Consider the following 54,723-nt stretch of genomic DNA (forward strand, 5'->3'; position numbering starts at 1 on the left):
CCGCCTCGTCAACAAAGACGGCGGCTGGACCACCACCATCAACGACCAGGGCGACGCCGAATGGCACCCACCACCCGACCTGGATACCGGCCAAACCCGCACCAACTACCACCACCGCCCCGAACTACTCCTGCGCCCACCAGACCAGGACGACGGCAACACCGAACGCGGACCCTAGGCCGGCGTCCGAGATCTACTTCGCGTCGAGGAGCGCCTGCTTGGCCGCGTTGTAACCGGGCACGAAAGTGATGCCGGGGCCACCGTGGCATCCCGCACTGGCCAGGTAAAGGCCGTCGATCGGAATAGGTTGATCGACATAGCCTTTCGGGCCTGGCCGGTTGGGCCCGATCTGGTCGGGGTGGATCAGTCCGTGGCAGTAGTCGCCGCCCGGCGCCCCGAACATCGTGCCCATGTGCTTGGGAGTGAAGGTGGTGTGTTTGAGAATCAGGCTCTCGAAATTGGGCGCCAACCTGGTGATCTTGTCGATCACCCGCTGCCCCATCTCGGCCTTCATCTCCCCATAGCTCGAATCCGACTCCTCGATGGGGAACCACAACGAGAACGCCGATGCCGCGTGCTTGCCTTCCGGCGCCAGGCCCGGGTCGTTCACCGACGGTATCTGCAGTGCGATGGACGGGTCGGCGGGCACGATGCCGTGCCTGCACTCCTCCCACTGCCGCTGCAGTTCCTCGGGGGTGGAGAAGATTCCGATATTCGACTGCATCGCCGGATCGTTGAGCAGTTCGTAGGGCGCCGCGAAGTCCGGTATGCCGTCGAGCGCGAAGTGCATTTGCAGATAGCTGCCGCGGTGGTCCTGACCGGAGAAGCGTTCCCGAACATCGGCGGGCAGCGCGGCGGGATCGATCATGCCGTTGATGGTGAGATCCGGTGCGACACCTGAGATCACGATGGGCGCGGTGATGACCGTCCCGTCCTCCAGGCGCACACCGCTCACCCGGCTGTCGGCGACCTGGATCTCTTCGACCTTGCTGCGCAACCGCAATTCGCCGCCGGCCGAGGTGAACACGTCACACAGGTGCGACGTCAACGCGCCGATGCCACCCTGGAGTTTCTTCACCAGCAGGGCGTTCTCATCCGGAACGGCGAAACCGTAGGCCAGCGCCGCCGCGGTACCCGGCGTCGCGGGGCCGCGATAGGTGGTGTTGCATGCGAGCAACGAGAGCATGCCGCGCAGCGCTCCGTGCTTCTCCCTGTCGGGCAGGTAGCGGTCGATCACATCAGTGACCGAGCCGAAGAGCAGATCGGTGATGGTCTGCCGCTCGAATTCGTTTGTCGCGCAGGCATACATCTCGTCGAGTGTCTTGGGCGGCTGGCCGGCTTCGAACCGGCCGAGCGCGCGCGTCGGCGCCTGACACCACGCCATCAGACCGGCCATCCCGTTCACGGCCTCCGCGCCGTGTACCTCGTTGATGTGCGTCATCAGCTTCATCGGGTCGGTGTAGTAAACGAGCGGTTCGTCGCCGACGCCGCGCAGTGACACCGACATCACGTCCAGGTCGACGGTCGGCAACTCGTCGAGTCCGAGTTCGCGGCTGACCACGGCCGAGGTCGGAATCTGCACCGACCCTGCGATCTCGAATCGGTAGCCGTCGAACAGCTCGACGGTGGAGGCCATTCCGCCGGCATACAGCTTGAAGTCGAGGCAGAGCGTCCGCAGCCCCGCCTTCTGGAGAAGTGCGGCAGCGGTCAACCCGTTGTGGCCCGCGCCGACGACGATCGCATCAAAGTCAGCCATGCGCTGAGGCTGACACGCGCTATAGGTTTTGTCAATATTGACAAAACTTTCAGCTGATCCCCTTGGCGAGTGTGTCCAGCGCCTCCCGGGTCAACCGCGACAACTCGGGCAGTGAGCGCTCTTGGCCGAGCATCCACACCTCCATCGCACCGAAGACCGCCGCCGCGATGCACCGCGCGGTGATCGCCACGCGCATTGCCTCGTCGGTACCCGGTGCGGGTGGGTTCTCCTCGGAAAGGCGATGCACGATCGCCTCGGCGAAATCAGCCTCGACCTGCCGGATATGCCGCACGATCCGGTCGGGTTCGATCTCCTGTGCGCGCAGTGCGGCGGTCTGCGCGACAGCCCAGTCGTCGTACGGGCGCGCCATCATCGCGGCGTGCACCGAATCCATGATCGACTCGTCGGGATCGCGCTGCGCCAGCGCCGTCCTGAACCACTGCAGGCCGGCGTAGTCGGCGAACAGTAGATCGTGTTTGGACGCGAAATGCCGATAGAACGTCCGCAGCGAAACGCCGGCATCGGCCGCGATCTGCTCGGCCGAGGTGTCTTCGACCCCCTGGGCGAGAAACCGCACCACCGCGGCCTGCCGCAACGCCTCGCGCGTGCGCTCACTTCGTGCCGTCTGGGCGGGTCGGACCATGTGGAGAAACTACCGCACCAAGTTCTGTCACTATTGACAAAACTTCAGACCCTGGTGAGACTCCGCCTTTATGGTTTCCCTGATCGTCCACCTCGTCCTCGGGTTCGCGACGATGGCTTTCATCGTCAAGACGAACCCGGCGATCTTCGCGCGCTATTCGTCCGGCCCTCAGGTCACCGGGCTCGAGCTCTTCTACTATGTCGCCGGTATCGCGTCGGTCGTGCTCGGCTACTACTTCAACAACCAGTACGTCGCGGAGTACGCGCCGCCGGGCGGTGTGCACAACTTCATCTGGGGACCCGGCAGTTGGTCGGAGTTCATCACGCTGGGGTACGCCAACCCGGCTGCGAGCTCGGCGAGCCAGGACTACACAATTATGAGCCTGCTGCTGTTTCCGCTGTGGTCCATCGTCGACGGCCGTAGGCGAGGCATCAAACACGCGTGGCTCTTCTGTGGATTCATCCTGTTCGCCAGCTCGGCATTCGCGTGGGCGGCCTACCTCGCCGTCGTCGAACGCCAGCACCGGCACCAGCAGCTCGGAGCGCAGCTGCAATCCGCGGTCTGACACCCGGGAGGCGGCCTACAGTCAAGGCATGATCACAGACGATCTGCGCGAGCGCCGCCTCGAGGTGATCCGGGAGCACATGGACACCGAGGTGACCAAGGAGTTCGACCGCACCCTGGCCACCTTTAACGGCCGCCCGCACTACGAGATCATGGCCACCGGACAGGTCTTCGACGGCGACGACGAAGTCATGGGCTACTACCGGACCACCAGGACCGCGTTCCCGGACCAGCGGCACGACAACGTCGTATGCCACGTCGCCGATGATGCCGTCATCGTCGAATTCGACCTACTGGGAACCAATCTCGGCGAGTTCTACGGCCTGCCGCCGACCGGCAAGGCGTTCCGGGTGCCGATCATCGCGGTGTTCTACTTCGACGGCGACCGCGTCGTCAACGAACGCATCTACTTCGACTCGGCCAGCCTCGTCACGCAGATCGGGCGGGGCGAACTGCTCGCTATGGCGGGAGAGCTGTGAAGGTCCACCATCTCAACTGCGGGACGATGAACCCGTACATCGCGCCGCGGATCGTCTGCCACGTCCTGCTCGTCGAGACCGACAACGGCCTGGTGCTCGTCGACACCGGATACGGGACGCGCGACTGCGACGACCACGCCCGGGTCGGGCCCACCCGCTACCTGTTCAAGCCGGTGTTCGACCACGGCGAGACGGCACTGCGCCAGGTGGAGCGGCTCGGGTTCACCCGCTCCGACGTCCGCCACATCGTCGTCACGCATTTCGACATGGACCACATCGGCGGCATCTCCGACTTCCCCGATGCCCAAGTCCACGCCACCAGCGCCGAAATCAAAGGAGCGGTAAGGGAACCGACGTTTCAGGAGAAGATGCGCTTTCGCGCCGTCCAATGGGCGCATGGCCCCAAGATCGTGGAGCACGAGCCGGCAGGCGAGAAGTGGCGAGGATTCGCCGCCGCCAAAGAGCTCGACGACATCGCACCGGGAATCGTCCTGGTGTCGCTGCCCGGCCACACCCGGGGACACGCATGTATCGCCGTCGACGCCGGGAACCGCTGGGTGCTGCACTGCGGTGACGCGTTCTACCAGCAGGGCACCCTGGACGGCATCTCTGAGGTCCCCCGGCCGATCAGGATCATCGAGCCTCTTCTCGCATTCGACCGAAAGAAGGTGCTGGACAACCATGCTCGCCTCACCGAGCTCTACCAGCGTCAGGAGCCCGACCTGTTAATGGTCTGCGCCCACGACGCCGATCTGTACGAACACGCGAAAGCGACTGCGTAACCGTGCGCGCCGTCGTCATCACCAAGCACGGTGATCCCTCGGTGCTCAAGGTCGAACAACGACCGGAACCGCCGCCCCCCGGGCCGGGCCAGGTCCGCATCGCGGTGCACGCCGCCGGAGTCAACTTCGCCGACCATCTCGCGCGCGTGGGCCTCTACCCCGAAGCACCCAAACCGCCATCCGTGGTCGGCTACGAAGTCTCGGGGACGATCGACGCGGTCGGTGCGGGCGTCGACGAAGCACGTGTGGGCCAAAGAGTCTTGGCTGGAACGCGTTTCGGTGGATACGCCGAAATCGTGAACGTCAAGGCTGCCGATACGGTTCCGCTTCCGGACCGCCTGACCTTCGAGCAGGGCGCCGCCGTTCCGGTCAACTACGCGACCGCATGGGCCGCGCTACACGGATACGGCTCGCCGAAGGCCGGTGAACGCATCCTCATCCATGCGGCGGCCGGCGGTGTCGGTACCGCGGCCATCCAGCTCGCCAAACCCACGGGCGTCGAAATCCATGGCACCGCCTCACCGGGGAAGCATCAGGTGCTCAAGGACATGGGCGTGGACCGCACCATCGACTACCGCCGTGACGGGTGGTGGAAGGATCTGCCGCCCTACGACATGGTGCTCGACGCGATAGGCGGTGCATCGCTGCGCCGCTCCTACAACCTGCTCCGGCCCGGTGGCAAATTGATCGCGTACGGCATCTCGGCGTTGCAGCAGGGCGAGAAGCGTTCTCTACGTACCGTTTTGCCTCAGCTGCTACCGATGCTGCGCGGGTTCAACCTGACCAAACAGCTTTCGGACTCCAAGGCAGTCATCGGCCTCAACATGCTGGCGCTCTGGGATGACCGCGGCACACTCGAACCGTGGATCGGGCCCCTGGCAAAGGCATTGGCCGACGGCGTCGTCACGCCGATCGTGCACGCCGCCGTGCCGTTCGACAACGCGCGCGAGGCGCACCGCATCCTCGCCGCGCGTGAGAACATCGGCAAGGTCGTGCTGGTCCCCTAGCTCGAGGCGCGCCTTCGCAGGACGCTCTGCAGCCGGCCGAGCACGTCGTAATAGTGCGTCGGCGCCATTCGCGCCAAAGCGTCGAACATGTAGGCGTCGGGTCCGACGAGTATCCGCGCCTTGCCGGACTCCACACCGCGATGGATGATCTCGGCGGCCTTGTCGGGCTGCGTCATGGTGATGTTCGCGAACTCCTTGGCCATCTGCTCCTGGGTGCGGCCTCGGCCCTCGGGATCTGTGCGCATCCGACCGTTGCGCACGATGTTGGTGTTTATCCCGCCCGGGTGCACGTTGATGGCAGTGACGCCGGTGCCGCGCAGCTCTTGACGAAGGGCGTCGGTGAAGCCGCGGACGGCGAACTTGGCTGCGCAGTAAGCACTCTGGGTCGGCATGCCGACCAGACCGAAGACGCTCGACGTGTTGACGATCACGCCCTCATCCTGTTCGACGAGGATGGGCAGAAACGCCCTCGTGCCGTTGACGACGCCTCCGAAGTTGATGCTCCACAGCCATTCGTCGTCCTCGGGGACTGCGTCGAGCACGCTCGATCCGACGGCAACGCCGGCGTTGTTGAACACCGCGCCGAGTGGCTGGGGTGCCCAGTCACGTACCTCTGCGGCGAAGTCGCGCTGCGCCTGCGCATCGCTGACGTCGAGAACCCGCAGCAGGGCTGGGCCAGGCAACGACGCCTCGGTTTCCTTCAGTCCGGCCTCGTCGACGTCGGCGATGGCGACCGGGCAGCTGTGCGCCGACAACCGTTGCGCCAGAGCGCGACCGATACCCGATGCCGCGCCGGTGATGACCGCGGTGCGGCCACTTATCGTCCTATGCTTCTTGCTCATGCGTTCTCCTCGCGGTCGGTGTGGGTCAGAGCTGCGCCGCGGCGCGCGGCAAATTCTGCGCCAGTGAAGTGGTCGGTGATCAGGTCGACGATTTGGCCCCATGCCCCGACGGGCAGGTCGTGCCCGAGGCCGACGATCGTCTCGAGGCGTGCGCCCGGTATCGCTCGGGCGGTCGCAGCTCCGCCGGTCGGATGAACCATCCGGTCTCGGTCGTTATGGATGACCAGGGTCGGTACGTCGATGTGGGCGAGCTCGGCGGTGCGGTCGCCAGACGCGAAGATGCCCGCCAGCTGCCGTGCGATTCCCGCCGGGCTGGGGTCGCGGTCGAAGGCGATGCCGGCATAGGTGCGCACCGCCTCCTCGTCGAAGGGAAATCCGTGGGATCCGATGTGGGCGAAGATGTTCGCGGCGCGATCCATTTCGTCTTCCCTCGTCCGCGGTGGCTTCGACGTCAGCATCCGTCGCCACGTGGACAGCGCGGGCCGTCCCAGCCGACGCGCCCCCGTCGTCGACATGATCGAGGTGAGTGTGCGCACCCGGCCCGGATGATGCGCGGCGACGGTCTGCGCGATCATGCCGCCCATCGACACGCCCACCAGGTGCGCGTCTCGGTATCCGAGCGCATCCATCAGGCCGACGGTGTCGCGCGCCATATCACCCAGGTGGTACTGATGCCGGGCATCGCCGCCGCGCAACATGGCCACCGGATTGGGCGGACGATAGGACATGTGGGTGGAACGGCCGGCGTCGCGGTTGTCGAACCGGATCACGTGATAGCCGAGTCCCACAAGTCTTGCGGCGAATTCGTCGGGCCAGGAATGTAATTGCTGCCCCAGGCCGGCGATCAGCATGACGGGTGGATCGGCTGGGTCGCCGGTGTGGTGGTAGCAGAGTTCGATGCCCCGGCCGACGTCGACGACGGTCTCGTTCGCCGTCACGCCGATATCCTCGCCGCGCCGGAAGAACTGGTCTGCGGAGCTGCGGCACGACGGCGATATACGACCGCCCGGCCACCGCGACCGGGCGCGGTGGCGACGCCGCGGGAATGCCTGCGCTCACCCGCGGTGTAGGTGCTGCCGAACTCGAACTCGCGCATCAGCGTTCGCAGCGTCACGACCATCTCCATGTTGGCGAACGCGGCCCCGATGCAGCGGCGAACGCCGCCGCCGTAGGGAATCCACGCGTAGTTATCCGGTGGATTGCCGACAAACCGGTCAGGATCGAATACCTCCGCGTTGGGGAAACTGCTCGCAGCAACGTGCGCCAGGGTGATGCTGGCCATCACGACGTGACGCTCGGGAATGACCCAATCGCCCAGCCGGATCCGCGTTTTCGTGATTCGCGCCGTGCCGTTGATGACGGGCCGGGTCCGCTGGACCTCCCAGATGGTGGCCTGGACGAGTTCAGACCCGCCCGCGTCGACCTCAGCGGCCAGGCGCGACAGGAGCCGCGGGTGCCTGCGCAGCCGCTCGACCGTCCACGCCAGGGTGGTGGCGGTGGTCTCGTGTCCGGCGGCCAGCAGCGTGAGCAGTTCGTCGGCCACGTGGTCGTCGGCTATGGGTAACCCGTCGTCGTACCGCGCCTGCAGCAAGAGGGACAGGACGTCGGTGCGCTGCTCAAACTCCGGGTCGTTGCGGATATCGGCGATGAGGCGGGCGATGATCTCGTCGTAGCGCCTGCGGTTCTCGGCGAGTTTCCGCCCGGGGCTGCGCGGTCCGAAATCCCTGCGTACCACCGGCGGCATGACGGCCAACCGAGAGGCGTACAACACCATCTGCGGCAGACAATCGCGCAGTTCGTCCAGGGCCGTCCCCTCTGCGCCGAACACCGTGCGCAGAATGGCGTTCAGGGTGATGCGCATCATCGAGGGCATGGTCTCGAATTCCTGACCTTCGGGCCAGGACGCCACCTCACGCATGACCTCCTCTTCGACGATCGCCTCGTAGCCGGCCATCCGCTTGCCGTGGAACGGCGGAACCAGAAGCTTGCGACGTTCACGGTGCTCGGCGCCCGCGAGACTGAACGTCGAGCCCGGGCCGAACATCTCGCCGAGTACCCCGGCTCGTGCGATCAGGTCGGGTTTGGCCGTGAACAACTCCTTGATCAGGACCGGATCGCCGACAACAACGGTCGGGCCGAAAATCGGCAGGTTGAGCGTGAATGTGGGGCCGTATCGCCTGGACACGGCGGCGACCGCCTTATCCCGGGCAGCGAGGAATCCCACGCCCTGCAGCAACTTGGGTATGCGCGGCGCCGGTGGCAAGCGCACCGGGTCCGTGGTCGGCTCGGCCATATGATCCCTCCGTGGTACACCATCGTACCAACGGAAGATATGCGCTCCGCCAGAAAGACGCAACTAATCCCGGCGGGTCGTGACGGAGTACTCCACGGATTGGCCGTCGACCGTCGTTACTCGAACGAAGTCAACGACGGGGCCATCGAGGCAGAACGCCTCTGGAGTGGCCAGGGCCGGGATCGAACCGGCGACCTTCCGCTTTTCAGGCGGACGCTCGTACCAACTGAGCTACCTGGCCGGAAGGCACCGGCCGTATCGATAACCGAAGTGCCTCGCCAATAGTGGCGACCCTGACGGGACTCGAACCCGCGACCTCCGCCGTGACAGGGCGGCGCGCTAACCAACTGCGCCACAGGGCCTTGCTTTTCTACGCTTGCGGCTTCCAATCGTACGGTGCCGCGCGTACCCCCTACGGGATTCGAACCCGCGCTACCGCCTTGAAAGGGCGGCGTCCTAGGCCGCTAGACGAAGGGGGCCAGCCGAATCTCTCCGGGGTACTCACAACGCTGTGACGCTGGGAGCCTCGCTAGCTTAGGGTACGGACACCCCAATCCTCAAACGCGGTGCCCGACGGCACCCAGTATCCTGATGCCTCGCGCCCCTATAGCTCAGTTGGTAGAGCTACGGACTTTTAATCCGCAGGTCCCAGGTTCGAGCCCTGGTGGGGGCACCAGAAGTACGAGTTCGCAAGCCGCACCGACTGGCGCGGTGCAGCGCACCCTATCTACGACGGCACGCGGCGTTCAGAAATGCGTGCCTGGAGAATCACCCGCTCGAGCGCTTGAATGTCGGATTCGATCATGCGCGACAGCCAGTACGCGAATATGAATGCGGCAATTCCCCCGATACACACCACCCTGATCGGCACGATGATTTCGGCGATCTCGGACGCGGTCAGGAAGCTGACGGCCATGATGCTAAGCAACGGCACCGAGGCCGCGATCGCGAGATAGCGCGACAGTCGACGGCTGAGTGCTCGTAGCTGTTCGGCATCCCGCTGATCCGTCTGTCCGTGTGCCACCAATTCCGGGTAGACGCTGCGCACGATGAAAAAGGTCAAGAGAAAGAACGGATACGCGATCGCGATCGCGCCGCCCACCGCGTGGGACCCCACGAAGTGGATCGCGGATCTACCGGGCATTCCACCCGCAACGGACTGCAGGATGAGCGCAAACGTCAGCCCAGACATCACCCACGAGCCAATGACGATGAACACCACCCGTTCGCTTGCGACGAGGCAATCGTGGCGCGCTCGGGCCAATGCTTCTGCAGGCGGTGCCGGCCCACGCCGCAGGCGCCGCGGGACGAAGATCACGTAACGGTTCGAATAGACCGCCAACACAATGCCGAGCGGCCAGACGAGTAGGTTGAGCAGCGTCGTGAGCTGCATGAACCGGTCTTGGCCGTGCTCGGAAAGCTTGCTGACGATGAGCAGCTGATTGTGGTAGATGGTGTAGGCGGCGGCCAACGCATTGGGAATCACGACGGCCGGCACGGCAATCGGCAGAAAGTACGGCCGCAGACGCAGCCGCCAGCTTCGTTCAGGTGGATCCACCAGGTCACGCGCTTGCGGATCAAGGCACAACTGCAGTTGCTCGGCGAGTTCAGCCCCCGAGGCCCAGCGTTGATCACGGTCTGCGCTCAGTGCCTTCAGCAGAACTCGACGCAGCGCGGTAGGACAGTCACTCGGTAGCGCCGCGAGTGCTTCCGACGTAATCCCTCCTGCACGGGTGGACAGCATCAGATCGAGCGCGGTGGTATCGCCGACCAATTCGGCCGAGGCCGCGCGAGCAGCCTGCGCCGCGGAATCATCGAACGGTTTCATGCCCGTCAGCAGTTCCCACAGCATGACCGCGAGTGAGTAGATGTCACTGCGGGTGTCGAGGTTTGCCGCGTCATGGACGTGCCCGGGCCGGGTGGCCATGAGCTGCTCGGGAGACATATAGGACAGTGAGCCGCCGAAGTAGGTGAACGGGCTTGCGCCGGATAGGTTTCGGGCGAAGCTGATGTTGAAGTCCGCGAGTTTGGGGGTGCCATCGGGCGCAAGCAATACGTTGGCGGGCTTGATGTCGCGGTGCAGGACGCCCCGCGAATTCGCATAGTGCAATGCTTCAGCCAGTCGTTTCCCCAGCCATGCGACCGTCTCGGGCCAGGAAAGGGTCGCGAGCTCAGCGCGACCGGTTGATTCGGTCGGCCGGCTCTCCCCGCGTGACTCCAGCGCGACGTCTACCGCGTCGAGCAGCGCCTGACCGGATTCGGGTCGCCGCTCGTCACCGAAAATCAGTCGACCGAGGTCGAGCAGCGTCCCGCCGGGCACATATTGCATGTAAAGCAGCCGCCAGTCCCGGTCTCGGAGTATCCGCTGGTCGAAGACCCGGACGATGTAATCGTGATCAAGCTGGGCGAGGGTCTGCCCTTCCTCGCCGCGGTTCGCGGAGATCTTCACCGCCACCAGGCGTTGCATAGACCGTTGACGAGCTAAAAAGACTCGCGCGAATGCGCCGCTGCCGAGTTCGACGAGCAGGTCGAAGTCATCGAGCCGCTGGCCGACCTCGATCCGCGCGATCTGGGATGGCCCGGAAAGGTCAAACGACGAGCCGAGTGTTCGGGTGCCGCTTCGTGTTTGGTCCACCGTGTCGGCCGACACTTGAGTTGGAGCGAACTCGGCTTGCCGGCGGGCACTCGGATCGGTCATTGACACCCTCGTTCCAGGTCATCTGCATCTTAACGCTGCAGCACCGGTGGCCTTGGAATTCCTGGTTCAGGTGCCCGCGCCGACTACGAACACCGGTTGAGCCTGCGCAGGGGGCTGGTTCCGGATTCGCAAAACCGATGCCGGATCAGGTGTTTCGATAGTGTGGCATGGACGGATCACACCGTCTGACGTCAGGTCTCAGACCTTAGGTGAGTAGTAATGCGGGTTATCGCGGTACTCCACCGGCGGAAGATTGCGCGCCGGCGTCTCGACCAACGGTGAGTCCGCGGGCAGCCGGCCGCTGGCACGATCCCACGCAGATCGCTTGCGCGGGTGCATCATCACGCGTTTGGGCAGCACCTTGACGGCGTGATACACCACCTTGCCGAACAGTTTGTGCAGCCGCTCCTGGCGGGGCGTCCAGGTGTAGCCCATCAGGTCACGCACCGCCGGATCGAACAGGCCGACGGTCGTGAAATTGAAAAACCGCTGCATCCCCAGGATGTTCAGCTTCCACATCCAATCGGGCATCCAGTTCAGCGAGGGGTGCTTCGGCATCGATGACAGATCGAGCACCTCGCGTGCGGCCCAGTTGTTCTCCAACACGTTGTGGCACATGTGATCCCAGTACTCCTGGAATTCCTTCCACGACTTCGGCACCGGCCGCATGCTCATGCCGTACATGCGGTACCACACGATGTGCTCGTCGAACAGCTGCCGCTTCTGCGCCTCCGTGAGCCCGCCGCCGAGCCATTCCGCCGCCAGCAGCGTCGACTTGAAGAACGTCGCGTGTGCCCAATAGAAAACGTCGGGGTTCAGGGCGCTGTAGCGACGACCCTGATCGTCGACGCCCTTGATCCCGATGTGATAGTCGCGGACCTGTACCCCGGTCTGGGGCGCGCGGTCACCGTCGAACACCACGCCCCCGATCGGATACACCGACCGGAACAGCCGCGGCATCCTTTCCATGAAGAAGATCGAGTGCTCCTGGACTGCGGCACCCAGCTGTGGATGCATGTTCTGCATCGAGCCGGCCCAGGGCCCCTGCAGCATTCCGGTCCACCGACCGAAGTACTTCCACGTCAGCGAGTCGGGCCCCAGCGACTGCGGCGGAGCGTCGTATCCCCCTGACGACACAGGGCACCCGGCTGCCACAGGAGACTCGTCTCTGTGCACGGGGCATGTCGCGGACGTATCTTGAGTCACTGGGTTAGCTTCCCATCCAGTCAGAACGACCTATTCTGACTACACGCGTTGTCAGAATGAAGTCTAGGAGGGATGTGGCGTCGGGTCAACGACGGGGCCGATGGTCCGGTGTGCCCCTGGAGGACCGGCAGGCATTGCGCCGCGACGAGCTGATCGCCGCAGGCGTCGCCCGTCTCGGTGGCGCGCAGGGGCCGGCCCTGACCGTGCGCGGGGTGTGTCAGTCGGCCGGGCTGACCGAACGCTACTTCTACGAGAGCTTCACCGACCGGGATGAGTTCGTCCGCGCGGTCTACGACGACGTCTGCGCGCGGGCCATGTCCGCGCTGACCACGGCGAAAACCCCGCGCGACGCGGTCGAGCAGTTCGTCGCGCTCATGGTCGACGATCCAGCGCGCGGCCGGGTTCTGCTGCTGGCGCCCGAAAAGGAACCGGTACTGACCCGCTCGGGCGCCGAATGGATGCCGAGCTTCATCGAACTCGTGCAGCGCAAGCTGACGCGCATCGGGGACCCCGTCCAGGCAGCCATGGTCGCCACTGGCCTGATCGGCGCTTTGACGGCGTTGTTCACCGCCTACTTGAACGGCAGACTCACAGCCTCACGCGAGCAGTTCATCGACTACTGCGTGGAGATGCTGGTCAGCCGCGTATCCAGCTACTGATCCCTAATTGTCGGGGATCTCAGGTCCTGCCAGCTCCTGCTCTTCCTGCTCGGCGGCTTCTTTCTCGGCCTCCGACTTGGCCTCGCGGCCGAGCGGATGCTGGACAGAAGTGCCGGGGTTGGTCGCAGAGGCGTAGGCGCCGCTGCAGTTCAGCGCGACATTGACCTGAGATTCGTCTGACGAATCGATGCGCAGGAACGATGCGTCCCATGCGTTCGTGACGATGCAATCGCCCTCGTCGAGCTTGTCGCCGAACCGCGACGCGACGACGGCGGAACCGCCGCCCTCCTCGATCGCCTCTAGAGCATCCGAGTACGTGTCACCCACGACATCAGGGGCGGCTGATGCGATGCCCGCCCCGAACAACAAAGACGTGGCTGCCGCGACGGCAAACGCCGAGCCGGCCCCTAGAACGATGAGCTTCTTCACGTGCACCCGACCTCCACAGTCAATGACCTCAAACCTGGTGATGACCGTAGCTTATGGCCTTCCGGTCGGGGCCGCTACCGGGGGAGGCTAGCCACTGGAGGCAGCCGCTTGGGCCTGCCTCTGCTGCGCTGCCCGCTTCGCGGCTTCCTGCTCGGCCTTCAGCTTTGCCTCGCGACCGACCGGGCTCGCCAAGGAGTTGCCCGACGAGCCCGGGCCCGCCAGAACGCCGTTGCAGTTGAGGGCGAGCAGCACCTCGTTGTTAGCCCGCATACCGCCGCGGACAATGCGCTGATAACCCGCGTCCCAGGCGTTCATCACAAGGCATTTTCCATCTTCCAGACCCGCACCTGTCCGCGTCGCGATGACAGCGGTGCCGCCCGCCTGCTGGATGATCCGCTTGGCGTCGTTATAGGTGCGATCGACAACCTCCGGGGCGGCGTTCGCCGTGCCCGGCCCCAGACACATACCGGTACCGGCAACCACCACCGCGGCCATCCCACGGGCAACGATTTTGAGCATGTTCACCTGAGCCCGTCCTCCTAGTCGTCTGCGCCTGGCGAATGGGCTTGCAATTGTTTGCCCGGCGAAATGGTAGCCAGCACACGTGAGTCCCGTGTGGCTTATGTGACACGATGCGTGGTGACTTGAATGTCACCGCGGGGCACAGATATATTGAGTGCAACCAACAGGTACAGATAACTTGGGAGGGGCCATGTCGAAAGACCTGACCGACATACAGCTGCTCACCGAACTCGAGCCAGTGGTCGAGAAGAACGTCAACCGGCACCTGACCATGCGCAAGGACTGGAATCCGCACGACTACATCCCGTGGTCGGACGGCAAGAACTATTACGCCCTCGGCGGCAAGGACTGGGACCCCGAAGAGTCGAAGCTGTCCGAGGTCGCCCAGGTCGCGATGCTGACCAACCTGTTGACCGAGGACAACCTGCCGTCCTATCACCGCGAGATCGCGATGAACTTCAGCATGGACGGGCCGTGGGGCTTCTGGGTGAACCGCTGGACCGCCGAGGAGAACCGGCACGGCATCGCGCTGCGCGACTATCTCGTCGTCACCCGCGCGATCGACCCCGTCGAGCTCGAGCAGCTACGCATGGAACAGGTCACCCGCGGCTTCTCACCCGGCCAGAACCAGCAGCTGGAGGGTGACGCCAACCTGTTCGCCGAATCCTTGTTCGACTCCGTCATCTATGTGACATTCCAGGAGCTGGCCACCCGCGTGTCACACCGCAACACCGGCAAGGCCTGCAACGAGACCGTCGCCGACCAACTGCTGCAACGGGTTTCGGCGGACGAGAACCTGCACATGATCTTCTACCGTGACGTCTCGGCTGCTGGATTCGATATCGCCCCCAACCAGGCGATGCATTCGCTGCACAAGGTGCTGACCAACTTCAAGATGCCCGGATACACGATCCCGGACTTCCGGCGTAAGGCTGTCACCATCGCCTCAGGCGGTGTCTACGACCCGCGCATCCACCTCGATGATGTCGTGATGCCGGTGCTCAAGAAGTGGCGCATCTTCGAACGCGACGACTTCACCGGTGAGGCCGCCCGGCTGCGTGACGAGCTGGCCGTCCACGTCGAAGAGCTCGAAGACACCTGCGTGAAGTTCGAAATCGCCAAGCAGCGCAGGCTCGAACGCATCGCCAAGGTGGCCGAGAAGAAGGCCGCCAAGAACCTCCTGGTGGCCTCATCGGCGTCCTGACCGACGCCCGCCCAGCGCTGCAGATCGGTTCCATCGCGCTGCGCAGCCCCGTCGTGCTGGCACCGATGGCGGGCGTCACCAACGTCGCCTTCCGCACGCTGTGCCGCGAACTGGAAATGGCCAGGGCCGGCACCGTCAGCGGGCTCTACGTATGCGAGATGGTGACGGCCCGGGCACTCGTCGAGCGCCACCCCTCGACCATGCACATGGTCACCTTCGCCGACGACGAAACCCCGCGATCGCTTCAGCTGTACTCCGTTGATCCGCACAACACCTATCTGGCCGCGAAGATGATCGTCGACGAGGGCCTGGCCGATCACATCGACATGAACTTCGGCTGCCCGGTTCCCAAGGTCACCCGACGCGGTGGCGGGGCGGCGCTGCCGTACAAGCGCAGGCTGTTCGGGCAGATCGTGGCCGCGGCGGTGCGCGCCACCGAGGGCACTGACATCCCGGTGACGGTGAAATTCCGGATCGGAATCGATGACTCTCATCACACCCACCTCGACGCCGGCCGGATCGCCGCCGAGGAGGGCGCCGCCGCCGTCGCGCTTCATGCGCGCACTGCTGCACAGCGATACTCCGGCGAGGCGGACTGGGAACAGATCGCCGCGCTGAAACAGCACGTCACGACGGTTCCTGTGCTCGGCAACGGCGACATTTTCGAAGCCGCCGATGCGCTGGCGATGATGGATGTGACCGGTTGCGACGGCATTGTGATCGGTCGGGGGTGCCTAGGTCGCCCCTGGCTGTTCGCCGAATTGTCGGCCGCATTCACCGGCACACCCGCCGCCGCCCCGCCGACACTGGGCCAGGTCGCGTCGATAATCCTGCGCCACGGCGAACTGCTCGCCGCGCATTTCGGCGAGGACAAGGGTATGCGCGACATCCGCAAGCACGTCGCCTGGTATCTCCACGGCTTCCCCGCCGGTGCGGACCTGCGGCGCGCGTTGGCGCTGGTCAAGTCGCTGGAAGAACTGCGGAGCCTGCTGCAGAACCTCGACCAGAACATCGATTTTCCCGCCGCGGCAATGGGGCCGCGGGGCCGGCAGGGCTCACCCGCCGCGGTGTCACTACCCGAGGGCTGGCTAACAGACCCCGACGACTGCACCGTCCCGGTGGGCGCCGAGGTCATGCATTCAGGAGGTTAGGTCGTCTCACAGTCGTCTCCCACCTGAGACGACTCTGACATCACATCTCTCAGGATGTCTCAGTACGATATGAGTCTCGTTCGTAGTCGGCTCCAACGTCGGGGCCACTGGAGTGTTGCTGGGTGCTGTGACCTGTAGGGAAGCACCGGGTACATCGGAGCCCAACGTCGCGCGCGGCGGTTGATGAGTCGGAGGCCGGTAGAAGGATGAGTGACGGCGACAACGCCACTCCTGGCCGTCATGGCCGGGGTGCCTCGTCGTCGCCTGACGACCGGTCCGAGACCTATCAATGGCATACCCGAAGATCTCAGCCGTCGCCAGGCGCCGCGCCGTGGGAGCGCGCACACGTGTCCGACGATGACGATGCGCCAACCGAGGAGCCATCGGCGTCCCCCGCCGGTAACCACACCGACGGAGTGACAGTCGCCGACCTCATCGCCAAGCTCAACGGCGACGAGGCCGTCCCAGCGGAGCTGAAACGACACCGGCCCGACCACAGCACGCCGCCGCCTGCCGATCCGCCGCCGTCTCCGCCGACCGAGGTCATCGATGCCGTGCCGGCGTACGGCCGGCACGAGCGGCCCCTCGGACCCGACATCGACCCTCACGAAGCCGCTGCCGAAGTCCCTGAGGCCGAGGACTACTACGACACCGAGGTCATCCCGGCCGTCGCGATGGACCTGCCGGACCTGACATCCACCCATCGGCACGGCCGCGTTCCGCCGTCTCATGTCGGTGCCGGCCGTCGCCGAACCGATGAGCATCATCCGTCCCGGGGCCGGCACAGGTCGATGGTCGTCGGGCGCGTGGTCACCGCCCTGATCGCCGTGCTCGCTCTTGCCCTCACCGGTGGGGCGTGGCAGTGGCAGTCGGCGAAGAACAACATGCTCAACCGGATCTCCGCGCTCGATCCCGATTCCCGCGACATCCTCGATCCGAACGCACAGTTCGGTGACGAGAACTTCTTGATCGTCGGCGTGGACAGCCGCATGGGCGAGAACGTCGACATGGGTGCGGGCACGACCGACGAGGCCGCGGGCGCGAGGTCGGACACGGTGATGCTGGTGAACATCCCCGCAAACCGTGAACGTGTTGTGGCGGTGTCGTTTCCGCGAGACCTCGCCATCGAGCCCATGCAGTGCGAGCCGTGGGACCCCAAAACCGGGGAATACGGCCCGATCACCGACCCCGAGTCGCCCATGTACGGGGCTGACAGGGTCTACACCGAGTACAAGCTGAACTCCGCGTACGCCGTCGGTGGACCGAAGTGCCTGGTGAAGGTCATTCAGAAGTTGTCGGGCCTATACGTAAACCGTTTCATGGCAGTGGATTTCGCGGGCTTCTCGAAGATGGTCGACGCACTCGGCGGTGTCGAGGTGTGCAGCACCACCCCGCTCGAGGACTACGAGCTGGGCACCGTGCTGGCCAATGCCGGCCGCCAAACGGTGGACGGCCACACCGCACTTCAATACGTGCGGGCACGCCAGATCACGACGGAAACCAACGGCGACTACGGTCGCATCAAGCGTCAGCAGCTTTTCCTGTCCTCGCTGCTGCGCTCGATGATCTCCAAGGAAGTGTTCTTTTCACTCAACAAGCTCAACAACGTCGTCAACATGTTCATCAACGACAGCTATGTCGACAACATGGACACCAAAGACCTGGTCACACTGGGCCAGTCGGTTCAGGGCATCGCCGCGGGCCGGATCACGTTCCTGACCGTGCCGACGACGGGGTACATGGACGAGTACGGCAACGAGCACCTTCGTGAAGAAGACAACCGGGCCATCTTCGACGCGATCATCAACGACGATCCGCTGCCCGAGGAGAAGAACGCCGACAACACCCCGGTGCCCGGCACTCCCGAAAGCCAGACCGAAGCACCCAGTCAGGACGCCGCGGCACCGACCGAGCTCGTCGACACGATCACGACCGACCCGAACGACATCACCGTGCAGGTGTCGAATTCGACGGGCGAAGACGGGCTGGGTGCGACCGCGGCCGGCGAACTCCAGACGCATGGCTTCAACGTCATCACGCCCGACGATTACCCCGGTCCGCTGGACACCACAACGGTGTTCTTCTCCCCGGGCAACGAGCAGGCGGCGGCAACCGTTGCCGCGTCGTTCCCCAACTCGACCATCGAACGCGCGACCAACCTCGGCGACGTCGTTCAGGTGGTACTCGGCAACGACTTCTACTCGGTGACTTCGCCGCCATCGAGCGGATCTCCGGTGCAGGTCCAGGTCGTGCGCGGCACCGGCAGCACAGCGACCGACCTGCCCGAGGATCTGACCGTCACCAACGCCGCCGACACGACCTGCGAATAGCCCTGTCCGCGTAGCATCGTCGGCCTTTCGGCATGCGCCATTCACCTGGCGTTCACCCTGCACGTCGTGACGTTCCGACTGCTCAGACCGTAGGGTGGATACATGCGAACCGCGTACCACGACCAGTTGGATCAGCTATCTGGACAGCTCGGCGACATGTGCGGGCTGGCCGGCGCGGCGATGGAGCGTGCAACCCAAGCCCTATTGCAGGCCGATCTCGTTCTGGCAGAGCAGGTGATCGGCGACCATGAGCAAATCATCGCGATGAGCGCGCGCGCCGAGGAGGCCGCGTTCGTGCTGCTGGCGCTGCAGGCGCCGGTGGCAGGTGATCTGCGCTCGATTGTCACGGCGATCCAGATCGTCGCCGACGTCGATCGGATGGGTGCCCTGGCGCTGCACGTCGCCAAGATCGCCCGCCGTCGCCATCCCCAGCATGCGCTGCCCGAAGAGGTCAACGGCTACTTCGCCGAAATGGGCCGGGTGGCAGTCGAATTGGGTAACAGCGCCCAGGAGGTGCTCGTTACGCGCGATCCGGAGAAGGCGGCACGGATCAGCGAGGAAGACGATGCGATGGACGATCTGCATCGCCACCTCTTCACCGTGCTGATGGACCGCGAGTGGAAATACGGCGTCACCGCCGCGGTCGATGTGACGCTGCTGTCCCGGTTCTACGAGCGCTTCGCCGATCACGCGGTCGAGATCGCCCGGCGGGTCATCTTCCAGGCCACCGGCAACCTCCCAGAGGAAGACCAGCTGACGTCACGCTGAGTCCGACTCACCCCCAAAAGCCGAGAGCCCCCGAGTGATCGGGGGCTCTTGGCTTTTGCGAACTCAGCGCTTAACCGAAGCGGCCGGAGATGTAGTCCTCGGTCGCCTTCTGTGTGGGATTGGAGAAGATCTTCTCGGTCACGTCGATCTCGACGAGCCGACCCGGCTTACCGGTGGCCTCCAGATTGAAGAAAGCCGTCTGGTCACTGACCCGAGCCGCCTGTTGCATGTTGTGGGTCACGATGACGATTGTGTAGTCCTGCTTGAGCTCTGAGATCAGATCCTCGATCGCCAACGTCGAAATCGGATCCAGCGCTGAGCATGGCTCGTCCATCAGCAGCACGTCCGGTTGCACCGCGATCGCGCGCGCGATGCACAGTCGCTGCTGCTGCCCACCGGACAGGCCGCCGCCGGGCTTGTCCAGCCGGTCCTTGACCTCGTTCCAGAGGTTGGCGCCCTTGAGCGAGCGCTCGGCGACCTCGTCGAGCGTCTTCTTGTTGCGTGCGCCTTGCAGCTTCAGGCCCGCCACCACATTGTCGCGAATCGACATGGTGGGGAACGGGTTCGGCCGCTGGAACACCATGCCGATGGTCTTGCGGACGCTCACCGGGTCGATGCCCGAAGCGTAGATGTCCTCGCCGTCCAGCAGCACCGAGCCTTCCACCCGGGCACCGGGCAGGACTTCGTGCATGCGGTTGAGAGTGCGCAGCACCGTCGATTTTCCGCAGCCCGAGGGGCCGATGAAGGCTGTGACGCTTCGCGGCGTGACAGACAGGCCCACGTCGGCGACGGCGTGGAACGAACCGTAGTAGATGTTGAGATCTTTGAGATCCAGCCGCTTGGCCATGAGGCTCCTAAACTCTGTTCCGCGTCAGGTATCGGTTGATGAATGCAGCGCCGAGGTACAGCACCGCGATGATCAAGATGAGGGTCAGCGCGGCACCCCAGACTCGCAGCGCGCCTGCCGCTTCCGGATTGACCAGCTCGGTGTAGATCAGCAGTGGCAGCGACGCCATGTTGCCCTCGAAAGCGTCCATGTTGATCGACCGGCTGTAGCCGACGAGCACCAGCACCGGAGCCGTCTCCCCCATCACCCTGGCAAGGGCCAACAGGATGCCGCTGATCATGCCCGGCAACGCGGTGGGCACGACGACGCGCGCGATGGTCTTCCATTTCGGAATGCCCAACGCGTACGACGCTTCGCGTAGCTCGTCAGGTACGAGTTTCAGCATCTCCTCGGTGTTGCGCACGACGACGGGAAGCATCAGCAAGACCAATGCCAGCGACACCGCAAAGGCGCTCTGCTCGAATCCCAGGGTCGCGATCCACAGCGCGAAGATGAAGAGCGCAGCCACGATCGACGGCACGCCGGCGAGAATGTCGACCATGAACGTGGTTACCTTGGCGAACCGGCCCCGGCCGTATTCGACCAGATACACCGCGGCCATGACACCCAGCGGCACCGACAGCACCGCGGCGATCGCGGCCTGGATCAGGGTGCCGTAGATCGCGTGATAGACACCGCCGGCCATCTCCTCGGGAAGCACGCCGGCCAGCGAATTGGTCCACCACGTCGAGGACGTGATCGCAGTGATGCCCTTGGCCAGCACGGTGTAGATGAGCCAGACCAACGGGACCATCGCGACCACGAACGACGCGGTGAAAAGTGTTGTCGCGAGGCCGTTCTTGAGCTTGCGACTAGTGCTGACCGGGTGGAAGGTGGGGGCCTTCACCGGCTGGTCCAGTGTTGCCGTCATCCTCCGCTAACCCTTCCGCCGGCCGCTGCCCGGGCCAGCGCGTTGACCACGAAGGTCAGCGCGAAGAGCACGAAGCCGGCGGCGATGTAAGCGCCTGTGGGCAGTGGCGCGCTGAACTCCGCTGCTGCCGAGGCGATCTTGGACGCGAACGTGTAGCCGCCGTCGAACAGCGACCAGTGGCCGGCCTGCGCAGCGGTGCGCAGGATGATCAGGATCGCGATCGTCTCACCGAGCGCGCGGCCCAACCCGAGCATCGACGCCGCGATCATGCCGCTGCGGCCGTAGGGGAACACGGTCATCCGGATGACTTCCCACTTGGTCGCGCCGAGCGCCTGCGCGGCCTCGACGTGGCCGCGCGGCGTGAGTGCGAAAACCTCGCGGGTGACCGAGGTGATGATCGGGAGAATCATCACGGCGAGCACTATTCCCGCGGTGAAGATCGTTCCACCGCCGGCCAGTGACACGTTGCCCTGCGAGAAAAGGAAGAACCAGCCGAGATTCTCGTTGAGGAAGGTCGCGACCGGGGTAAGCCACGGAGCCAGCACGAATATGCCCCACAGACCGAAGACGATCGACGGCACCGCCGCCAAAAGATCCACCAGCATTCCGAACGGCCGTGCCAACCGCTTCGGGGCGTAGTTCGTCAAGAACGCCGCAATGCCGATCGCGATGGGTACGGCGATGATCAGGGCGAACACCGAGCTGAGCACCGTCACCATGAACAGGTCGCGGATGCCGAAGCGCAGATTCGCCGAGTCGCTGGTGAGGAACTCCGTGCTGGTCAGGAAGCTCGCCTGGTTGGCCTGCAGCGACGGGATCGCCTTGACGATCAGGAAGAGGGCCATCAGAGCGATCGCGCCGATGATGGTGGCGCCGGCAGCGATCGCGATGGACTTGAAGACTGTGTCGCCCCAACGCCCCTCGCCCTGCTTCAAAGCCGATCCCTTCCGATCCTTGGTTGGCTTCTCTGAAGTATGCCCAACCTGCTGTGGGCTCGTCGTTGCTGACGAGCCCACAGCGGTCGAATCTGGTGTCACAGCCATGCGTCGTTGCTACTACGTCTTCGCGTTGATCGCGTCAACGGCCTCGGTCAGGCGAGTCTTGAACGCCTCGGGGATCGGGATGTAGCCGTTCTCCTCGAGACCGGTCTGGCCGTTACCGAGTGCTGAGTGCATGAACGCCTTCACCGCGGTGGCAACTTCGGCGTCGGGGTACTGCGAGCACACGATCTCGTAGGCGGCAAGCATGATCGGGTACGAACCGGGCTCGGTCGGCATGTAGAACGACGCGGTGTCGAGCACGAGGTCGTTGCCCTCGCCCTTGAACTTGACGCCGTCGATGGCCTTGCCCGCCGATTCAGTACTCAACTCAACCGGCTCCGGCCCTGCCGAGGTGATGATCCGAGCGATCGACAGGTTCTGCGCCTTGGCGAAGGACCACTCGTTGTAGGTGATGGACCCCGGGGTGCTCGCGATCGCTGCGGACGTGCCCTCGTTACCCTTGGCACCTTCGCCGACACCGCCGGCGAAGGACTTGCCCGCACCCTTGCCCCACGCCCCGTCGGAGGCCGCGTCCAGGTACTTCTGGAAGTTGTCGGTCGTACCCGACTCGTCACTGCGGAAGATCACGTTGATCGGCTCGGCCGGCAGCGATGCGCCCTCGTTCAAAGCTTTGATCTCCGGGGCATCCCACGTCTTGACCGTGCCGTTGAAGATCTTGCCCAAGGTCGGACCATCGAGCACCAAACCGTCGACGCCTGCGACGTTGTACGTGACGGCAATGGGCCCGAACACCGCGGGAAGATTCCACGCGTCGCTGCCGCCGCACCGCTCCTTGGCCTTCTCGACCTCGCCCTTCTCGGCGCTGAGCGGCGAGTCGGAACCGCCGAAGTCGGTCTGTCCGCCGATGAACTCCGAGACACCGGCACCCGAGCCGCTAGAGGTGTAGTTGAGGGTGAAGCCGGGGCAGTCCTTCTCGTAAGCGTTGATGAAGCGCGTCATCGCATTCGCCTGCGCCGACGAGCCACTGGCCTTGAGCGCTTCCTTGCCGCCGCAGTCACCGGCCGGTGTAGACCCACTGTCTGATCCAGATCCCGAAGAGGCGTTGTTGTCGCTACCGCACGCCGACAGCAGCAAGGTGCCGGCGGCCAGCAGGCTCAGCGCGGCACCAGTTCGATTGGCCTTCACGAAGCTCCTTTGTGAAACAGGTAGACGCTGGCACGGGCCGTTGCCCCCGCCGTGACACATGTCGCGTCGAGCAGACCGGTTGCTGCTCGGCTGAAAACCTAAGCGCACGTCGTTAATCACTTGCCTACGGATGGTGAACGGAAGATGAACCGGTAAGGGGCTCGAGGCGACATTTCCACTGGACGAGTTGACTTCACAAATTTGTATCAGTAGAAATTGAGTCAATGTCTGTTGATGTGAATTCGAATGTGGCGCGCCGTACGGCGGTTTTCGCCGCACTATCCGATCCCGCCCGGCTGACGATCGTCGACCACCTGCTGAATGCGGATGTGTCCCCCTCAGAACTGCGCACCGTCCTGTCGATGTCTTCCAACCTGCTCGCGCATCACCTCGCTGTACTCAAGACCGCCGGGGTCGTACGACAGACCCGGTCAGAAGCCGACGGGCGACGGACATACCTCAAGCTCAACCATGCGGCGCTCGAAGGTCTGCTCCCATCAGCCCAGCATCGTGCTCGTCGCGTCGTGTTCGTCTGCACCCACAACTCGGCCCGCAGTCAGCTTGCCGCCGCAATCTGGAACCGGCGCAGCGAATTACCCGCTACCTCAGCCGGCACCAAACCCGCGCCCCAGGTGCATCGCGGCGCGGTGGCCGCGGCAAAACGCCTCAACTTGTCGATGCGCGCAGTCAAACCGCGCTATCTAGGTGATGTCCTCGCCGCCGACGACCTGGTGATCGCGGTGTGCGACAACGCACATGAGGAACTTCCCGCTGAACTACCTCGCATCCACTGGTCGATCAGCGATCCGACCCGCACCGCCATCGCGTCCGCGTTCGATGATGCGGTACGTGAACTCACCGCTCGAATCGACCGTTTCGTCCCCGATGTTCAGCCCGCCTAGTTCAGGAGAAGCCATGACCGACAACATCACTGAGCACCATCTCCGTAGCGATCTGTCCATCGACCAGCGTTTGGCGATGAAGACGGCCGCCAGCCAACTCCAGAAGGAGTTCGACGGTGTGTTCGGGGCTGAAACCATCGAAAGGTTCCTACATTCGTCCTATGACCAATTCGCCGGCCGCGCGACGGTGCCCCGTTTCCTCCCCTTGTTGGCCGAACGCTTTGCGCGGCAACGACTCCGCGCGCTGGCGAAAGTAGAGGGCAAATCGAACGACGGAAAGCCGACCGTCCTGTTCCTGTGCACCCATAACGCCGGCCGGTCGCAGATGGCGATGGGCTTCTTCACTCATCTCGCCGGCGACCGGGCGGTCGCGTGGTCCGGGGGCTCCGAGCCAGGCGAGCTGGTCAACCCGGCAGCGGTCGAGGCCATGGCCGAGCGCGACATCGACATTTCGGGTGAATACCCCAAGCCGTGGACGGATGAAATCGTGCAGGCCGCAGACGTCATCATCACGATGGGCTGCGGCGATGCCTGCCCGATATTTCCGGGCCGCCGGTATGAGGAATGGGTCCTCGAAGATCCGCACGGGCACGACGTCGCTGCCGTTCGCCCCATCCGGGACGAGATCGAGCGGCGGGTCCGAGCGCTGCTGTCGGAGCTCGAAGTTCCGGCGCGTGCATAACCGTCTGCGGCGGGGTGCGGTCAAGTCGCAAATTCGCCTGGGCTTTATGTGCCGAAACGACCTCACGACAACTGTCGGATGACCTGTTGCAGTGGTTCCGAGGTCGTACCAATTTCACCGATGAATGGGTGTGAGAGTTCAGCGACGAGGAACAGGTTTACGGCCACCAAAATGCCCAGAATCGCAACCATCGTGTAGTGGGTGGCGGGTTTCTTGACATCGTAAATGATTGCGCAGGCCAGAAGGAGGCCGCTGGTCAGCCAGATGACCGCCCACAGCGACCAGGGCGGCCCATCATCCGTTTGTGCTTGCGCCAAGCGCTGCGTACGTGCCTGCCCGACACTGTCGAGATTGCCGAAAGAGGTTGAAAGTATCGTCTTTTGCGCGTCGGTGCGTGCTTGAACGTCTTCATAGGCCGCATACAGTCGCGTAAAAGCCTCGTCAGCGTCAGGGTATGAGCCGCCCTGGGCAATTTCGCGCCACTCGACTAACGCTGCCTGCTGGTATTCGAGCAGAGCCTTCCGAATCCGGTCTTCATCGGGCTGGTCGAACACTGTGACGGTCCTGACCAGCTGCACCCCCGCTGCCCCCTCGGTACGCGCTCTTCCGTCCGCGTCGCCGATCTGTCCCCACATGGCGGATACGACGAAGCCAAGGAAGAACGCGAACACGAATCCGACCACCCCGAAAGCAAACTTGATGACATCGTTGTGCTCATCACCCTTGAGGCCGGGGAAACTACGGCGCACAAATACTTGAATGAGGATCGCTCCACCGGCGACGACGACGATGATTCCCAGCAACAGCACCCACGACGAAAGGTTGGCCACCAGCCATTGACTAATCATTCGGCTCTCCTGCGACCGCCAGGCAATTCGGGCGGGCGCGGTTACCCGCTCGCGCTAGAACTCTCTAGCTGGCGAACTTCTTGACTGTAGGAGTCGTTGCGATATTGGGTGCGCGAACGGGAATGACACGCCAGAGCGATTGGCGCTGCTGACGGCACGAGATGATGAGACGCAAAATCAGATCCGACGTCTCAGTGCGTCGCGGTGAGCGTGAGCTGGCGAGCGTGGAAGTCGAAGTGTCGTCCGTGGTAGCGGCACAAGTCGTCTTACGTGATGTGACCTTGCCGTTCGTCGGGCCCCCGGTTGCTGCGACGTGAGCCAGGACTTGTTACGTCGTGGCAGTCAGCTGGGAGGCAAGTGCTTTCACCCGTACCGCGATGTCGTCTCGGACAAGGCGCATTCGTTCGATGCCGTCGATGCCCCGGTCGGACGGTTCGTCGGTATCCCAGTTCTCGAGCTCCACCCCCGGGACAGGGTCGACCTTCGCTTCGCGTCCAAGGGTAACGACGAGATCGACCTTCCCCAGAAGGTCTGGGTCGATCGGTTTGGGCTCCTCGTCGCTGATATCGACTCCCACCTCGGCGAGAGACGCTGCCGAGAGAGCGTTGATCTCCGCGCCGGGCTTGGTACCCGCTGAGTACACGTCCACCGTCTCGCCCGCCGCTTGTCGCATGAGTCCGGCTGCCATTTGTGACTTGCCGCCATTCCTGACGCAGACAAACAACACCGACGGCTTCGTTCCTTTACTCAACGCACTTGCCTTTCGGTGCCGGCAGCAGTCGATGGCTCGACGGCCGCAGAGTGGTTGCCGCCGAATCGCTTTCGCAGCGCCAGAGAAACGTAGACCAGAGCGACCAACACCGGGACCTCGATCAGCGGACCGACCACTCCGGCGAGCGCCTGGCCGGAGGTGGCCCCATACGTAGCGATGGCAACGGCGATCGCCAATTCGAAATTGTTACCTGCTGCGGTGAACGCGAGCGTGGTCGTGCGTTCATACCCGAGGTGCAGGAGCGCACCCAACAGATAGCCGCCACCCCACATGATGGCGAAGTACGCCAACAGCGGCAGGGCGATCCGGGCTACGTCCAGTGGCCGGTTGGTGATCTGATCTCCCTGCAGCGCAAAGAGAATCACGATGGTGAACAGGAGTCCATAAAGAGCCCACGGCCCGACGGCAGGCAGGAATTTGGACTCGTACCATTCGCGGCCCTTGGCCCTCTCGCCGAGCCGCCGGGACAGGTACCCGGCCAGTAGCGGGATGCCCAGGAAGATCAGGACGGACTTGGCGATCTGCCACGGGGATGTCGAGATGGTGGTCTGCTCCAACCCCAACCATCCCGGCAACACCGACAGATAGAACCAACCCAATACCGCGAACATCACGACCTGGAACATCGAGTTGAGGGCAACCAGCACGGCCGCTGCCTCGCGATCTCCACAGGCGAGGTCGTTCCAGATGATCACCACGGCGATGCAACGAGCCAGGCCGACGATGATCAGCCCGGTGCGGTATTCGGGCGAGTCCGGCAACAACAGCCACGCCAGCGCGAACATCAGCGCCGGACCGAACACCCAGTTGAGAAGTAGCGAGCTGATCAGCAGTCTGCGGTCGCCGGTGACAGCGTCGAGTCTGTCGTAGCGGACCTTGGCCAGCACCGGGTACATCATGATCAGCAGTCCGAGCGCGATCGGCAGCGAGATGCCGTCGATCTGCACCTTGTTCAAAGCCGTGTTGAGTCCCGGAATCCAGCGGCCGAGCAACAGGCCGGCGGCCATTGCGATTCCGATCCAAACGGGGAGGAACCGGTCCAACGTCGACAACTTCGCCACGACGGGTGGCACCGTTGCCTGACGCTGCTGAATTTTGTCGGTCATGCCCGAGCGACCGCCGCGTCGGCACTGACACTCAACAACGACGACAACGAGCCGAGCACCTCGGGCACGACCGTGTAATAAACCCAGGAAGCGCGCCGCTCCGAGGTCAGCAACCCCGCGTCGCGCAGCACCTTGAGGTGGTGCGAGATCGTCGGCTGCGAGACCTCGAGCCCGGGCGAGATGTCGCACACGCACGCCTCGCCGCCAGCATGGCTGGCCACTGAGCTCAGCAAGCGCAGCCGTACCGGGTCGGACAACGCCTTGAACTTCAACGCCATTTCCGTCGCTTGAGCCGTTGTCAGCGGTTCCCGGGCCAATGGCTCAAGCACACAGCAGGCTTCCGACGACGTGAACTGATTCGACATGCATCGATATTGACCGATATCGAATCAGCAGGCAAACCGACAGCAGATGAATTCTCGGCGTCAGCCCCTAGCAGCAGGCCGTGTTGGCCTTGGCCAGTTCTTCCTCCGCGTGCTCCTCGGCGGTACCGCACGAACACTCGCCTCCCGCCTCCGTGTCCCGCGAGCTGGTTCCGAAGGTCTCAGAGTCTGCGAGCACGGTGTAGACCTCCCATCGCTCACCGCCAGGGCCGGACACCCAGACCTTGTCCTGCGTCGCGAAGCAACAGGTGGTACCGATCTCTTCGTCGGTGAACAACCCCTCACCGGACAGGCGGGCGATCTCTTCATGCACCCGGTCACTGGTCTCGACCTCGACGCCCAGGTGGTTGAGGGTGCCGCCCTGGCCCGGGTTCTCAATGAGAACCAGCTTCAGAGGAGGCTCGGCAATCGCGAAATTGGCGTAGCCGGGCTTGCGCTTGGCCGGCTGGGCGTTGAACAGCTTCGAGTAGAACGTCACAGCCTCATCGAGGTCGTCGACGTTGAGGGCGAGTTGAGCGCGGGACATGGTACCTCCTGTAGTACGACATATATCAAACTCACGAACACCGCCAGCATGCCCACCTTTTTGATATATGTCAACACTACTGGCAAGATGGACTCATGCCCAAGGCGTTGCCCGTCATCGACATGTCCGCCCCCGTGTGTTGCGCGCCCGTCGCCGCAGGTCCGGTTGACGACACCGCGGCTCTCGAAGTAGCCCTACGGCTCAAGGCCCTCGCCGACCCCGCCCGTGTGAAATTGATGTCATTGCTTCTCAGCTCGCCAATCGGCGAACTGAACAGCGGGGATCTGGCAGTTGCGGTGGCGCTGACCGAATCGACAGTGAGCCATCACCTGACACAGCTGCGCAAAGCGGGACTGGTCGATTCCGATCGTCGGGGCATGAACGTCTATCACCGTGCGCGGCGCGACTCGCTGGTCGCACTGTGCGCTGTTCTCGACCCGACGTGTTGCGGCTAGCCGGAAGGACGGCGGTCATGAATGCCGACATGATGAAGACGGAATCTGCGGCCGTGCGGCAGCCGACCGAACAAGTGTGGCGCGAGATGTTGCCGCAGCTGCGAAAGTTCGTGCGGCGACGTATTGCGGACCCCGACCGAGCCGACGACCTCGTCGCCGACATCCTGCTGCGTATCCACCAGAATGTGGCCTCACTCGACGATCGAGAGCTGCTGCCGAATTGGGTGTTTCGCATTGCGCGAAACGCGGTGATCGACGAGTACCGGCGAGCCGGCCGCAGCCGGGAACAGCTGACGTCTACCCCGCCTGAGCGGGTGATCGAGCCATTCACGGATCAGGACGAGCCGAGCGCGGTGCAAGAGCTCTCTGCGTGCCTGCGGCCATTGCTCAAGGGGCTGTCGGCGGACCAGCGTGAGGCTCTGGAGATGGTGGATCTGGCGGGGATGACCCAAGCCGATGCCGCGCAACAGGTGGGGGTTTCGCTGTCCGGAATGAAGTCCCGCGTGCAGCGCGGCCGCCGGCGACTCGCCGATCTGCTGGGGCAGTGCTGCGCACTCATTCTCGACGGCCGCGGCGTGCCAATGGATTACGAGCCGGGACCGGGCTGCGGTTGCGCGAAGGACTGACCGCAGCCCGGCTGACAGCTATGCGCAGCAAGTGCTTTCAGCATTGTCCTCGGCGGCGCAGTTCTTTGCGCACACGGAGTTCGACTCACCATCCGGGTTGGCCGGGTTGTCGTCGGTGATGCTGTAGAACTCCCACCAACCGAGGGGGACGTCCGGCGCGGTGACGAAGACCTTGTCCTGTGTGGCGTGACAGCAGATGTCCTGCTCCGCGACGGTGGTGTCCAGGCCGGCCGCCGCAAAACGTTCCATTGCCGCGGCAACCCCTTCGGCCGTCGCTGCTTCAACGCCAAGGTGGTTCAGATGCTCGGTAGCGCCCGGCTTTTCGATGAGGACCAGCTTCAACGGCGGGTTCTCGATAGCGAAGTTGGCATAGCCATCGCGGATCTTGTGCGCGGGCACGCCGAACATCTTCTCGTAGAACGCGGTCGCAGCGGAGACATCGTCGACGTTGAGCGCGAGTTGGATTCGACTGGTGGACATGGTCACTCCTTCAGGGTCAGTGATTGACACCTGTAATGACGTACCCAGGTCCGCCGGGACGCAGCGAAGTACCTTCGTGCGTCCTTTTGGGTGAGTGAGCGTCAGTACTCATGAACGTCCACCACACAAGGAGAAATATCATGTCGACACAACTCCCAGTAGCTGTCCTCGGAGCGGGTCCGGTCGGGCTGGCAGCAGCTGCTCATCTGACCGAGCGAGGACTCCCCTTCGTCATCTTCGAAGCGGGCGACTCCGTCGGCGCGAGCATCCGTCGCTGGGGTCACGTCCGCCTGTTCTCGCCGTGGCGAACCGACCTGGATCGCGCGGCGCAACGACTTCTCAAGGCGCACGGGTGGAATTCCCCGGATCCGGCCGACTTCCCGACCGGGGCAGACCTCGTCGATGAGTACCTGACGCCGTTGGCGCAGCTAGACGCGATCGCGCCGAATGTCCGGCTGCGCCATCGCGTCATCGGCGTCACCCGCCAAGGTGTCGACAAGCTGCGGGACGACGAGCGCGAAGAACGGCCGTTCATCGTGACCACCAGCGGGCCAGCAGGTATCACGCGGACGCCGGTGCGGGCCGTCATCGACGCAACCGGCACCTGGTTGTCCCCGAATCCGGTTGGCGCCGAGGGTATACCGGCGATTGGCGAAGCAGAGTCAGCCCCGTGGATCAGCTATGGCATTCCGGATGTCCTCGACGCCGACCGGAACCGTTATGCGGACCGGCGAATTGCTGTCGTCGGAAGCGGCCATTCGGCCAAACATGTGATCCGGGAGTTGTCGCTTCTGGCCGAGCGGGCGGCCGACACCACGATCACCTGGATCGTGCGCAGAGGTGAGGATCAGCGAGTGTACGGGAACGAGGTGGACGCCCGGCTTCCCGAACGCGGCAAGCTCGGTGCCGACGCGCACCATTTGGTTTCCTCAGGACGGGTCCAGCTCGAAACGGGATTCCGTACCGAACGAATCCAGTCCGACGAGTTGGGCATCATGCTGGTGTCCCCGGAGGGGCGTGCCGTCGGGCCGTTCGACGAGATCATCGCGACGACCGGACTACGACCAGATTTCAGTTTCCTGCGCGAGGTGCGCCTGGACCTCGATCCGTGGGTCGAGAGCACGCGAGCCTTGGCGCCGTTGATCGATCCCAACGTCCACTCGTGCGGTTCGGTGCCCCCGCACGGCGCTGCGGAACTGGCGCATCCCGAACACGGGTTCTATGCCATCGGCGCCAAGAGCTATGGCCGCGCGCCCAACCTGCTGTTGGCGACCGGGTACGAGCAGGCCCGCTCAGTCGTCGCCGAACTTGCCGGCGACCACGAAGCCGCCGCCCGTGTCGAACTGGTCCTTCCCCAGGCCGGATCGGGTTGCGGTCTCAAGTCCCAAACCGAGGCGAAGGGAGCCGACCACGAGCTGGCGGCGAGCGGGTGCGGCTAGGACGACCCGCTCGACGCATAAGCGGTATCGACCGACGACACCTCGAAACCCATTCGCTCGTAGATCTTTACGGCCGCGGCGTTATCCGCCTCGACGTACAGCATGACCACGCCGTTCGAACTGTCGGACAATCGGTCGGCGAGGTGATGCAGCCCGATGAGCGTCAGCGCGGCACCGAGTCCGCGACCCTGTGCCGCCGGGTCGACGCCCACGACGTACACCTCGCCGAGGTCGGGCATGTGGATTTCGCCGCGGGACGCGGCATGGATCTTCGTCCAATGGAAGCCCAGCAGTTTTCCGCTCGTCTCGTCGAACGCCAGGAAGAGCCCGTTCGGATCGAACCACGTTTCACCGCGGCGCTCGTCGATATCGGCATCGGTCCAGCCCCCCTGTTCGGGATGCCAGGCGAACGCGGAGTTGTTGACGCGCAACAGTTCCGCGTTGTCGGCGGGTCCTGAGTAAGTGGCGACACGCACGCCGTCGGGAATGGTCGCCGCAGGCAGATCGACGAGTGGCCGACGCATCTGCAGCAGCTCCCGGACGACGGACAAGCCGAGCGACGCGGCGGTGGCGCGCGCGGCCTCCAGGTTGCCGTGCGCCCAGATCCGGGCGCCGTCACCGCCCTCGGTCAACCCCTGCCGCGCCATTGCCGAACCGACGCCGCGACGCCGGGCCGACGGGTGCACGACGAGTTCGGCCATCGCCGATGCCTGTTCGTCGGCAGGCGTCAGATTGAGGTACCCGACCATGTCTGCGCCGTCGACGGCCAACAGGTGCCGGGTGCGGTCGTGGCTCAGTTCACGCAGTACCTGATCGCCGACCGGCGCGACTCCGTCGGCCCTGGTGGCCGCGTCGATGAGCTCGCGGATGCGGCGCTGATCGTCCGCGGACAGACTGGTGCGCCAGTCGATGACCCGGCCGGTCACTGACTGCGCAGCGGGTCGGCAAGCGCCTCGGGCACCGCGTCGTAATCGTCGAGGTCGCCGCTTTCGTCGGACGGATCGGCAGCCGGCGTCGGGGTTCGCCCCCGCGCGGGCCGAACCGCCTTGTATCCGACGTTGCGCACGGTGCCGATCAGCGACTCGTATTCGGTGCCGAGCTTGGCGCGCAGACGCCGCACGTGCACGTCGACCGTGCGGGTGCCGCCGAAGAAGTCATAGCCCCAGACCTCCTGGAGCAACTGCGCACGGGTGAACACCCGGCCCGCATGCTGTGCCAGATACTTCAGGAGTTCGAATTCCTTGTAGGTGAGGTCCAACGGCCGGCCGCGCAGCCGCGCGGTGTAGGTGCCTTCGTCGATGACGAGCTCGCCCAAACTGATCTTGCCGACGTTCTCCTGATTGGCCGTGCCGCCGCGACGCCCGACCAGCAGGCGCAACCGCGCATCGATCTCGGCGGGTCCGGTGCTCGGGAGGAGAATCTCGTCGAGACCCCATTCGACGTTTACTGCCACCAGGCCGCCCTCGTTGACGACGGCCACCACCGGCACCGACGTACCGGTCGTCCCCAGCAGGCGGCACAGGCCACGCGCAGCGGCCAGATCTGCACGCGCGTCGACGATCGCCACATCCGCGTTACCGGCTTCCAACAATGAGGAAACCTCTGTGGGCGCGGTTCGTACGTTGTGCGCGAGCAGCGCTAACGAAGGCAGCACGGACTCAGGATTGGGATCAACGGTCAGTAGCAGTAGATCCAACTGGCCCTCCAGCAGCCATGGGGACCTCGCCTGGACAACAATGTCGGTCGGTGACTTCCCAGATTCATGCCTGACATACAGCCGTTACTCGGCCGATGGTGATCTAACGATAGCGCGACACCTGATGGTCAGCTGACTCAACGCGGTCCAGCGGGCGCGAGTGGGCAAGAATGTGCGGGTGCGAAAGCTGCTGATCGGTGTTCTGGCGACGACGACCGCGGTGGTGGTCGGCGCCCTCGGAGCCGATTTCGGCGCGGCGATCTACGCCGAGTATCGCCTGGCCAGAAGTGTGCGAAGCGCCGCTGACCTGGCCTGGGACCCGTCGGTGGCCATCCTCGGTTTTCCCTTCATCCCGCAGGCGGCCAACCGCCACTACGACGAAGTGGAGATTCGGGCCGCCGGCGTCGGCCACCCCGTGGTCGGGAAGGCGTCGCTGGAGGCAACGCTGCATTCGATCGACCTCCTGGACTCTTCGTGGCTGGTCAGCCCGGAGGCCAAGCTGAGGGTGGGCAAGGCAGAGAGCCGCATCATCATCGATTCGACGCACGTCGGGAGATTCATGGGCATTCCGGACCTGCTGGTCGAGGCACCGACGCGGGAAAGCAACGACTCCACCGGCGGCACCACCGAATCCGGAATATCCAGCAATCGCGGGGTGGTGTTCACCGGAACCCCGACGTCAGCCGGCTTCGACGAGAGGGTCAGCATCGCGGTGGACCTGTCGATCGCCGGGCCGGAACAAACCACCCTGGTCCTGACCGCGACCGACGTGTTGACCGGCGCAGGCACCGCCGATCAGGCCGTTCCCGACGACAAGAAGGCCGAGGTGCTGGCCGCGTTCTCCACCAGCCTGCCCGGTCAGAAGCTGCCGTTCGGACTCGCGCCGACCGCCGAGGGCGCTCGCGGCTCCGACCTCATCATCGAAGGCATCGCCGAGGGAGTAACCGTGCCGCTGAGCGGGTTCAATCAGTCATGAGCTCTTCATGGGTACTGGTGATCGTGGTGCTCGTCGCCGCACTCGGGCTGGCGTACGTGGTCGGCAGGCTGCTCACCCTGCGCGCCGGGCTCCTCAAAGCGAGCGAGGACGCCGCCAACGTGGACACCAGTGACCTGGGATTGTCCGAGACCGGACCGACGGTGCTGCACTTCAGCGCCGAGTGGTGCGGACCCTGCGCGGGGGTGCGACAGGTCGTCGACCAGGTGTGCGCAGAGCTGCCCGGGGTCGCCCACGTGGAGATCGACATGGACGCCAATCCGGAAGCGGCCCGGCGGCTTTCGGTGTTGTCGCTGCCCACCACGATCATCTTCGACGCCGACGGGCGCCCGCGCTTTCGCACCCACGGTGTTCCCAAGCCTGCTGACCTGCGCTCGGCCCTGGAACCACTGTTGGCTTGATCACCATGTCATTGGGTAAGCTGTCGCTCGTGTCCGCCCGCCTCGAGCCGATGCTCACCAAGCGCCGCGCAGTCGATCTGTGCCGCGTCGCGGGTTGTTGCTGTTGTTGTTGTAGCTGCTGAGTAGCCGCGCCGTCCCCTCGCGCCGCACTCGGGAGTAGCCCCCTGTGGCCTGCCCTCCCATTCCAGCCAGCCATCCATGCAACAGGAGCACATCCATGTCGACCAGCACGAACACCATCGCCCCACCTGATCAGGTGGACGTGCGAGGGCCGCGTTTCGCTGCGTGGGTCACCACCGGCGTCCTCATCGCGGCGCTGCTGGCATCGGCCGTCAGCGCCGTCGCTGCGGCAGCGATCCTCGGTGTGCAGGCGATCGTGTTCGCGATCGGCGCACAGCGCGGACCGCAGCAGCATCCGTACGGGCTGATCTTCCGGTCGCTGGTCGCTCCACGCCTCGGAACGGTCGCCGAGAAGGAGCCGGTACCGCCACTGAAGTTCGCCCAACTCGTCGGTTTGGCGTTCGCGGCGCTCGGTGTCGTCGGGTTCGCCGTTGGTGTCCCGCTGCTCGGCCCGATCGCCACCGGCTTCGCGCTCGTGGCGGCCTTTCTCAACGCGGCCTTCGGCATCTGCCTCGGCTGTCAGATCTATCCGCTCGTCGCACGTTTCCGCCCGCACCCCGCCTAACACTTCAAATAGCAAGCAACCGAAAGGATTTCCTACATGGCACGCTCCGACGTCCTGGTCACGACCGACTGGGCCGAGAGCAATCTCGAAGCGCCTAACACTGTCTTCGTCGAGGTCGACGAAGACACCTCCGCCTACGAGGGCGGCCACATCGCCGGCGCTGTGCGGCTCGATTGGAAGACCGAGCTGCAGGACCAGGTGAAGCGTGACTTCGTCGACCAGCAGCAGTTCTCGAAGTTGTTGTCCGACAAGGGCATCAGCAACGACGACACCGTGATCCTGTACGGCGGCAACAACAACTGGTTCGCCGCCTACGCGTACTGGTATTTCAAGCTGTACGGCCACGAGAACGTCAAGCTGCTCGACGGCGGACGCAAGAAGTGGGAGCTCGACGGGCGCCCGCTGGTGACGGAGGTCCCCGCCCGCGCTGCCACTTCGTACGAGGCCAAGCAGCCGAACAACGCCATCCGCGCGTTCCGCGACGAGGTCATCTCCGCGATCGGCGAGAAGAACCTGGTCGACGTGCGCTCCCCCGATGAGTTCTCCGGCAAGATCCTCGCCCCCGCCCACCTGCCGCAGGAACAGAGTCAGCGGCCCGGGCATATCCCCGGCGCCATCAATGTTCCCTGGAGCAAGGCGGCCAACGAGGACGGGACCTTCAAGTCCGACGAGGACCTGGCCAAGCTGTACGCCGAGGCGGGACTCGATGGCCAGAAGGAGACCATCGCCTACTGCCGGATCGGTGAGCGCTCGTCGCACACCTGGTTCGTGCTGCAGGAGTTGTTGGGACACCAGAACGTCAAGAACTACGACGGAAGTTGGACCGAATACGGCTCTCTCGTGGGAGCCCCGATCGAGTTGGGAAGTTGATATGTGCTCTGCACCGAAGCAAGGTCTGACGTTGCCCTCCAGCGTCGACCTCGAACGGGAGACCGTGATCACCGGACGCGTCGTCGACGGCGCGGGCCAGGCCGTCGGCGGCGCGTTCGTCCGGCTGCTGGACAGCTCTGACGAGTTCACGGCGGAGGTCGTCGCGTCGGCCACCGGTGATTTCCGGTTCTTCGCGGCACCGGGCACGTGGACGCTGCGTGCGCTGTCCCCCGCCGGCAACGGCGATGCCAGCATCGCACCGTCGGGCGCGGGTATCCACGAGGTCGACGTCAAGGTCGCCTGAGCCGGTCCGCCGGTTCCGTGATCGATTCCACTGCGACCGACGAGGGTCGTCGGCAGTGTTGCGGCTAGACTTTCTGCCGTGGTGCTGTTCTTCGAGATCCTGTTGATCGCCGCCGTGGTGGTCATCACCTGGTTCGCGCTTTACACGCTCTACCGCCTCATCACCGACGAGTCGTGACCTCAGGCGACGACGCTGTAGCGGCCGCGGCCGAGCGCGCGAAGACGACGGCAGCCCGAAACATCCCCGCCCTCGAGGATCTCCCTGCGCCGGCCGATACGGCCAATCTTCGCGAAGGCGCCAACCTCAACGACGCGCTGCTTGCGCTGCTGCCCCTCGTCGGGGTGTGGCGCGGCGAAGGCGAGGGTCGCGGGCCTGACGGCGATTACCGCTTCGGTCAGCAGATCGTGGTCTCACACGACGGTGGCGACTACTTGATCTGGGAGGCCAGGTCGTGGCGCATCACCGCGGACGGCGAGTTCGAGAGCGCGTCGCTGCGCGAGTCCGGATTCTGGCGGTTTATCAATGACCCTGCCGATCCCACCGAAAGTGATGCCATCGAGCTGCTGCTGGCGCATTCGGCCGGCTACGTCGAGCTGTTCTACGGCCGACCACTGAACCAGTCGTCGTGGGAGTTGGCCACCGACGCGCTGGCGCGCACCAAGTCCGGGATGCTCGTCGGCGGTGCCAAACGGCTCTACGGCATCGTCGAGGGCGGCGATCTGGCCTACGTCGAGGAGCGCGTCGACGCCGACGGCGGCCTGGTGCCGCACCTGTCCGCACGGTTGTCGAGGTACGCCGGCTGATGCGCGTGTCATTGTTGGCCGCGGGCCTCGCTGCGGCAGGCATCCTCGCGGGGTGCTCGTCGAATTCTCCCGCCGAGCAGTCCACCACCGAAGAGTCGGTGGCGCCGACCGGTCACGGCTCGCTGGCGCAATGCCTCAGTGAACACGGGGTGCCTGCGGCTCCGGGCCCGATGGCCGGACCGCCGCCTGGCGTGGATCCCGACGCGTGGCACGAGGCCATGCAGACCTGCTCGTCGCTGGCCCCTGGACCGGCCGGCTAACGCAGCACCGGCACCCTCCCAGCGTCGGACAACCACTGGCGCTCCAACCGCGCCAGCGTGCCATCCGAACGCAGTCCATCGACGGCCGACGACACGCAGCGCGTGAGCGGACTGTCCTTGTCGAGCACGATCCCGAACTGCTCCACGTCCTCCGGGTCCGCGGGAAGCTGTCCGACGATCTTGCCGCCGCGCAGTTCACCCGCGACGGTGTACGCGGTCGGCAGGTCGGCGACCAAAGCGTCGATCTCGCCGTTGCTCAGCGCCACCTTGGCGTCGGCGTTCGTGTTGTACACCTCGACCGGGACATCGCCGGCTATCGCGATCGCCGCGGTGTGACTGGTCGTGCCGACCTGCACGCCGAGCTGCGTCTTCGTGAGGTCACCGATGCTTTGTACCTGCGCGGCCGGTGAGGTGTCCGTCGTGACCACAACCTGGGTGACGTCGAAATACGGCGATGAGAAGTCGACGGACGCCCGGCGCTGATCGGTGATCGAGAACTGAGAAAGGTTGGCGTCGAACGTCTTCAGGCCGGGCTCCAGAGCTCCGTTGAACGGAACCCGGACCCAGCGCACCTCGTCGGGGGTGTAGCCAAGGTTTCCCGCTACGGCGAAGGCGAGTGCGCTTTCGAATCCCTCCCCGTTGGTCGGGTCGTCACCCATGTACCACGGCGGATAGGCGGGCTGATCGGTGCCGACGGTGAAGATGCCGGGGTAAAGCGTCGACAGCGAGTCCTTGCGGCAGTTCTGAGTGCCCGACGAGGTGGACTCGTCGACGACGGGAGCACAGGCGGCGGCCGACGTGGCCACGGCCAGCAGGGCTGGCAGCCACCACCTATTGCCCATGTGCGGCATCATCGCGCACGCAGAGAGCCGACGCCACCATTGAGGTCCCCCGGACATGGGGCGGCCCCCGAGCCATGTGTTCTGGTTGGACAAAACCAAGAGGCTCGGGGGCCGGGTGACTGCGGGGAATTCGCCAGCGCGCGCAGGCGGTTCATCCCCTGGCGCTGCTAGCTCGCAGCCACCTCACATGTCCATAAGTCAATCAATTTCTCGGACCACCTCCTTCCTTGTGTACGGCCGACGGTACCCGCGGACCAAGAAGGCGACAACAGATTTTGACCGGTTCAGCGTTCAGCGATCGCTGATGATCGCGGCGTCGACGAGTTCGGAAAAATCACCGGCAAGTGGGGCGGGTTGCAGAGCCTTACCGTCCAGGGTGTGCACCCGAGCGCCAAGCGTGATGCTCGATACCAACCAAACACCTTGTGCAGCAAACAAATCAGCGGGCGTAAGCGCCTGGTAGTCGCACGTGTACCCCTTGTTGCGCGCCACCTCGAACAAGGCCTCCTGCGTGGTTCCACGCAGGATCGGATACCACGGCGGCGGGGTCAACAGCGCAGGTGCCCCGTCGATTTCGGTGGCGATCACCACCGTCGACCGCGGACCCTCCAGGATCAGGCCGTCGGCGCCGACGAAGATGACGTCTCCTGCGCCGAGGCGATCGGCGTGCCGCAGCGCGGCCATGTTGATCGCGTAGGACAGCGTCTTGGCGCCCGCCAGCAGCCACGGCATCCCGGTGGTGGCCTCGGCGGAGAGTCCACGCGCCAGCGTCACCGCCGCGACCCCATCGCTGCGCGCGGCGGCCACCCGAGCGGGCAGCGCTCCGATGGTCGCGAACGCCGTACCGGATGTCCCAGGCCCTGCGGCTCCGACCGGCGGTGAACCGCTTTCGCGCCCACGGCTGTACACGAGCCGCAGTACGCCCTCTCCCGCGCCGTCGGCGAGCCACCGTTGTACCGCCACTTCGACGGCCGCCCGCCACCGCGGCAACTCCGGTGCGGGAAGGTCCATCATCTGCGCCGACTGCGTGAGTCGGGCCAGGTGGGATTCGAGCAGACAGGGTCTGCCGTCGCGGATCAACAGCGTCTCGAAGATGCCGTCACCACGGACGGCGGCCAGGTCGTCGGCGTACAGCAGTGGGGCGGCCGGATCGTGCAAGACACCGTCGAGCGTGACCACGACCGCAGGTTGGCTCGCCATGGGCAAGAAGCGTAGCGCCGTAATGTTGAGGTATGTCAGCTGTGCCAGCCCCGGATACCGGGCCCGACGCCGGAGCCGTTTGGCATCACGGCGATCCCCTCGGCGAACAACGCTCGGCCGCCGTTGCCGCGGTCCTGGTGGACCGTTCCCAACGAGCTGTGATCACCGTGACCGGCGGTGAGCGCAAATCGTGGCTGCACAACATCTCCACGCAGCACGTCGCCGACCTCGCCGATGGCACCGTGACCGAGAATCTGAGCCTCGACGGCCAGGGTCGTGTCGAAGATCACTGGATCCAGACGGAGCTGGATGGGGTCACCTACCTCGACACTGAATCGTGGCGTGGCGAACCCCTGACCGCCTATCTGCGCAAGATGGTGTTCTGGGCCGACGTGGTCGTCGAACCCGCTGATCTGGCGGTACTTTCGCTGCTCGGCCCGCGCCTGGTGGATCCGCCGGTGCTCGACGTCCTCGGCGTGGTTTCGCTACCGGCCGAAATGACCGCGGTGACCCTTCCCGAGGGCGGTTTCCTGCGCAGGATGGGCGGTCCGGATGTGGAGCTGGATCTGGTGGTCCCCCGCGATCAAGTCGCGGCATGGCGCGATCGGCTCGCTGCGGCTGGGGTGCGCGCCGCCGGTGTCTGGGCCTATGAGGCGCACCGCGTCACCGCGTTGCGGCCACGGCTGGGGGTCGACACCGACGAGCGCACTATTCCGCACGAGGTCGGCTGGATCGGTTCGGCGGTTCACCTGGACAAGGGCTGCTACCGCGGCCAGGAGACCGTCGCTCGCGTCCACAACCTGGGAAAACCGCCGCGCATGCTGGTTCTCGTGCATCTCGACGGCTCCGGCGAGAGGCCGGCGACCGGGGATCCACTGCTGGCCGGCGGCCGGACCGTCGGGCGAGTCGGCACCGTGGTCGACCACGTCGACGAGGGGCCGATCGCCCTGGCATTGGTAAAGCGGGGTCTCTTGGCTGAGACCGAACTGACCACCGGCGGGGAATCGCCGGTGGCCGCCGTGATCGACGCCGATTCGATGCCGCCACCGGATGCGACGGGCGCCGGACGCCTCGCGGTGGAACAGCTGCGGGGACACCCACGATGAGTGCCGATATTTCACGGGCTCGCGGGCTCGGGTCCCTCCGGACGGGCCTGCCAGCGCACCGCACCGCGGCACGGTAAAGTGTCGGCAGGACGATAAAACACACTCAGATCGGAGCCGCCTGAAATTTGGGCCGCTCCGTTATTGCGCGAGGGGGTACCCCCAATGGGCCGCGGCCGGGCAAAGGCAAAGCAGACCAAGGTTGCTCGTGAGCTCAAATACAGCTCACCGCAGACCGATTTCGACCGCCTCCAGCGCGAACTGGCGGGCGCCGACGATCTCAACGGCACCGACAGGTTGGCCGACGATGACGTGGCCGACGATGACGACTGGCGTCGGTAAGCCCTAGAAGCGCGGGTGCTGGCCCACGAGCTTGGCTCGTGGGCTGTCCTTACCGCCCTTGGTGACGGTGCCCAACGTCCAGCACTTCAGATGACGGGCCGTCAGCACAGCCAGCGCGCGATCGGTGTCCTCCGGCGCGACGACGGCGACCATCCCGACGCCGAGGTTGAACGTCTTTTCCATCTCGACCCGCTCAACCCGGCCACGCTGCGCGATCATCGTGAACACAGGCGCGGGAGTCCATGTGCCACGGTCGATTTCGGCCGTGAGTCCGGGCGGGACGACCCGTTCGAGGTTGCCGGCCAGCCCGCCACCGGTCACGTGGCAGAAGGTGCGCACCTGGGTTTCGGCGATCAGCGCGAGGCAGTCCTTGGCGTAGATCCGAGTCGGCTCGAGCAGCTCCTCGCCGAGCGTGCGCCCGAACTCCTCGACGTGTCCGGCGAGGTTCATCCGATCGATCTCCAGCAGGACCTTGCGGGCCAGTGAGTAACCGTTGGAGTGCAGGCCGGTCGAGGACATCCCGATGAGCACGTCGCCGGGCTTGACCCGGTCGGGTCCCAGCACGTCGTCGGCCTCCACGACGCCGACACCGGTGGCCGAGATGTCGTAGTGGTCGGGCGCCATGAGGCCAGGATGTTCGGCGGTTTCCCCACCCAGCAGGGCGCAACCGGCCATCACGCAGCCGTTGGCGATGCCCGAGACCAGCTCGGAGATCCGTTCCGGAACAGTGCGTCCGACGGCGATGTAGTCCTGCAGGAACAGCGGTTCGGCGCCGCAGACGACGAGGTCGTCGACGACCATCGCGACGAGGTCGATACCGACGGTGTCGTGCTTGTCCATGGCCTGGGCGACCGCAAGCTTGGTACCGACACCGTCGGTGGATGACGCCAGCAGGGGTTCCCGATAGCTGCGCAGCGCGAAGAGCCCGGCGAAGCCGCCGAGACCGCCCCGCACTTCAGGTCTGGTGGCCTTTTTGGCCAGCGGTTTCAGAAGTTCGACGGCGCGGTCACCGGCTTCGATGTCGACCCCGGCCGACGCGTAGGAGATGCCGGCAGGTTCGGCGCGTTCGGTCATCGCGCACAAGGCTACCGGTGATGACTGCGCGAGGTTGATTGTCCTCCCGGATCGGCATTCACTCCGATCGCTCACGGACGGGCCGCCGAGTATGGGAATGTGACCGACCATGAAACTTGTTCGCTGGTGCACGCCGGCTCTGCCCGTGCTTCTGACGGCCGCCGCCGCCCTGGTGGCCCCCGCCGCCGTCGCGACCCCGGCGGTCAACGTCGATTCGGTGGTCATCAATCAGTCGACGGTCGACGGCGTCGACTACATCACTCGCAGGATCACCATCCAGCCCGGCGGCAGTACCGGCTGGCACTATCACGACGGCCGGGTGTTCGGCATCGTCAAGGAAGGCACCCTGACGCGGACCATGCCGGACTGCAAGGACGTGGTCGATCCGCCCGGCGCTCCGGTGACCGAAGCGTCCGGTCCGGACCATGCCCACAACGGCCGCAACCTGGGCCCCGTTCCCGTGGTGCTGTGGGTGGACTACATCCAGCCGGCGGGCACCCCGCTGTCCGTCGACGTCCCGCCGCCGCCCGGCTGCCCAATTTAGGTTTGCCCGAGGCCAAGAACGGAGATCCGGCGTAGGTGTCCGCTGAAAAGCCCCATTGCTTGGTGACAGGTGCGACCGGCTACATCGGTGGCCGGTTGGTGCCCGAACTGCTCGACCGCGGGTACAACGTGCGTGCGCTGGCGCGTGACCCCGACAAGCTGGCGGACCGGCCCTGGCGCGATCGAGTCGAGGTCGCACGCGGCGACCTCGGCGACCCCGACTCGCTCAGGGAAGCGTTCGACGGCACCGACGTCGTCTATTACCTGGTGCACTCGATGGGCACATCGTCGGATTTCGTCGCGGCGGAGGCCGAGTCGGCCCGCAACGTCGTCGCCGCAGCGAAGCAGGCAGGCGTGCAGCGGTTGGTGTACCTGGGCGGGCTGCACCCCTCGGGCGCGGAGTTGTCGCCGCACCTGCGGTCGCGGGTCGCTGTCGGTGAGATCCTGCTGGACTCCGGCATCGAGACGGTCGTGCTACAGGCCGGGATCGTGGTCGGTTCGGGCTCGGCGTCGTTCGAGATGATGCGCCATCTCATCCACCGCCTGCCGGCGATGACGACGCCGAAGTGGGTGCACAACAAGATCCAGCCGATCGCGATCGACGACGTCCTCTACTACCTCGCCGAGGCGGCCGCAGCTGTCCTGCCCGAGTCACGCACCTGGGATGTCGGCGGGCCGGATGTGCTCGAGTACGGCGAGATGATGCAGGGTTTTGCTGAGGTGGCGGGGCTGCGACGGCGACTCATCATCGCGATTCCGTTCCTGACACCGACGATCGCGAGTCTGTGGATCGGTCTGGTCACGCCCATGCCGCCGGGCCTGGCGCGGCCGTTGATCGAATCGTTGGAGGTCGATGCGGTGATGGGCGAGCACGACATCGACGCCGTCATCGGACCGCCACGCGGCGGTCTCACCGCCTACCGGGACGCGGTCGTCAACGCGTTGACAAATGGCCCGCTGCCGAGCGATCCGCATTGGGCACACGTCGGCCGTAGGCCTGTACCGAGTTAGGGTCTGCGCAGCGCCGAGACGTTGTCGTTGTCGGCCTGCAGCGGCACCCCGGTGCGGGCCGCGGTCGCCAGCATGTGCTCGATGACGTTCTTGCCCAACGCCGTTTCGCCAGGCAACTCGATCGGGTAGTGGCCGTCGAAGCACGCCGAGCACAGCCGCGACGCGGGTTGTTCGGTGGCCGCGATCATGCCGCGCTGCGAGATGTAGCCCAGCGTGTCGGCGCCGATGGCGTGGCGGACACCCTCGAGCAGTTCTCCGGCATCACCTTCGGTGCTCGCGGCGTTGGCGATCAGCTCGGCAGGCGTGGCGAAGTCGATGCCGTAGAAGCACGGCCACTTCACGGGCGGCGATGCGATGCGCACATGCACCTCGACGGCGCCGGCCTCACGCAACATGCGGATCAACGCCCGCTGCGTATTGCCGCGGACGATGGAGTCGTCGACGACGATCAACCGCTTACCGCGGATCACTTCCTTGAGCGGATTGAGCTTGAGGCGAATACCGAGCTGGCGGATTGTCTGCGACGGCTGGATGAACGTGCGCCCGACGTAAGCGTTCTTCATCAGGCCCTGTCCGTACGGAATGCCGGACTCCTGCGCGTAACCGACGGCCGCCGGGGTGCCCGATTCCGGCACACCGATCACCAGGTCGGCTTCGACGGGCTTCTCGCGGGCCAGCCGGCGGCCGATATCGACGCGAGCGGCATGCACCGAGCGGCCCGCGATGTTGCTGTCGGGTCGGGCCAGGTACACGTACTCGAAGACACAACCCTTTGGCTCGGGGTTGGCGAAGCGCGTCGAGCGCACGCCGTCGGCGTCGATGGCCAGCAACTCACCGGGCTCGATGTCGCGGACGAACGAGGCGCCGACGATGTCGAGAGCCGCCGTCTCGGAGGCCACGACCCAGCCGCGGTCCAGCCGCCCCAACGAAAGCGGCCGCACGCCGTAGGGGTCGCGGGCCGCATAGAGGGTGTTCTCGTCCATGAAGGTAAGACAAAACGCGCCGCGCACGGTCGGCAGCAGTTCGAGTGCGGCCTGTTCCAGCGTCGCGTCGGCGGCGCCGTGGGCCAGCAGCGCGCCGAGAATGTCGGAGTCGGTGGTGGCCGCCGGGGCGCCGCGGGTGCCGAGTAGACCCGCCTCGCGGGCCCGGGTGGCCAGGTCGGCGGCATTGACCAGGTTGCCGTTGTGGCCGAGCGCGACGCCCGTGCCGGCTGCCGTGTTGCGGAACACCGGCTGGGCATTCTCCCAAGTGGTGGATCCGCTGGTCGAGTAGCGGCAGTGCCCGACGGCGACGTGGCCTTCCATGGCCGCCAGCGTCTGCTCGTCGAAGACCTGGCTGACCAGGCCCAAATCCTTGAATACCAGCACCTGGGAGCCGTCGGCGACGGCGATGCCTGCGGCCTCCTGGCCGCGGTGCTGCAGCGCGTAGAGGCCGTAATAGGTGAGCTTGGCGACTTCTTCACCCGGCGCCCAGACGCCGAATACGCCACATTCTTCGCGGGGTTCTTGATCGGTCTGCGGGCCGGTCACGATATGGCTGCTCCCAGGGCGGTGTGGGTAGACGAGTTCAGTCTACGGTCATCACCGGTTAATCACGGAAGACACCGGCGATGTCGCGCACAAAAGAACGACTTCTACGGGTCGAGAAATTCCTCACATGTCGTCACCAATCGGTGAATCACCAGGTCACGGATGCGCGGCGGTGGCGCGGGCCTGAGCATCGGCTCAGGCGGACGTGTGGCGAAGCTAACCGTGGAGGCGGACCAGCGGCAGCCACCCGGCGACCTCGCCGGCGCGCGCCCCGGACGACGTCAACAGCCCGCCTGCGGTGGCGTCCGCCACGTCCAGCAGGCCCGTCGCGAGCAGCAGCCACGTCCGCGGGTCGGTCTCCACCACGTTGGGCGGATTCCCTCGCCTGTGCGTCGGCCCTGAAATACATTGCACCGCAACAAATGGCGGGATACGGACCTCGACGCTGTTGCCCGGCGCGAGTGCGGCGAGCGTGCGAGCGGTCAATCGCACCGCCTCGGCGAGTTCGGCGCGCGCAGGTGCGGGTTCGCTCTCGTCGCGCAGCCACGCGGCAACGGCCGAAACCGCAGCACGCGTCATTGCCGGATCGGCCCTACGAGAGGTGGACATACTTTAGATTCTCAAAGTGTTTGTCGACCGCCACAATCCGCCCTACCGGACGGCGGGCGCGGTCTTGGTGGTGATCGCCGCGGTTGCGGCGGGCCTGATCTACCTGCAGTTCCGGGGCGACTTCATGCCGTCCACACCACTGACGTTGGTCTCGTCGCGCTCTGGCCTGGTCGTCGAACCCGGCGCGAAGGTGACCTACAACGGCGTGGAGATCGGCCGCGTCGCGCGCATCGGCACCGTCGAGGTGGATGGCACCGCGAAGGCGCAGCTGTCCCTCGACGTCGACCCCGAATACATCAAGCTCATTCCGGCGAACGTGATCGCCGACGTGCAGGCCACCACCGTGTTCGGCAACAAGTACGTGTCGTTCAGATCACCGGAAGATCCTTCTACAGAACGTGTTTCGAGCACAGACGTGATCGAGGTGTCCTCGGTCAGCACCGAGTTCAACACCCTGTTCGAGACGGTGCTGTCACTTGCCGAGCAGGTCGACCCGATCAAGCTGAACCAGACACTGACCGCCACGGCCGAGGCGTTGACGGGCCTGGGTGACCGGTTCGGTGAGTCGCTGTCGAACGGCAACACCATCCTCGACGACCTCAATGCGCGAATGCCGCAGATCCGCGAGGACACCAGGTTGGTGGCGGGTCTTCTCGACGTGTACGCCGATGCGTCACCGGATCTGTGGGACGGCCTGGAAAACGCGGTCACCACCGCGCGCACGTTCAACGCGCAGTGGGACGGCATCGACGCGGCGTTGATGGCCGCGCTGGGCTTCGCCGACCCCGCTGCCGACAGTCTGAATCGCGCCGGACCGTACTTCGTGCGCGGCGCGGCGGATCTGATCCCCACGTCCAAACTGTTCGACTACTACAGTCCCCAGCTGTTCTGCACGCTGCGGAACTTCGCCGAGATCGAGGAGAAGGTCGCCGAGACTCTCGGGGGGAACGGCTACTCGCTTGCGACGTCATCGGGCACGTTCGCCGGTGCGGGCAACCCGTACATCTACCCCGACAACCTGCCGCGGGTGAACGCCAGGGGCGGCCCGGAGGGTCGTCCGGGTTGTTGGCAGAAGATCTCCCGTGAGTTGTGGCCCGCGCCGTACCTGGTGATGGACACCGGCGCCAGCATCGCGCCCTACAACCACGTGGAACTCGGGCAGCCGATCCTGATCGACTACGTGTGGGGCAGGCAGGTCGGCGAGCTGACCATCAACCCGTGAGCGTTGACATCAACATTTGTTGAGGTTTTACGTTCGCGGGCATGACGTTCAAATCACATGAGATCGAATATCTTCGGCGAGCCGACCTGGGTCGGTTGGCCACCATTCAGCGCAACGGGACACCGCAGAACAGTCCGGTCGGATTCACCTACAACGAGCAGCTCGGGACGATTGACATCGCCGGTTATCAGATGTCCAAGAGCCAGAAGTATCGCAACATCGCGCACAACGACCGGGTTGCGTTCGTCGTCGACGACATCGCGTCACGCGACCCGTGGCGGGTGCGTTGCCTCGAGATCCGCGGCACTGCCGAACAGGCCGTGATCGCCCCGTCGCAGGGTGCGGCGGGCGACCACCTGGATACGGCGATCATCCGCGTCACCCCAACGCGGATCATCAGTTTCGGCATCGACGATCAGGACACCGAGCCGCACCAACTGACCGCGGATATCCGGGACGTCTAGCGGCTCAGTCAGGGAAGCCGAACATCTTGACGACACCGTGATCGCGGCCCGCGGTGTAACCGCCGTCGACCGCGATCGCCTGCCCGGTGACGAACGAGGCATCGATTGACACCAAAAAGGCTGCCATCGCGGCGATCTCATCAGGCCGGCCCCTGCGCTGCAGCGCGTGTTCGTTGGTGATCGACTGCAACGGGCCCTCCATGCCCTCGAGACCCATCACGGCGTTGAGCATGGGGGTGTCGATGAAGCCGGGGCAGATGGCGTTGGCGCGGATGCCGCTGGGGCCGTAGTCCAGCGCGATGTTCTTCGTCAGAAGGACGACGCCGCCCTTGGACGCGTTGTAGGCGCTACCACCCGCAGTGCCTTCGAGGCCCTCGACGCTGGCGAGCGTCACGATCGAACCACGCTCACCGTCGACCCTCGGCTGCTCGATCATCTTGGCCAGTGCGGCCTTCGCGACCAGGAACGTGCCGGTGAGGTTGATCGAGATCACCCGTTCCCACTCCTCTTTGGGGAGCAGGTGCACCGGTCCTCCGCCCGCAACACCGCCGGAGTGGACCACGCCGTCGACGCGGCCGGGAACCGCGGCGAACACCTCGGCGACCGCCGCTTCGTCGGCGACGTCGGCTGCGACGAAGGTGAATCGGGCGCCCAGCTCCTCGGTGGGGGCGACCAGGTCGGTGCCGATGACGGTGCCGCCCTCGGCCAGCAGTCGCCGAGCGGTGGCCAGGCCGATGCCTGACGCTGCGCCGGTGACGACGAAGGTGCGGGATGCGGATCTGTCTGTCATGGGCAGACGATACGCAATTCGATTCGTGTCAGACGGAATTGGGGTCCGCCACGGTCACGCCTGACGGCAGGTCACCCTCGCGGACCGCGGTGAACGACCGCGAGATCGGCTGGCACGGCGACGCCGACTCGACCAACTCACCGCTCAGCGAGGTCCCTGACGCGGAGAAGGACATCGTCGAAGTGCCCGCGGTCTTCTTGCCCTCGCACGCGAAACCTTGTGCCTGGCTGGAGATGTACCGACCACCGCTTTCGCGGAAGACGTAGGTTGTCGATACGCCGCCGACGTTGGTCGCCGTCGCGAGGCAGCCGGCGGGCGGGCAGGCCGAGCGAATTGCCAACAGCCAGGTGTACGGACCGCGTGGCTCCGGATAGTCGAAGTCACTCGGTTCGGTGCCCGCGAAGCTCAGCCGGTACAGGCCATCGGTCAACGGAGTTGCCGCGGCGACCGGTGATGAGCAGACCGCGAACGCTGAGCCGGCGACGATGCCGACTGCGGCGACAACTGCGGCCCGGGTGATGGCCATAGGCCACTATCACAGAGAAATCGCACGTGCACGGCTGTTTTGCACTGCCAGTGCCGCCACCGCACCAGATTCGTTGATCGCCAGGTGCGCCAGCATCGGGCCGATCAGGCTGCCCGAACGCTCGTACAGCCAGCCGAACACCCAGCCGGCCAATCCGGTCACCAGCACCGTGGGAACGACGGGCTCTCCGGTCCTGCGGGCATCGGTGATGTGCGACAACCCGAAGGCCGCGGCCTGGAGGAACCGGCCGCCGCCGGTCCCGAACGCCTGCGCGGCGACGGTGCCCAGCGCACCGCGGAAGGCGGCCTCCTCCGACCACACCGTGCCCAGCGGGATACCGAACAAGAGCCAACGGAGCGCACCATCAGGCAGGTCCCGATCGGCCATGTCCTGTCGCACCCGGGGCAACGCCGTCGCCGCCGCGACACCGAGGACGACAGGGGCGGCAGCGCCGAGGCCGAACCGCAGACCTGAGCCCGGATGCCGGAAGCCGACGGGCGCGCGCGTCAGGGCTATCAGTGCGGCGCCGACGAGGGCGTGCGCGGCGGGATGCCAGCGCGACGGCAACCGCGGCGCCACCAGGCTCCACCCCACGAGGATGGCCGCCAGGCCCAGCGCTGCTACCGCCGAACGTTGCTTGGTGCGCACTAGTATTCGGGACCGTCCTCCGCTTCGGTCTTCTGGAGTGCGAGGCGGATCCGCTGGGTGTCCTCTCGTGTCCAGCCGTCGGGCGGCGCGACGGCGGCCCAGCCGTCGAGCACATAGTCGCCGTAGTTGTGCCCGTGCCCAGCCGGGACCGATCCGGCGTTGGTCATGTCGACGGCGACCTGCCAGAACGTGATGATCGGATACCACCGCATCGACGCCGTGCGGTCACGGCCCGGGGGTTCCCGCAGCCAGTCGGGCCTGCTGAAAAGGAGGTCCTCGGACCACCACACGACCGGATCCGACGGGTGCTGCATGAACAGCACACGCGTTCCCTCCCAGGGCTTTTCCCCTTCAGTGGCGATCTGTTGGGCATCGGTGGCCTCGGAGAACCGCACCGTCCGGCCGTTGTCGTAACGCGGCCGGACCTCAGGGGTACCCGGATCGCGACGCTCGGTGATCGCGCTCCACAACGGACTGGCATTCGGCGGGCCGACCCACAGCACCGACGAGAAGCCCATTTCGGCGATATCGGGTAGCCACGCGAACGCGCCCTGGCCGGCCATCGAGCCGAGGCTTTCGCCGTAGAGCAATAGCTTCGGTCTCCGGTCCGGTGGCAGCTTCGCCCAGCGTTCGTGAATGGCGTCGATCATCATGCGGCCGGATTCCATGGACTTCTGCTGGTCGCCCAGGAACGAGATCCAGCTCGGCAGATACGAATACTGCGAGCCGACCAGCGCGGTGTCGCCGTTGTACATCATCTCCAGCGACCGCGCGGCGACCGGGTTGATCCACCCGGTGCCGGTGGTCGGGATGACCACCAGCAGCTCGCGCTCGAACGCTCCGGTTCGCTCCAGTTCGCTGAGCAACACCGCCATTCGCTGTTCGTCGGTGTCGGCGGTCTGCAGGCCGACGTAGGCGCGGATGGGCTCCTTGGCGGGCCGACCGTTGAGTTCGGTCAGCTCCGCGGCATCGGGTCCGGTCGCGACAAAATTGCGGCCCTGATACCCCAGCGTCTCCCACGGCGCGAAAGAGTCTGGGCTGCCGGACTTTTCGGGTTCCAGGGGCTGGACGATCCCGGGCCGTGTGGTGAAGTTCTGCGGCTGGAACACCCGGTTCGAGGCGGTGAGAAAGCCACGGACGAGGACACCGTTGATCAGCGTGATCGTCAACACGACGACGATCGCGGTGCCGATGAACAAGGCGACCTCGTCGTTGAGTCGCCAACGCCGGATGAAGAACCGCGCCATCGACTTGATCAAGTCGATCAGCACCCGGGTGGCGCCCACGCACGCGCCACCGGCCAGCACCGCGATGATCAGTGTCCTCAGGTATCCGAGCGTCGTGGGCCCTTCGATACCCACCACCGCCGACACCTGGCGCTGCCATTCGGCGGCCGGGATCAGCATCAGCACACTCGCCGCGATCGCCAGCATCACCGTCGCGGTCTTGAACACGTACTGCACCCGCCTCGACGGCGGCCAACCCTTGCGCCGGCGAATCACGAAGCGGCGGAACAATCTCCAAGCGAATACGCCGATGCCGTAGCCGATGGCCGCATTCAGCCCGCCGATGAGACCCTGGAACAGCCAGTCTCTGGGCAACAGCGAGGGTGTCAGGCTCAGGCAGAAAAACAGTGCACCAAAAGCGATTCCGACGAAGTCGAGCCGGACCAGGCTCCATGCCCAGACATAGAAGGGGTGTCGTTCGCGGTTCTGCGCAATCACCCGAACAACCCGGGAAGCACGCCCTCCGACGTGCTTCGCAGGTCCTCCAGACTGGCGGTGAACAGGCCCTGCACCTCGACAGCGGCCTCTCCCTCTCGTGGTCCGGGGTCGACGACACCGATCCGGGTGGCCGGCAGTCCGCGCGCCTCACACATAGCGACGAAGCGGCTCTCCTCGGTCCGTGGCACGGCCACCAGCACCCGGCCCGTCGACTCCGAGAAGAGGAAGGAAAACGGGTCAGAATTTTCGGGAACGACGATGCGACAACCGGTTTCGCCGGTCAGCGCGGCCTCGACCACGGCCTGCATCAGCCCGCCCTCCGACAGATCGTGCGCTGCCGACACCAGCCCGTCACGCGATGCCGCGGCCAAAACGTCGGCCAGCAGCATCTCCCGGTCCAGGTCGACCTTCGGCGGCAGTCCACCCAGGTGGTCGCCGGTGACCTGCGCCCAGATCGAGCCGTCGAACTCGTCGCGGGTGTCGCCGAGCAGGATCAGGGTCTCGCCGGGTTCGGCGCCAAGCCCGGTCGGGATGCGACGCTTCACGTCGTCGATGACGCCGAGCACACCGACGACCGGGGTCGGCAGAATTGCTGTGGTCCCGGTCTGGTTGTAGAAGCTGACGTTGCCGCCGGTGACCGGAATACCCAGCTTCGCAGCGCCATCGGCGAGTCCGCGGACCGCCTGGCTGAACTGCCACATGACTCCCGGATCCTCCGGCGAGCCGAAGTTGAGGCAGTTGGTGACCGCCACCGGTGTGGCGCCGGTGACCGCGACGTTGCGGTACGCCTCGGCCAGCGCGAGTTGCGCACCGGTGTACGGGTCGAGCGCGGTGTAGCGGCCCGAGGCGTCGGTCGAGATCGCGATGCCACGGCCGGAGGCCTCGTCGACACGCAGCACTCCGCCGTCGGCGTTCTCGGCGAGGACGGTGTTGCCGCGGACGTAGCGGTCGTACTGCTCGGTGATGTAGGCGCGGCTACACAGATGCGGACTGCCAAGCATCGCGAAGAGCGTCGCGCGCAGTTCGTCGCCGGTGGACGGCCGTGGCAGTTTCGCCGAGGTGTCGGCGTTCAGCGCGTCCTGGGTACCGGGGCGCTCGACGGGGCGCTCGTAGACAGGTCCCTCGTGGGCGACTGTGCGTGGCGGCACGTCGACGACGGTTTCGCCGTGCCAGGTGATTTCGAGGCGGTCCCCGTCGGTGACTTCACCGATCACGGTCGCCAGCACGTCCCACTTGCGGCAGACCGTCATGAACGCGTCGACGTTGTCGGGTGTGACAACCGCGCACATCCGCTCCTGGGACTCGCTCGACAGGATCTCCGCAGGGGTCATGTTCGCGGCGCGCAGCGGGACGGTATCCAGTTCGATCCGCATACCACCGTCACCGGCTGATGCGAGTTCCGATGTGGCACAGGATAATCCGGCACCACCGAGGTCCTGAATGCCGACCACCAGATCGGCGGCGTACAGCTCGAGGCAGCACTCGATGAGGACTTTCTCCATGAACGGGTCGCCCACCTGAACCGAGGGCAGCTTCTTGCGCCCCGCGGCGCCGCTCTCGTCGCCGCCGAAAGTGTCCGACGCGAGCACGGACACGCCGCCGATGCCGTCGAGCCCGGTGCGCGCACCGAACAGGATGATCTTGTTTCCGGTCCCCGAGGCGAACGCCAGGTGCAGGTCCTCCTTCCGAAGCACCCCCACGCACAGGGCGTTCACCAACGGGTTGCCCGCGTAGGAGGCGTCGAACACGGTCTCGCCGCCGATGTTCGGCAGGCCCAGCGAGTTGCCGTACCCGCCGATGCCGCGGACGACCCCGTCGACGACGCGGCGGGTGTCCATCGCGTCGGCCGCGCCGAATCGCAGCTGGTCCATCACCGCCACCGGACGCGCGCCCATGGCCATGATGTCGCGCACGATGCCGCCGACCCCGGTGGCCGCACCCTGATAGGGCTCGATGTAGGACGGGTGGTTGTGGGACTCCACCTTGAACGTGGCCGCCCACCCGTCGCCGATGTCCACGACGCCGGCGTTCTCGCCAATGCCGGCAAGTAACCCGGCACGCATCGCCTCGGTCGTGGTCTCACCGAAATAGCGCAGGTGCACCTTCGACGACTTGTAGGAGCAGTGTTCGCTCCACATCACCGAGTACATCGCCAGCTCAGCGTCGGTGGGCCGACGGCCGAGGATCTCGCGGATCCGCTGGTACTCGTCGTCCTTGAGGCCCAGCTCGCGGTGCGGCTGAGGCTGGTCGGGGGTGGCGGTGGCGTGTTCGACGGTGTCGAGGGCGTGGGTTAGCTCCGACGTCACCCGGCCAGTCTAGTTTGCGATCCGGCGGAAACGCCGTCAGCCGCCCGCGACGCAGAAGGCGTTGCCTTCGGGGTCGGCCATGACGACCCAATCGAACTCCGGCCCGAAGCTGTTCCGCGCCGTCTCCCGCGCGCCCAGGCCGATCAGCCGCGCCACCTCGGCCTCCTTGTCGGCGGCGTGGAAGTCCAGGTGGACCTTGTTCTTGCCCGGTGTGGGATCGGGCACGCGCTGGAAGCCCAGAGCCGGCCGGCCTTCGCTGCTGACCATGACGAATTCACCTGGTGCAACGGCATTTACGTCGCCTCCCGCGGCGCGCGCCCACCAGTCGGCGAGGGCGTCAGGGTCGGCGCAGTCGAACGTGATCATCTCCACCTTGAGTGCCATGGGGCTGACCCTAGAGCAGCCGGGCGACAAGGGCGCTTACGTCTGGCGTAATTGAGCGGCGCCGCGTTCACCCCGCACGCTTGGTCCATGACCGAGACACAAACCCAACCGAAGTTCAGTTCCGAGATGTGGGCCGCGTTCTGGGCGGCACCCGACGAGTCGCGCATCGGCGACATCCTGGCCGACGACATCGTCGGCTACTGGCAGGGTGAGCCGAAGCCGGTGCACGGTCGCGAGGCCTACACCGCGAAGATCGTCGAGCTCATCACCGCCGTACCCGACCTGCGACTCGAGCTGCTGGACAGCGCGACTATCGACGGCGATGTCCCCGGCGAACAGCTGGTGTATCTGCACTACGTCGGCCAGGGCACCGGGCCTGAGGGTCCGATCGCGATCCGCGGTCTGGACCGGGTCCGCGCCCGCGACGGCGTGGTCGTGGAGAACGTCATCCGCTACGACCTGGTCGACACCGCCTCCTGAGGCGACTGAGCACGGCAGGGGCAATCGCAATGTCAGCCTGACGACGCAGACATGGATATATATGCACGGAGCGGCTGTCAGGGTGACATTGCGATCGGCCCGCGATGTGCACGCCGACTCAGGCCGGGGACAGGAAAGCCCCCAGCGCAGCGGCGTACGCCGCGACGTCGTGGGCACCCATCACTTCACGCGCCGAGTGCATGGCCAACTGGGCGGCACCCACGTCGACTGTCGGGATGCCGGTGCGCGCCGACGTCATCGGTCCGATCGTGGAACCGCACGGCAGATCGGCCCGATGTTCGTAGCGCTGCAACGGCACATCGGCCTGAGCGCACGCGACCGCGAACGCCGCCGCCGTCCGCCCGTCGGTCGCGTAGCGGAGGTTCGGCTGCACCTTGAGCACGGGTCCGGCGTTGAC

62 protein-coding genes, 4 tRNA genes and 1 pseudogene (1 of these 67 only partly in view) are annotated in these 54,723 nt (G+C 65.4%); 31 read left to right on the forward strand and 36 right to left on the reverse strand.

What is annotated here, in order from left to right; all coding sequences use genetic code 11:
* A pseudogene (locus BST47_RS31775) lies at positions 1–178 on the forward strand (HNH endonuclease signature motif containing protein); the annotation flags it as partial.
* 15 nt (positions 179–193) lie between these two features.
* On the opposite strand, the gene BST47_RS27395 reads toward BST47_RS31775, so the two are convergent.
* Both BST47_RS27395 and BST47_RS27400 read right to left on the reverse strand, forming a co-directional pair.
* On the reverse strand, positions 194–1,756 hold the full coding sequence (locus BST47_RS27395; RefSeq protein WP_083128981.1) for a phytoene desaturase family protein: 1,563 nt from the start codon (positions 1,754–1,756) through the stop codon (positions 194–196).
* Between the two features lie 49 nt (positions 1,757–1,805).
* A complete protein-coding gene (locus BST47_RS27400) occupies positions 1,806–2,399 on the reverse strand; it encodes a TetR/AcrR family transcriptional regulator (RefSeq protein WP_083128982.1) in 594 nt (197 codons plus the stop codon).
* 70 nt (positions 2,400–2,469) lie between these two features.
* Between BST47_RS27400 and BST47_RS27405 the strand changes: the two genes are divergently transcribed.
* The 4 genes from BST47_RS27405 to BST47_RS27420 are packed head-to-tail and all read left to right on the forward strand — an operon-like array spanning position 2,470 to position 5,231.
* Positions 2,470–2,964 (forward strand): DUF2834 domain-containing protein, encoded by a 495-nt coding sequence (locus tag BST47_RS27405; RefSeq protein ID WP_083128983.1) that lies wholly within the window; start codon positions 2,470–2,472, stop codon positions 2,962–2,964.
* A gap of 28 nt (positions 2,965–2,992) precedes the next feature.
* Positions 2,993–3,442 carry an ester cyclase gene (locus BST47_RS27410; protein ID WP_083128984.1) on the forward strand — a complete coding sequence of 150 codons (450 nt, stop codon included), beginning with the start codon at positions 2,993–2,995 and terminating at the stop codon, positions 3,440–3,442.
* Entirely contained in the window at positions 3,439–4,224 is a 786-nt protein-coding gene (locus BST47_RS27415; protein ID WP_083128985.1) for an MBL fold metallo-hydrolase, read from the forward strand. The genes BST47_RS27410 and BST47_RS27415 overlap by 4 nt, the downstream gene beginning before the upstream one ends.
* Positions 4,225–4,226: 2 nt before the next feature.
* Complete coding sequence (locus BST47_RS27420) at positions 4,227–5,231, forward strand: zinc-binding dehydrogenase (protein WP_083128986.1); 1,005 nt, start codon at positions 4,227–4,229, stop codon at positions 5,229–5,231.
* On the opposite strand, the gene BST47_RS27425 is transcribed toward BST47_RS27420, so the two are convergent.
* From BST47_RS27425 to BST47_RS27450, 6 genes are all read right to left on the reverse strand, one after another.
* Positions 5,228–6,073, reverse strand: coding sequence for an SDR family NAD(P)-dependent oxidoreductase (locus tag BST47_RS27425; RefSeq protein ID WP_083128987.1), 846 nt, complete (start codon positions 6,071–6,073; stop codon positions 5,228–5,230). The genes BST47_RS27420 and BST47_RS27425 overlap by 4 nt on opposite strands.
* Positions 6,070–7,011, reverse strand: a complete 942-nt coding sequence (locus BST47_RS27430; RefSeq protein ID WP_083128988.1) for an alpha/beta fold hydrolase — start codon at positions 7,009–7,011, stop codon at positions 6,070–6,072. The genes BST47_RS27425 and BST47_RS27430 overlap by 4 nt, the downstream gene beginning before the upstream one ends.
* Positions 7,008–8,366, reverse strand: a complete 1,359-nt coding sequence (locus BST47_RS27435) for a cytochrome P450 (protein ID WP_083128989.1) — start codon at positions 8,364–8,366, stop codon at positions 7,008–7,010. Before BST47_RS27435 ends, BST47_RS27430 begins: the two co-directional genes overlap by 4 nt.
* A 167-nt stretch (positions 8,367–8,533) precedes the next feature.
* Positions 8,534–8,607 (reverse strand) — tRNA-Phe (locus BST47_RS27440).
* A 44-nt stretch (positions 8,608–8,651) separates the two neighbouring features.
* Positions 8,652–8,728 (reverse strand) — tRNA-Asp (locus BST47_RS27445).
* Between the two features lie 44 nt (positions 8,729–8,772).
* Positions 8,773–8,845 (reverse strand) — tRNA-Glu (locus tag BST47_RS27450).
* 121 nt (positions 8,846–8,966) lie between these two features.
* On the opposite strand from BST47_RS27450, the gene BST47_RS27455 reads away from it, so the two are divergent.
* A tRNA-Lys gene (locus BST47_RS27455) sits at positions 8,967–9,042 on the forward strand.
* Between the two features lie 51 nt (positions 9,043–9,093).
* On the opposite strand, the gene BST47_RS27460 is transcribed toward BST47_RS27455, so the two are convergent.
* The gene (locus tag BST47_RS27460; RefSeq protein WP_107529111.1) at positions 9,094–11,064 is read right to left on the reverse strand and encodes a serine/threonine-protein kinase; all 1,971 of its coding nucleotides are present in this window, start codon (positions 11,062–11,064) and stop codon (positions 9,094–9,096) included.
* 198 nt (positions 11,065–11,262) lie between these two features.
* On the reverse strand, positions 11,263–12,270 hold the full coding sequence (locus BST47_RS27465; protein ID WP_083128990.1) for an oxygenase MpaB family protein: 1,008 nt from the start codon (positions 12,268–12,270) through the stop codon (positions 11,263–11,265).
* 74 nt (positions 12,271–12,344) lie between these two features.
* Here BST47_RS27465 and BST47_RS27470 point away from each other — a divergent pair, with 74 nt between their 5' ends.
* Positions 12,345–12,929, forward strand: a complete 585-nt coding sequence (locus tag BST47_RS27470; RefSeq protein ID WP_083128991.1) for a TetR/AcrR family transcriptional regulator — start codon at positions 12,345–12,347, stop codon at positions 12,927–12,929.
* Positions 12,930–12,932: 3 nt separating this feature from the next.
* Here the strand turns inward: BST47_RS27470 and BST47_RS27475 are convergent, their stop codons facing one another.
* On the reverse strand, positions 12,933–13,358 hold the full coding sequence (locus tag BST47_RS27475; protein ID WP_083129036.1) for a hypothetical protein: 426 nt from the start codon (positions 13,356–13,358) through the stop codon (positions 12,933–12,935).
* 87 nt (positions 13,359–13,445) lie between these two features.
* Entirely contained in the window at positions 13,446–13,877 is a 432-nt protein-coding gene (locus tag BST47_RS27480) for a hypothetical protein (RefSeq protein WP_083129037.1), read from the reverse strand.
* Positions 13,878–14,070: 193 nt separating this feature from the next.
* On the opposite strand from BST47_RS27480, the gene BST47_RS27485 reads away from it, so the two are divergent.
* From BST47_RS27485 to phoU, 4 genes are all read left to right on the forward strand, one after another.
* Entirely contained in the window at positions 14,071–15,084 is a 1,014-nt protein-coding gene (locus BST47_RS27485; RefSeq protein WP_083128992.1) for an acyl-ACP desaturase, read from the forward strand.
* 17 nt (positions 15,085–15,101) lie between these two features.
* Entirely contained in the window at positions 15,102–16,235 is a 1,134-nt protein-coding gene (dusB, locus tag BST47_RS27490) for a tRNA dihydrouridine synthase DusB (RefSeq protein ID WP_083128993.1), read from the forward strand.
* A 206-nt stretch (positions 16,236–16,441) separates the two neighbouring features.
* Complete coding sequence (locus BST47_RS27495) at positions 16,442–18,565, forward strand: LCP family protein (RefSeq protein ID WP_083128994.1); 2,124 nt, start codon at positions 16,442–16,444, stop codon at positions 18,563–18,565.
* A gap of 102 nt (positions 18,566–18,667) precedes the next feature.
* On the forward strand, positions 18,668–19,333 hold the full coding sequence (gene phoU, locus BST47_RS27500; RefSeq protein WP_083128995.1) for a phosphate signaling complex protein PhoU: 666 nt from the start codon (positions 18,668–18,670) through the stop codon (positions 19,331–19,333).
* Positions 19,334–19,403: 70 nt separating this feature from the next.
* Here phoU and pstB read toward each other — a convergent pair whose 3' ends face one another.
* The 4 genes from pstB to pstS are packed head-to-tail and all read right to left on the reverse strand — an operon-like array spanning position 19,404 to position 23,276.
* On the reverse strand, positions 19,404–20,180 hold the full coding sequence (gene pstB, locus BST47_RS27505) for a phosphate ABC transporter ATP-binding protein PstB (protein WP_083128996.1): 777 nt from the start codon (positions 20,178–20,180) through the stop codon (positions 19,404–19,406).
* Between the two features lie 7 nt (positions 20,181–20,187).
* Positions 20,188–21,090: a phosphate ABC transporter permease PstA gene (pstA, locus tag BST47_RS27510; protein WP_083128997.1), complete on the reverse strand. Its 903-nt coding sequence runs from the start codon at positions 21,088–21,090 to the stop codon at positions 20,188–20,190.
* Positions 21,087–22,133: a phosphate ABC transporter permease subunit PstC gene (gene pstC / locus BST47_RS27515; protein WP_083128998.1), complete on the reverse strand. Its 1,047-nt coding sequence runs from the start codon at positions 22,131–22,133 to the stop codon at positions 21,087–21,089. Before pstC ends, pstA begins: the two co-directional genes overlap by 4 nt.
* Positions 22,134–22,145: 12 nt before the next feature.
* Positions 22,146–23,276, reverse strand: coding sequence for a phosphate ABC transporter substrate-binding protein PstS (gene pstS, locus BST47_RS27520; RefSeq protein ID WP_083128999.1), 1,131 nt, complete (start codon positions 23,274–23,276; stop codon positions 22,146–22,148).
* Between the two features lie 224 nt (positions 23,277–23,500).
* On the opposite strand from pstS, the gene BST47_RS27525 reads away from it, so the two are divergent.
* Positions 23,501–24,178, forward strand: a complete 678-nt coding sequence (locus BST47_RS27525; RefSeq protein ID WP_083129000.1) for an arsenate reductase/protein-tyrosine-phosphatase family protein — start codon at positions 23,501–23,503, stop codon at positions 24,176–24,178.
* Positions 24,179–24,191: 13 nt separating this feature from the next.
* Positions 24,192–24,860 (forward strand): arsenate reductase ArsC, encoded by a 669-nt coding sequence (locus tag BST47_RS27530; protein ID WP_083129001.1) that lies wholly within the window; start codon positions 24,192–24,194, stop codon positions 24,858–24,860.
* A gap of 62 nt (positions 24,861–24,922) precedes the next feature.
* Here BST47_RS27530 and BST47_RS27535 read toward each other — a convergent pair whose 3' ends face one another.
* The 5 genes from BST47_RS27535 to BST47_RS27555 all read right to left on the reverse strand — a co-directional run bounded on the left by BST47_RS27535 (position 24,923) and on the right by BST47_RS27555 (position 28,495).
* Positions 24,923–25,708, reverse strand: coding sequence for a bestrophin-like domain (locus BST47_RS27535; RefSeq protein WP_083129002.1), 786 nt, complete (start codon positions 25,706–25,708; stop codon positions 24,923–24,925).
* A 328-nt stretch (positions 25,709–26,036) separates the two neighbouring features.
* On the reverse strand, positions 26,037–26,396 hold the full coding sequence (locus BST47_RS27540) for an arsenate-mycothiol transferase ArsC (RefSeq protein WP_234809892.1): 360 nt from the start codon (positions 26,394–26,396) through the stop codon (positions 26,037–26,039).
* 59 nt (positions 26,397–26,455) lie between these two features.
* Positions 26,456–27,586: an ACR3 family arsenite efflux transporter gene (arsB, locus tag BST47_RS27545; protein WP_083129004.1), complete on the reverse strand. Its 1,131-nt coding sequence runs from the start codon at positions 27,584–27,586 to the stop codon at positions 26,456–26,458.
* Positions 27,583–27,951: an ArsR/SmtB family transcription factor gene (locus BST47_RS27550; protein WP_083129005.1), complete on the reverse strand. Its 369-nt coding sequence runs from the start codon at positions 27,949–27,951 to the stop codon at positions 27,583–27,585. The genes arsB and BST47_RS27550 overlap by 4 nt, the downstream gene beginning before the upstream one ends.
* Before the next feature lie 67 nt (positions 27,952–28,018).
* Positions 28,019–28,495, reverse strand: a complete 477-nt coding sequence (locus tag BST47_RS27555; protein ID WP_083129006.1) for an ArsI/CadI family heavy metal resistance metalloenzyme — start codon at positions 28,493–28,495, stop codon at positions 28,019–28,021.
* 95 nt (positions 28,496–28,590) lie between these two features.
* On the opposite strand from BST47_RS27555, the gene BST47_RS27560 reads away from it, so the two are divergent.
* Positions 28,591–28,950 carry an Rv2640c family ArsR-like transcriptional regulator gene (locus BST47_RS27560; protein WP_083129007.1) on the forward strand — a complete coding sequence of 120 codons (360 nt, stop codon included), beginning with the start codon at positions 28,591–28,593 and terminating at the stop codon, positions 28,948–28,950.
* A 17-nt stretch (positions 28,951–28,967) separates the two neighbouring features.
* Positions 28,968–29,576: a sigma-70 family RNA polymerase sigma factor gene (locus BST47_RS27565; RefSeq protein WP_083129008.1), complete on the forward strand. Its 609-nt coding sequence runs from the start codon at positions 28,968–28,970 to the stop codon at positions 29,574–29,576.
* An 18-nt stretch (positions 29,577–29,594) separates the two neighbouring features.
* On the opposite strand, the gene BST47_RS27570 is transcribed toward BST47_RS27565, so the two are convergent.
* The gene (locus tag BST47_RS27570; protein WP_083129038.1) at positions 29,595–30,056 is read right to left on the reverse strand and encodes an ArsI/CadI family heavy metal resistance metalloenzyme; all 462 of its coding nucleotides are present in this window, start codon (positions 30,054–30,056) and stop codon (positions 29,595–29,597) included.
* A 140-nt stretch (positions 30,057–30,196) separates the two neighbouring features.
* On the opposite strand from BST47_RS27570, the gene BST47_RS27575 reads away from it, so the two are divergent.
* Positions 30,197–31,495, forward strand: coding sequence for an FAD-dependent oxidoreductase (locus tag BST47_RS27575; RefSeq protein ID WP_083129009.1), 1,299 nt, complete (start codon positions 30,197–30,199; stop codon positions 31,493–31,495).
* On the opposite strand, the gene mshD is transcribed toward BST47_RS27575, so the two are convergent.
* Positions 31,492–32,421 carry a mycothiol synthase gene (gene mshD / locus BST47_RS27580; protein ID WP_083129010.1) on the reverse strand — a complete coding sequence of 310 codons (930 nt, stop codon included), beginning with the start codon at positions 32,419–32,421 and terminating at the stop codon, positions 31,492–31,494. The two genes, BST47_RS27575 and mshD, sit on opposite strands and share 4 nt — an antisense overlap.
* Complete coding sequence (locus BST47_RS27585; RefSeq protein WP_083129011.1) at positions 32,418–33,191, reverse strand: winged helix-turn-helix transcriptional regulator; 774 nt, start codon at positions 33,189–33,191, stop codon at positions 32,418–32,420. Before BST47_RS27585 ends, mshD begins: the two co-directional genes overlap by 4 nt.
* A gap of 178 nt (positions 33,192–33,369) precedes the next feature.
* Here BST47_RS27585 and lmeA point away from each other — a divergent pair, with 178 nt between their 5' ends.
* The 8 genes from lmeA (at position 33,370) to BST47_RS27620 (ending at position 37,508) form a co-directional block, all read left to right on the forward strand.
* Complete coding sequence (gene lmeA, locus BST47_RS27590; protein ID WP_083129039.1) at positions 33,370–34,167, forward strand: mannan chain length control protein LmeA; 798 nt, start codon at positions 33,370–33,372, stop codon at positions 34,165–34,167.
* Entirely contained in the window at positions 34,164–34,586 is a 423-nt protein-coding gene (locus BST47_RS27595) for a thioredoxin family protein (protein WP_083129012.1), read from the forward strand. Before lmeA ends, BST47_RS27595 begins: the two co-directional genes overlap by 4 nt.
* Positions 34,587–34,591: 5 nt before the next feature.
* Positions 34,592–34,708: an Ms5788A family Cys-rich leader peptide gene (locus tag BST47_RS31715; RefSeq protein ID WP_350310128.1), complete on the forward strand. Its 117-nt coding sequence runs from the start codon at positions 34,592–34,594 to the stop codon at positions 34,706–34,708.
* 95 nt (positions 34,709–34,803) lie between these two features.
* Positions 34,804–35,271: a DUF4395 domain-containing protein gene (locus BST47_RS27600; RefSeq protein ID WP_083129013.1), complete on the forward strand. Its 468-nt coding sequence runs from the start codon at positions 34,804–34,806 to the stop codon at positions 35,269–35,271.
* Between the two features lie 36 nt (positions 35,272–35,307).
* Positions 35,308–36,141, forward strand: coding sequence for a sulfurtransferase (locus BST47_RS27605; protein ID WP_083129014.1), 834 nt, complete (start codon positions 35,308–35,310; stop codon positions 36,139–36,141).
* 1 nt (position 36,142) lies between these two features.
* Positions 36,143–36,445, forward strand: a complete 303-nt coding sequence (locus BST47_RS27610; protein ID WP_083129015.1) for a DUF1416 domain-containing protein — start codon at positions 36,143–36,145, stop codon at positions 36,443–36,445.
* A 128-nt stretch (positions 36,446–36,573) separates the two neighbouring features.
* Entirely contained in the window at positions 36,574–37,248 is a 675-nt protein-coding gene (locus BST47_RS27615; RefSeq protein ID WP_207568716.1) for a heme-binding beta-barrel domain-containing protein, read from the forward strand.
* Complete coding sequence (locus tag BST47_RS27620) at positions 37,248–37,508, forward strand: hypothetical protein (RefSeq protein ID WP_083129017.1); 261 nt, start codon at positions 37,248–37,250, stop codon at positions 37,506–37,508. The genes BST47_RS27615 and BST47_RS27620 overlap by 1 nt, the downstream gene beginning before the upstream one ends.
* Here the strand turns inward: BST47_RS27620 and BST47_RS27625 are convergent.
* Positions 37,505–38,350: an ABC transporter substrate-binding protein gene (locus BST47_RS27625; RefSeq protein WP_234809893.1), complete on the reverse strand. Its 846-nt coding sequence runs from the start codon at positions 38,348–38,350 to the stop codon at positions 37,505–37,507. The two genes, BST47_RS27620 and BST47_RS27625, sit on opposite strands and share 4 nt — an antisense overlap.
* A gap of 291 nt (positions 38,351–38,641) precedes the next feature.
* A complete protein-coding gene (locus tag BST47_RS27630; RefSeq protein ID WP_083129019.1) occupies positions 38,642–39,550 on the reverse strand; it encodes an aminodeoxychorismate lyase in 909 nt (302 codons plus the stop codon).
* A 32-nt stretch (positions 39,551–39,582) separates the two neighbouring features.
* Between BST47_RS27630 and ygfZ the strand changes: the two genes are divergently transcribed.
* Positions 39,583–40,656, forward strand: a complete 1,074-nt coding sequence (gene ygfZ, locus BST47_RS27635; RefSeq protein ID WP_083129020.1) for a CAF17-like 4Fe-4S cluster assembly/insertion protein YgfZ — start codon at positions 39,583–39,585, stop codon at positions 40,654–40,656.
* A 162-nt stretch (positions 40,657–40,818) separates the two neighbouring features.
* Positions 40,819–40,995 (forward strand): DUF3073 domain-containing protein, encoded by a 177-nt coding sequence (locus tag BST47_RS27640; protein ID WP_083129021.1) that lies wholly within the window; start codon positions 40,819–40,821, stop codon positions 40,993–40,995.
* Between the two features lie 3 nt (positions 40,996–40,998).
* Here the strand turns inward: BST47_RS27640 and purM are convergent, their stop codons facing one another.
* Complete coding sequence (gene purM, locus BST47_RS27645) at positions 40,999–42,069, reverse strand: phosphoribosylformylglycinamidine cyclo-ligase (RefSeq protein WP_083129022.1); 1,071 nt, start codon at positions 42,067–42,069, stop codon at positions 40,999–41,001.
* A gap of 109 nt (positions 42,070–42,178) precedes the next feature.
* Here purM and BST47_RS27650 point away from each other — a divergent pair, with 109 nt between their 5' ends.
* Both BST47_RS27650 and BST47_RS27655 read left to right on the forward strand, forming a co-directional pair.
* Complete coding sequence (locus BST47_RS27650; RefSeq protein ID WP_083129023.1) at positions 42,179–42,613, forward strand: cupin domain-containing protein; 435 nt, start codon at positions 42,179–42,181, stop codon at positions 42,611–42,613.
* A 62-nt stretch (positions 42,614–42,675) separates the two neighbouring features.
* Positions 42,676–43,623, forward strand: a complete 948-nt coding sequence (locus BST47_RS27655) for an NAD(P)H-binding protein (RefSeq protein ID WP_420094068.1) — start codon at positions 42,676–42,678, stop codon at positions 43,621–43,623.
* Here BST47_RS27655 and purF read toward each other — a convergent pair.
* Together purF and BST47_RS27665 are read right to left on the reverse strand one after the other, a co-directional pair.
* Positions 43,620–45,152, reverse strand: a complete 1,533-nt coding sequence (gene purF / locus BST47_RS27660; protein WP_083129025.1) for an amidophosphoribosyltransferase — start codon at positions 45,150–45,152, stop codon at positions 43,620–43,622. The two genes, BST47_RS27655 and purF, sit on opposite strands and share 4 nt — an antisense overlap.
* A gap of 216 nt (positions 45,153–45,368) precedes the next feature.
* Positions 45,369–45,761 carry a sterol carrier family protein gene (locus tag BST47_RS27665; RefSeq protein ID WP_083129026.1) on the reverse strand — a complete coding sequence of 131 codons (393 nt, stop codon included), beginning with the start codon at positions 45,759–45,761 and terminating at the stop codon, positions 45,369–45,371.
* Positions 45,762–45,777: 16 nt separating this feature from the next.
* On the opposite strand from BST47_RS27665, the gene BST47_RS27670 reads away from it, so the two are divergent.
* Complete coding sequence (locus BST47_RS27670) at positions 45,778–46,983, forward strand: MCE family protein (RefSeq protein WP_083129027.1); 1,206 nt, start codon at positions 45,778–45,780, stop codon at positions 46,981–46,983.
* A 41-nt stretch (positions 46,984–47,024) separates the two neighbouring features.
* Positions 47,025–47,447, forward strand: a complete 423-nt coding sequence (locus BST47_RS27675; RefSeq protein ID WP_083129028.1) for a PPOX class F420-dependent oxidoreductase — start codon at positions 47,025–47,027, stop codon at positions 47,445–47,447.
* A gap of 4 nt (positions 47,448–47,451) precedes the next feature.
* Here the strand turns inward: BST47_RS27675 and BST47_RS27680 are convergent, their stop codons facing one another.
* From BST47_RS27680 to BST47_RS27705, 6 genes are read right to left on the reverse strand one after another with little or no spacing between them, the layout of a single operon-like run.
* Positions 47,452–48,237, reverse strand: coding sequence for an SDR family NAD(P)-dependent oxidoreductase (locus BST47_RS27680; RefSeq protein ID WP_083129029.1), 786 nt, complete (start codon positions 48,235–48,237; stop codon positions 47,452–47,454).
* Positions 48,238–48,265: 28 nt separating this feature from the next.
* Positions 48,266–48,763, reverse strand: a complete 498-nt coding sequence (locus BST47_RS27685) for a hypothetical protein (RefSeq protein WP_083129030.1) — start codon at positions 48,761–48,763, stop codon at positions 48,266–48,268.
* Positions 48,764–48,772: 9 nt separating this feature from the next.
* Positions 48,773–49,411, reverse strand: coding sequence for an Rv0804 family intramembrane glutamic endopeptidase (locus BST47_RS27690; protein ID WP_083129031.1), 639 nt, complete (start codon positions 49,409–49,411; stop codon positions 48,773–48,775).
* Complete coding sequence (locus BST47_RS27695; protein WP_207568714.1) at positions 49,411–51,135, reverse strand: alpha/beta hydrolase; 1,725 nt, start codon at positions 51,133–51,135, stop codon at positions 49,411–49,413. Before BST47_RS27695 ends, BST47_RS27690 begins: the two co-directional genes overlap by 1 nt.
* Positions 51,132–53,441: a phosphoribosylformylglycinamidine synthase subunit PurL gene (gene purL / locus BST47_RS27700; protein ID WP_083129032.1), complete on the reverse strand. Its 2,310-nt coding sequence runs from the start codon at positions 53,439–53,441 to the stop codon at positions 51,132–51,134. Before purL ends, BST47_RS27695 begins: the two co-directional genes overlap by 4 nt.
* A gap of 36 nt (positions 53,442–53,477) precedes the next feature.
* Positions 53,478–53,825 (reverse strand): VOC family protein, encoded by a 348-nt coding sequence (locus tag BST47_RS27705; protein ID WP_083129033.1) that lies wholly within the window; start codon positions 53,823–53,825, stop codon positions 53,478–53,480.
* Positions 53,826–53,912: 87 nt separating this feature from the next.
* On the opposite strand from BST47_RS27705, the gene BST47_RS27710 reads away from it, so the two are divergent.
* On the forward strand, positions 53,913–54,305 hold the full coding sequence (locus tag BST47_RS27710; RefSeq protein WP_083129034.1) for a nuclear transport factor 2 family protein: 393 nt from the start codon (positions 53,913–53,915) through the stop codon (positions 54,303–54,305).
* 118 nt (positions 54,306–54,423) lie between these two features.
* Here BST47_RS27710 and BST47_RS27715 read toward each other — a convergent pair whose 3' ends face one another.
* Positions 54,424–54,723, reverse strand: partial view of a M18 family aminopeptidase gene (locus tag BST47_RS27715; protein WP_083129035.1) — the 3' end only. Its footprint extends 957 nt past the window's final position; 300 of the gene's 1,257 nt are visible here — the last part of the coding sequence; its start codon lies beyond the right edge, outside the window — the gene reads right to left on this strand; its stop codon occupies positions 54,424–54,426.

Source organism: Mycolicibacterium tusciae (assembly GCF_002086795.1).
In the GTDB taxonomy this organism is placed as follows: domain Bacteria; phylum Actinomycetota; class Actinomycetes; order Mycobacteriales; family Mycobacteriaceae; genus Mycobacterium; species Mycobacterium tusciae.

What these genes read in the sequence shown, in the direction of transcription:
- BST47_RS27395 (WP_083128981.1), bottom strand. Translation starts at nt 1,756, where the DNA reads ATGGCTGACTTTGATGCGATCGTCGTCGGCGCGGGCCACAACGGGTTG.
- BST47_RS27400 (WP_083128982.1), bottom strand. Translation starts at nt 2,399, where the DNA reads ATGGTCCGACCCGCCCAGACGGCACGAAGTGAGCGCACGCGCGAGGCG.
- BST47_RS27405 (WP_083128983.1), top strand. Translation starts at nt 2,470, where the DNA reads ATGGTTTCCCTGATCGTCCACCTCGTCCTCGGGTTCGCGACGATGGCT.
- BST47_RS27410 (WP_083128984.1), top strand. Translation starts at nt 2,993, where the DNA reads ATGATCACAGACGATCTGCGCGAGCGCCGCCTCGAGGTGATCCGGGAG.
- BST47_RS27425 (WP_083128987.1), bottom strand. Translation starts at nt 6,073, where the DNA reads ATGAGCAAGAAGCATAGGACGATAAGTGGCCGCACCGCGGTCATCACC.
- BST47_RS27435 (WP_083128989.1), bottom strand. Translation starts at nt 8,366, where the DNA reads ATGGCCGAGCCGACCACGGACCCGGTGCGCTTGCCACCGGCGCCGCGC.
- BST47_RS27460 (WP_107529111.1), bottom strand. Translation starts at nt 11,064, where the DNA reads ATGACCGATCCGAGTGCCCGCCGGCAAGCCGAGTTCGCTCCAACTCAA.
- BST47_RS27480 (WP_083129037.1), bottom strand. Translation starts at nt 13,877, where the DNA reads ATGCTCAAAATCGTTGCCCGTGGGATGGCCGCGGTGGTGGTTGCCGGT.
- BST47_RS27485 (WP_083128992.1), top strand. Translation starts at nt 14,071, where the DNA reads ATGTCGAAAGACCTGACCGACATACAGCTGCTCACCGAACTCGAGCCA.
- BST47_RS27495 (WP_083128994.1), top strand. Translation starts at nt 16,442, where the DNA reads ATGAGTGACGGCGACAACGCCACTCCTGGCCGTCATGGCCGGGGTGCC.
- phoU (WP_083128995.1), top strand. Translation starts at nt 18,668, where the DNA reads ATGCGAACCGCGTACCACGACCAGTTGGATCAGCTATCTGGACAGCTC.
- pstB (WP_083128996.1), bottom strand. Translation starts at nt 20,180, where the DNA reads ATGGCCAAGCGGCTGGATCTCAAAGATCTCAACATCTACTACGGTTCG.
- pstA (WP_083128997.1), bottom strand. Translation starts at nt 21,090, where the DNA reads ATGACGGCAACACTGGACCAGCCGGTGAAGGCCCCCACCTTCCACCCG.
- pstC (WP_083128998.1), bottom strand. Translation starts at nt 22,133, where the DNA reads ATGGCTGTGACACCAGATTCGACCGCTGTGGGCTCGTCAGCAACGACG.
- BST47_RS27525 (WP_083129000.1), top strand. Translation starts at nt 23,501, where the DNA reads ATGTCTGTTGATGTGAATTCGAATGTGGCGCGCCGTACGGCGGTTTTC.
- BST47_RS27530 (WP_083129001.1), top strand. Translation starts at nt 24,192, where the DNA reads ATGACCGACAACATCACTGAGCACCATCTCCGTAGCGATCTGTCCATC.
- BST47_RS27535 (WP_083129002.1), bottom strand. Translation starts at nt 25,708, where the DNA reads ATGATTAGTCAATGGCTGGTGGCCAACCTTTCGTCGTGGGTGCTGTTG.
- BST47_RS27540 (WP_234809892.1), bottom strand. Translation starts at nt 26,396, where the DNA reads ATGGCAGCCGGACTCATGCGACAAGCGGCGGGCGAGACGGTGGACGTG.
- arsB (WP_083129004.1), bottom strand. Translation starts at nt 27,586, where the DNA reads ATGACCGACAAAATTCAGCAGCGTCAGGCAACGGTGCCACCCGTCGTG.
- BST47_RS27550 (WP_083129005.1), bottom strand. Translation starts at nt 27,951, where the DNA reads ATGTCGAATCAGTTCACGTCGTCGGAAGCCTGCTGTGTGCTTGAGCCA.
- BST47_RS27555 (WP_083129006.1), bottom strand. Translation starts at nt 28,495, where the DNA reads ATGTCCCGCGCTCAACTCGCCCTCAACGTCGACGACCTCGATGAGGCT.
- BST47_RS27560 (WP_083129007.1), top strand. Translation starts at nt 28,591, where the DNA reads ATGCCCAAGGCGTTGCCCGTCATCGACATGTCCGCCCCCGTGTGTTGC.
- BST47_RS27565 (WP_083129008.1), top strand. Translation starts at nt 28,968, where the DNA reads ATGAATGCCGACATGATGAAGACGGAATCTGCGGCCGTGCGGCAGCCG.
- BST47_RS27570 (WP_083129038.1), bottom strand. Translation starts at nt 30,056, where the DNA reads ATGTCCACCAGTCGAATCCAACTCGCGCTCAACGTCGACGATGTCTCC.
- BST47_RS27575 (WP_083129009.1), top strand. Translation starts at nt 30,197, where the DNA reads ATGTCGACACAACTCCCAGTAGCTGTCCTCGGAGCGGGTCCGGTCGGG.
- BST47_RS27595 (WP_083129012.1), top strand. Translation starts at nt 34,164, where the DNA reads ATGAGCTCTTCATGGGTACTGGTGATCGTGGTGCTCGTCGCCGCACTC.
- BST47_RS31715 (WP_350310128.1), top strand. Translation starts at nt 34,592, where the DNA reads ATGTCATTGGGTAAGCTGTCGCTCGTGTCCGCCCGCCTCGAGCCGATG.
- BST47_RS27600 (WP_083129013.1), top strand. Translation starts at nt 34,804, where the DNA reads ATGTCGACCAGCACGAACACCATCGCCCCACCTGATCAGGTGGACGTG.
- BST47_RS27605 (WP_083129014.1), top strand. Translation starts at nt 35,308, where the DNA reads ATGGCACGCTCCGACGTCCTGGTCACGACCGACTGGGCCGAGAGCAAT.
- BST47_RS27610 (WP_083129015.1), top strand. Translation starts at nt 36,143, where the DNA reads ATGTGCTCTGCACCGAAGCAAGGTCTGACGTTGCCCTCCAGCGTCGAC.
- BST47_RS27620 (WP_083129017.1), top strand. Translation starts at nt 37,248, where the DNA reads ATGCGCGTGTCATTGTTGGCCGCGGGCCTCGCTGCGGCAGGCATCCTC.
- BST47_RS27625 (WP_234809893.1), bottom strand. Translation starts at nt 38,350, where the DNA reads ATGGGCAATAGGTGGTGGCTGCCAGCCCTGCTGGCCGTGGCCACGTCG.
- BST47_RS27630 (WP_083129019.1), bottom strand. Translation starts at nt 39,550, where the DNA reads ATGGCGAGCCAACCTGCGGTCGTGGTCACGCTCGACGGTGTCTTGCAC.
- ygfZ (WP_083129020.1), top strand. Translation starts at nt 39,583, where the DNA reads ATGTCAGCTGTGCCAGCCCCGGATACCGGGCCCGACGCCGGAGCCGTT.
- BST47_RS27640 (WP_083129021.1), top strand. Translation starts at nt 40,819, where the DNA reads ATGGGCCGCGGCCGGGCAAAGGCAAAGCAGACCAAGGTTGCTCGTGAG.
- purM (WP_083129022.1), bottom strand. Translation starts at nt 42,069, where the DNA reads ATGACCGAACGCGCCGAACCTGCCGGCATCTCCTACGCGTCGGCCGGG.
- BST47_RS27650 (WP_083129023.1), top strand. Translation starts at nt 42,179, where the DNA reads ATGAAACTTGTTCGCTGGTGCACGCCGGCTCTGCCCGTGCTTCTGACG.
- BST47_RS27665 (WP_083129026.1), bottom strand. Translation starts at nt 45,761, where the DNA reads ATGTCCACCTCTCGTAGGGCCGATCCGGCAATGACGCGTGCTGCGGTT.
- BST47_RS27675 (WP_083129028.1), top strand. Translation starts at nt 47,025, where the DNA reads ATGACGTTCAAATCACATGAGATCGAATATCTTCGGCGAGCCGACCTG.
- BST47_RS27680 (WP_083129029.1), bottom strand. Translation starts at nt 48,237, where the DNA reads ATGACAGACAGATCCGCATCCCGCACCTTCGTCGTCACCGGCGCAGCG.
- BST47_RS27685 (WP_083129030.1), bottom strand. Translation starts at nt 48,763, where the DNA reads ATGGCCATCACCCGGGCCGCAGTTGTCGCCGCAGTCGGCATCGTCGCC.
- BST47_RS27705 (WP_083129033.1), bottom strand. Translation starts at nt 53,825, where the DNA reads ATGGCACTCAAGGTGGAGATGATCACGTTCGACTGCGCCGACCCTGAC.
- BST47_RS27710 (WP_083129034.1), top strand. Translation starts at nt 53,913, where the DNA reads ATGACCGAGACACAAACCCAACCGAAGTTCAGTTCCGAGATGTGGGCC.